At 59.4% G+C, this 57,671-nt stretch carries 51 protein-coding genes and 1 pseudogene (1 of these 52 running past the window's edge); 19 read left to right on the top strand and 33 right to left on the bottom strand.

Features of this window, described 5'->3' with window-relative positions; all coding sequences use genetic code 11:
* From DWX39_RS02490 to DWX39_RS02465, 6 genes are all read right to left on the bottom strand, one after another.
* Positions 1-4,302, bottom strand: partial view of a 2-hydroxyacyl-CoA dehydratase gene (locus tag DWX39_RS02490; RefSeq protein ID WP_117758393.1) — the 5' portion only. The gene continues 480 nt to the left of window position 1, outside the view; 4,302 of the gene's 4,782 nt are visible here — the first part of the coding sequence; it begins with the start codon at positions 4,300-4,302; its stop codon lies off the left edge, out of view.
* An 11-nt stretch (positions 4,303-4,313) separates the two neighbouring features.
* Positions 4,314-5,024 carry a TetR/AcrR family transcriptional regulator gene (locus DWX39_RS02485; protein WP_117758392.1) on the bottom strand — a complete coding sequence of 237 codons (711 nt, stop codon included), beginning with the start codon at positions 5,022-5,024 and terminating at the stop codon, positions 4,314-4,316.
* A gap of 120 nt (positions 5,025-5,144) precedes the next feature.
* Complete coding sequence (locus DWX39_RS02480; protein ID WP_117758391.1) at positions 5,145-6,002, bottom strand: HAD-IIB family hydrolase; 858 nt, start codon at positions 6,000-6,002, stop codon at positions 5,145-5,147.
* Positions 6,003-6,089: 87 nt separating this feature from the next.
* On the bottom strand, positions 6,090-6,203 hold the full coding sequence (locus tag DWX39_RS02475; RefSeq protein WP_233508861.1) for a P-II family nitrogen regulator: 114 nt from the start codon (positions 6,201-6,203) through the stop codon (positions 6,090-6,092).
* 59 nt (positions 6,204-6,262) lie between these two features.
* The gene (locus tag DWX39_RS02470; protein WP_233508858.1) at positions 6,263-7,282 is read right to left on the bottom strand and encodes a putative ABC transporter permease; all 1,020 of its coding nucleotides are present in this window, start codon (positions 7,280-7,282) and stop codon (positions 6,263-6,265) included.
* A 3-nt stretch (positions 7,283-7,285) separates the two neighbouring features.
* On the bottom strand, positions 7,286-7,843 hold the full coding sequence (locus DWX39_RS02465; RefSeq protein ID WP_117758390.1) for an HD domain-containing protein: 558 nt from the start codon (positions 7,841-7,843) through the stop codon (positions 7,286-7,288).
* A 228-nt stretch (positions 7,844-8,071) separates the two neighbouring features.
* Between DWX39_RS02465 and DWX39_RS02460 the strand changes: the two genes are divergently transcribed.
* The 6 genes from DWX39_RS02460 to DWX39_RS02435 all read left to right on the top strand — a co-directional run bounded on the left by DWX39_RS02460 (position 8,072) and on the right by DWX39_RS02435 (position 14,597).
* Complete coding sequence (locus tag DWX39_RS02460) at positions 8,072-9,853, top strand: 1-deoxy-D-xylulose-5-phosphate synthase (protein ID WP_117758389.1); 1,782 nt, start codon at positions 8,072-8,074, stop codon at positions 9,851-9,853.
* 457 nt (positions 9,854-10,310) lie between these two features.
* Positions 10,311-11,306 carry a glutamate ABC transporter substrate-binding protein gene (locus DWX39_RS02455; protein ID WP_117758388.1) on the top strand — a complete coding sequence of 332 codons (996 nt, stop codon included), beginning with the start codon at positions 10,311-10,313 and terminating at the stop codon, positions 11,304-11,306.
* A 138-nt stretch (positions 11,307-11,444) separates the two neighbouring features.
* Positions 11,445-12,104, top strand: a complete 660-nt coding sequence (locus tag DWX39_RS02450; protein ID WP_022094657.1) for an amino acid ABC transporter permease — start codon at positions 11,445-11,447, stop codon at positions 12,102-12,104.
* Positions 12,101-12,934 carry an amino acid ABC transporter permease gene (locus DWX39_RS02445; protein WP_117758387.1) on the top strand — a complete coding sequence of 278 codons (834 nt, stop codon included), beginning with the start codon at positions 12,101-12,103 and terminating at the stop codon, positions 12,932-12,934. The genes DWX39_RS02450 and DWX39_RS02445 overlap by 4 nt, the downstream gene beginning before the upstream one ends.
* 36 nt (positions 12,935-12,970) lie before the next feature.
* Entirely contained in the window at positions 12,971-13,735 is a 765-nt protein-coding gene (locus DWX39_RS02440) for an amino acid ABC transporter ATP-binding protein (RefSeq protein ID WP_089572310.1), read from the top strand.
* Positions 13,736-13,787: 52 nt separating this feature from the next.
* A complete protein-coding gene (locus DWX39_RS02435) occupies positions 13,788-14,597 on the top strand; it encodes a gamma-glutamyl-gamma-aminobutyrate hydrolase family protein (protein ID WP_117758386.1) in 810 nt (269 codons plus the stop codon).
* Positions 14,598-14,707: 110 nt separating this feature from the next.
* Here the strand turns inward: DWX39_RS02435 and DWX39_RS02430 are convergent, their stop codons facing one another.
* From DWX39_RS02430 to DWX39_RS02395, 8 genes are all read right to left on the bottom strand, one after another.
* A complete protein-coding gene (locus tag DWX39_RS02430) occupies positions 14,708-15,526 on the bottom strand; it encodes a hypothetical protein (RefSeq protein WP_117758385.1) in 819 nt (272 codons plus the stop codon).
* Positions 15,510-16,334 (bottom strand): hypothetical protein, encoded by an 825-nt coding sequence (locus DWX39_RS02425; protein WP_117758384.1) that lies wholly within the window; start codon positions 16,332-16,334, stop codon positions 15,510-15,512. Before DWX39_RS02425 ends, DWX39_RS02430 begins: the two co-directional genes overlap by 17 nt.
* Entirely contained in the window at positions 16,331-17,092 is a 762-nt protein-coding gene (locus DWX39_RS02420) for an ABC transporter ATP-binding protein (RefSeq protein WP_117758383.1), read from the bottom strand. Before DWX39_RS02420 ends, DWX39_RS02425 begins: the two co-directional genes overlap by 4 nt.
* Before the next feature lie 144 nt (positions 17,093-17,236).
* Positions 17,237-17,566, bottom strand: a complete 330-nt coding sequence (locus DWX39_RS02415) for a helix-turn-helix transcriptional regulator (RefSeq protein ID WP_117758382.1) — start codon at positions 17,564-17,566, stop codon at positions 17,237-17,239.
* An 8-nt stretch (positions 17,567-17,574) separates the two neighbouring features.
* Positions 17,575-18,135, bottom strand: a complete 561-nt coding sequence (locus DWX39_RS02410) for a hypothetical protein (RefSeq protein ID WP_117758381.1) — start codon at positions 18,133-18,135, stop codon at positions 17,575-17,577.
* Between the two features lie 230 nt (positions 18,136-18,365).
* Entirely contained in the window at positions 18,366-18,722 is a 357-nt protein-coding gene (locus DWX39_RS02405; protein WP_117758380.1) for an Hpt domain-containing protein, read from the bottom strand.
* A gap of 23 nt (positions 18,723-18,745) precedes the next feature.
* Positions 18,746-20,626 carry a diguanylate cyclase gene (locus DWX39_RS02400; RefSeq protein ID WP_117758379.1) on the bottom strand — a complete coding sequence of 627 codons (1,881 nt, stop codon included), beginning with the start codon at positions 20,624-20,626 and terminating at the stop codon, positions 18,746-18,748.
* 211 nt (positions 20,627-20,837) lie between these two features.
* Positions 20,838-21,635 (bottom strand): alpha/beta fold hydrolase, encoded by a 798-nt coding sequence (locus DWX39_RS02395; protein ID WP_117758378.1) that lies wholly within the window; start codon positions 21,633-21,635, stop codon positions 20,838-20,840.
* 225 nt (positions 21,636-21,860) lie between these two features.
* Here DWX39_RS02395 and DWX39_RS02390 point away from each other — a divergent pair, with 225 nt between their 5' ends.
* From DWX39_RS02390 to DWX39_RS02380, 3 genes are all read left to right on the top strand, one after another.
* Positions 21,861-22,637 (top strand): radical SAM protein, encoded by a 777-nt coding sequence (locus DWX39_RS02390; protein WP_117758377.1) that lies wholly within the window; start codon positions 21,861-21,863, stop codon positions 22,635-22,637.
* Between the two features lie 160 nt (positions 22,638-22,797).
* On the top strand, positions 22,798-23,685 hold the full coding sequence (gene map, locus DWX39_RS02385; RefSeq protein WP_117758376.1) for a type I methionyl aminopeptidase: 888 nt from the start codon (positions 22,798-22,800) through the stop codon (positions 23,683-23,685).
* 134 nt (positions 23,686-23,819) lie between these two features.
* A complete protein-coding gene (locus DWX39_RS02380) occupies positions 23,820-24,755 on the top strand; it encodes a D-2-hydroxyacid dehydrogenase (protein ID WP_117758375.1) in 936 nt (311 codons plus the stop codon).
* Positions 24,756-24,934: 179 nt separating this feature from the next.
* On the opposite strand, the gene DWX39_RS02375 is transcribed toward DWX39_RS02380, so the two are convergent.
* The 3 genes from DWX39_RS02375 to DWX39_RS02365 all read right to left on the bottom strand — a co-directional run bounded on the left by DWX39_RS02375 (position 24,935) and on the right by DWX39_RS02365 (position 27,400).
* Positions 24,935-25,426: a PIN domain-containing protein gene (locus tag DWX39_RS02375; RefSeq protein ID WP_117629925.1), complete on the bottom strand. Its 492-nt coding sequence runs from the start codon at positions 25,424-25,426 to the stop codon at positions 24,935-24,937.
* On the bottom strand, positions 25,419-25,799 hold the full coding sequence (locus tag DWX39_RS02370) for a translation repressor RelB (protein WP_117584152.1): 381 nt from the start codon (positions 25,797-25,799) through the stop codon (positions 25,419-25,421). The genes DWX39_RS02375 and DWX39_RS02370 overlap by 8 nt, the downstream gene beginning before the upstream one ends.
* Before the next feature lie 215 nt (positions 25,800-26,014).
* Positions 26,015-27,400, bottom strand: a complete 1,386-nt coding sequence (locus DWX39_RS02365; protein WP_199411433.1) for a M18 family aminopeptidase — start codon at positions 27,398-27,400, stop codon at positions 26,015-26,017.
* Between the two features lie 161 nt (positions 27,401-27,561).
* Between DWX39_RS02365 and DWX39_RS02360 the strand changes: the two genes are divergently transcribed.
* From DWX39_RS02360 to DWX39_RS02345, 4 genes are all read left to right on the top strand, one after another.
* Positions 27,562-28,647: a carcinine hydrolase/isopenicillin-N N-acyltransferase family protein gene (locus DWX39_RS02360; RefSeq protein ID WP_117758374.1), complete on the top strand. Its 1,086-nt coding sequence runs from the start codon at positions 27,562-27,564 to the stop codon at positions 28,645-28,647.
* A gap of 139 nt (positions 28,648-28,786) precedes the next feature.
* A complete protein-coding gene (locus DWX39_RS02355; protein WP_117758373.1) occupies positions 28,787-29,866 on the top strand; it encodes a 6-phosphofructokinase in 1,080 nt (359 codons plus the stop codon).
* Between the two features lie 434 nt (positions 29,867-30,300).
* The gene (locus DWX39_RS02350; RefSeq protein ID WP_117758372.1) at positions 30,301-31,239 is read left to right on the top strand and encodes a helix-turn-helix domain-containing protein; all 939 of its coding nucleotides are present in this window, start codon (positions 30,301-30,303) and stop codon (positions 31,237-31,239) included.
* A gap of 444 nt (positions 31,240-31,683) precedes the next feature.
* Positions 31,684-32,004: a multidrug transporter gene (locus DWX39_RS02345; protein WP_117635687.1), complete on the top strand. Its 321-nt coding sequence runs from the start codon at positions 31,684-31,686 to the stop codon at positions 32,002-32,004.
* A 116-nt stretch (positions 32,005-32,120) separates the two neighbouring features.
* Here DWX39_RS02345 and DWX39_RS02340 read toward each other — a convergent pair whose 3' ends face one another.
* Positions 32,121-34,886 (bottom strand): FtsX-like permease family protein, encoded by a 2,766-nt coding sequence (locus DWX39_RS02340; RefSeq protein WP_233508859.1) that lies wholly within the window; start codon positions 34,884-34,886, stop codon positions 32,121-32,123.
* A 5-nt stretch (positions 34,887-34,891) separates the two neighbouring features.
* Positions 34,892-35,593, bottom strand: coding sequence for an ABC transporter ATP-binding protein (locus DWX39_RS02335; RefSeq protein WP_117758371.1), 702 nt, complete (start codon positions 35,591-35,593; stop codon positions 34,892-34,894).
* Between the two features lie 109 nt (positions 35,594-35,702).
* On the opposite strand from DWX39_RS02335, the pseudogene DWX39_RS11335 reads away from it, so the two are divergent.
* Positions 35,703-35,843 (top strand): annotated as a pseudogene (locus tag DWX39_RS11335) (hypothetical protein); the annotation flags it as partial.
* Between the two features lie 162 nt (positions 35,844-36,005).
* On the opposite strand, the gene DWX39_RS02325 reads toward DWX39_RS11335, so the two are convergent.
* From DWX39_RS02325 to DWX39_RS02305, 5 genes are all read right to left on the bottom strand, one after another.
* Positions 36,006-36,680 (bottom strand): TIGR00266 family protein, encoded by a 675-nt coding sequence (locus tag DWX39_RS02325; RefSeq protein WP_117629922.1) that lies wholly within the window; start codon positions 36,678-36,680, stop codon positions 36,006-36,008.
* A 148-nt stretch (positions 36,681-36,828) separates the two neighbouring features.
* Positions 36,829-37,329 (bottom strand): ATP-binding protein, encoded by a 501-nt coding sequence (locus tag DWX39_RS02320; protein ID WP_117758369.1) that lies wholly within the window; start codon positions 37,327-37,329, stop codon positions 36,829-36,831.
* A 196-nt stretch (positions 37,330-37,525) separates the two neighbouring features.
* Complete coding sequence (locus DWX39_RS02315) at positions 37,526-38,101, bottom strand: methylated-DNA--[protein]-cysteine S-methyltransferase (protein WP_233508860.1); 576 nt, start codon at positions 38,099-38,101, stop codon at positions 37,526-37,528.
* Positions 38,102-38,794: 693 nt separating this feature from the next.
* On the bottom strand, positions 38,795-39,820 hold the full coding sequence (locus tag DWX39_RS02310; RefSeq protein WP_117758367.1) for an aspartate-semialdehyde dehydrogenase: 1,026 nt from the start codon (positions 39,818-39,820) through the stop codon (positions 38,795-38,797).
* A 173-nt stretch (positions 39,821-39,993) separates the two neighbouring features.
* A complete protein-coding gene (locus tag DWX39_RS02305; RefSeq protein ID WP_117758366.1) occupies positions 39,994-41,382 on the bottom strand; it encodes an aspartate kinase in 1,389 nt (462 codons plus the stop codon).
* 104 nt (positions 41,383-41,486) lie between these two features.
* On the opposite strand from DWX39_RS02305, the gene thrC reads away from it, so the two are divergent.
* Together thrC and thrB are read left to right on the top strand one after the other, a co-directional pair.
* Complete coding sequence (gene thrC / locus DWX39_RS02300; protein WP_117758365.1) at positions 41,487-43,004, top strand: threonine synthase; 1,518 nt, start codon at positions 41,487-41,489, stop codon at positions 43,002-43,004.
* A gap of 201 nt (positions 43,005-43,205) precedes the next feature.
* Positions 43,206-44,087, top strand: a complete 882-nt coding sequence (thrB, locus tag DWX39_RS02295) for a homoserine kinase (protein ID WP_117648278.1) — start codon at positions 43,206-43,208, stop codon at positions 44,085-44,087.
* 282 nt (positions 44,088-44,369) lie between these two features.
* Here thrB and DWX39_RS02290 read toward each other — a convergent pair whose 3' ends face one another.
* The 9 genes from DWX39_RS02290 to pflB form a co-directional block, all read right to left on the bottom strand.
* The gene (locus DWX39_RS02290; protein WP_117758364.1) at positions 44,370-45,002 is read right to left on the bottom strand and encodes a helix-turn-helix transcriptional regulator; all 633 of its coding nucleotides are present in this window, start codon (positions 45,000-45,002) and stop codon (positions 44,370-44,372) included.
* Positions 45,003-45,033: 31 nt separating this feature from the next.
* Positions 45,034-45,717: a DUF3990 domain-containing protein gene (locus DWX39_RS02285; protein ID WP_117758363.1), complete on the bottom strand. Its 684-nt coding sequence runs from the start codon at positions 45,715-45,717 to the stop codon at positions 45,034-45,036.
* Positions 45,718-45,811: 94 nt separating this feature from the next.
* Positions 45,812-46,402, bottom strand: a complete 591-nt coding sequence (gene yihA / locus DWX39_RS02280; RefSeq protein ID WP_055252447.1) for a ribosome biogenesis GTP-binding protein YihA/YsxC — start codon at positions 46,400-46,402, stop codon at positions 45,812-45,814.
* A 38-nt stretch (positions 46,403-46,440) separates the two neighbouring features.
* Entirely contained in the window at positions 46,441-47,181 is a 741-nt protein-coding gene (mtnN, locus tag DWX39_RS02275; protein WP_099432169.1) for a 5'-methylthioadenosine/S-adenosylhomocysteine nucleosidase, read from the bottom strand.
* Between the two features lie 78 nt (positions 47,182-47,259).
* Entirely contained in the window at positions 47,260-47,481 is a 222-nt protein-coding gene (locus DWX39_RS02270; protein WP_117758362.1) for a hypothetical protein, read from the bottom strand.
* 49 nt (positions 47,482-47,530) lie between these two features.
* Entirely contained in the window at positions 47,531-48,349 is an 819-nt protein-coding gene (gene pflA / locus DWX39_RS02265; protein WP_117758361.1) for a pyruvate formate-lyase-activating protein, read from the bottom strand.
* Positions 48,350-48,536: 187 nt separating this feature from the next.
* Positions 48,537-49,391 (bottom strand): DegV family protein, encoded by an 855-nt coding sequence (locus DWX39_RS02260; protein WP_117758360.1) that lies wholly within the window; start codon positions 49,389-49,391, stop codon positions 48,537-48,539.
* Between the two features lie 437 nt (positions 49,392-49,828).
* A complete protein-coding gene (gene grcA3 / locus DWX39_RS02255) occupies positions 49,829-50,080 on the bottom strand; it encodes an autonomous glycyl radical cofactor GrcA3 (protein WP_055252439.1) in 252 nt (83 codons plus the stop codon).
* 85 nt (positions 50,081-50,165) lie between these two features.
* A complete protein-coding gene (gene pflB / locus DWX39_RS02250) occupies positions 50,166-52,217 on the bottom strand; it encodes a formate C-acetyltransferase (RefSeq protein ID WP_117758359.1) in 2,052 nt (683 codons plus the stop codon).
* A gap of 537 nt (positions 52,218-52,754) precedes the next feature.
* Between pflB and DWX39_RS02245 the strand changes: the two genes are divergently transcribed.
* Genes DWX39_RS02245 through DWX39_RS02235 form a run of 3 tightly spaced genes read left to right on the top strand, consistent with a single transcriptional unit; the run spans position 52,755 to position 57,423 of the window.
* Positions 52,755-53,204, top strand: coding sequence for a MarR family winged helix-turn-helix transcriptional regulator (locus DWX39_RS02245; RefSeq protein WP_117758358.1), 450 nt, complete (start codon positions 52,755-52,757; stop codon positions 53,202-53,204).
* The gene (locus DWX39_RS02240; protein ID WP_117758357.1) at positions 53,201-55,567 is read left to right on the top strand and encodes an ABC transporter ATP-binding protein; all 2,367 of its coding nucleotides are present in this window, start codon (positions 53,201-53,203) and stop codon (positions 55,565-55,567) included. Before DWX39_RS02245 ends, DWX39_RS02240 begins: the two co-directional genes overlap by 4 nt.
* Positions 55,567-57,423 carry an ABC transporter ATP-binding protein gene (locus DWX39_RS02235; RefSeq protein ID WP_233508939.1) on the top strand — a complete coding sequence of 619 codons (1,857 nt, stop codon included), beginning with the start codon at positions 55,567-55,569 and terminating at the stop codon, positions 57,421-57,423. The genes DWX39_RS02240 and DWX39_RS02235 overlap by 1 nt, the downstream gene beginning before the upstream one ends.
* Positions 57,424-57,671: the final 248 nt, after the last annotated feature.

The raw sequence follows: 57,671 nt of genomic DNA, 5'->3' as shown, positions 1-57,671 counted from the left end.
GCGGGACTTCTCGAGCATCTCCTCCACCGGCGTGCGCATCCAGTCCACAAGCTTGATGAGCGCTTGCATGCCCGCGCGTGTAGTAGCAGAGCTTCCCAGCTCGTCTTTCTGCAGCTCGGCGTTGCTCATGGAGTAGAGGAAGAAGTCGAGCAGGCCCGGTACCACGGCCTCGCAGCCCTCGCGCTCGATGACATCGACCACGTGGTTGTTTGCCGTGGGATGGAACTTGACCAAGATCTCGCCGACCACGCCCACGCGCGGCTTAGTACCCTCGCCCACGAGCGGCATGGTGTCGAACGCTCGGATGGCCTCGCGGCACAGCTTGGTGTAGTTGTGGCGGTTGAACTTGGGCGCCAACTTGCGGGCGCGCGCCATGTACTCCTCGTAGAGCGCGTTGGCGGCACCGGGCGTGGCCTCGTACGGGCGGCAGCGGTAGAGCATCTGCATCATCACGTCGCCAAAGAGCACCGCGTAGACTGCCTGCTTAAGCAGCGCCGGCGTAATCTTAAAGCCGGGGTTGTCCTCGCCCAGCGCCACGGCCGAAAGCGAGATCACCGGAATCTCGGGGTGACCGCTCTCGCGCAGGGCCTTGCGGATGAGTGCGATGTAGTTGGTGGCACGGCAGCCGCCGCCGGTCTGGCTGATGACCACGGCGGTCTTGGACAGGTCGTACCGACCGCTCTCGATGGCCTCCATAATCTGGCCCGTCACCAGAATCGACGGGTAGCAAATGTCATTGTTCACATAGCGCAGGCCAGCCTCGACGGCATCGTGGTCGGTCGAGGGCAGCAGCTCCAAGTTGTAGCCGGCACCGCGGAACACCTCTTTGACCAGGTCAAAGTGGATCGGCGCCATCTGCGGGCACAGGATGGTATAGCCCTCGTCGCGCATCTGCTCGGTAAAGGGCACCTTGGGCCACGCGGTCGAGGCGCTCTCTCGCTGCGCCTCGAACGTGTACTTGCGGCTCGCGAACGCGGGGACATCCGTGGAGGGCGCCACCGGCGCGGCGTCGCCCTGCTCGTAGGCCTCGCCCGCTGCCGTAGCCTCGGCCAAGCGCTCGGCCTCCTGGTCCTTAAGCGCGGCCATGAGCGAGCGGATGCGGATGCGCGCGGCGCCCAGGTTGGACACCTCATCGATCTTGAGCACGGTGTAGATCTTGCCGCTGGCTTCCAGAATCTCCTGCACCTGGTCGGTGGTCAGGGCGTCCAAGCCGCAGCCGAAGGAGTTGAGCTGAATCAGGTCCAAATCGTTGCGCATCGTCACAAAACGGGCGACGGCGTACAGGCGGCTGTGGTACATCCACTGATCGACGACGCGAATCGGACGCTCGGGCTTTACCAGATGCGCGAGCGAATCCTCGGTAAAGACCGCAAAACCAAAGCTTGAGATAAGCTCGGGCAGGGCGTGGTTGATCTCGGGGTCGTTATGGTAGGGACGACCGGCGAGCACGATGCCGTGACCGCCGTGGTCCTCGACCCACTTAAGAGCCTCCTCGCCCATGGTCTGGATGTCCTCGTGGAAACGCGCATCGGCCTCAAAGGCGGCGTTGACGGCGGCATCGACCTCGGAACGCGTGATCTTGGGCCCACGCACGCGACCGCGACCGGCTTGCGCATCGGCCACACGGTCGACGGCGAGCACCTGGTACAGACGGCGCTTGAGCTCGGTCTTGTCATGATAGGGCACAAACGGGTACAGGAACTCGATATTCTGCTCGCGAATCTCATCGATATTGAGCGCCAACGCCGTGGGGTAGCTCATGACGATGGGGCAGTTGTAGCAGTTACCGGCCGTCGGGTCCTCCTTGCGCTCCCAGCGCACGCACGGCATCCAGATAAAGTCGACATCGCGGTCGATGAGGTTCATAACGTGGCCGTGGCTCATCTTTGCCGGGTAGCACACGCTCTCGGACGGCATGGACTCGATGCCCGCCTGGTAGGTCTTTTTGCTCGACTGGTCGGACAGCTGCACGCTAAAGCCCAAGCGCGTAAAGAACGCGTGCCAGAAGGGGTAGTTCTCGTACATGTTGAGCGCGCGCGGGATGCCGACGGTGCCGCGCGGGGCCTCGTCGGGGCTCAGCACCTCGCGGTTAAAGAGCAGATCGTTCTTCTTTTTGAAGAGGTTGGGCGCCTCGGTCTTTTGCTTTTTGTGGCCGGCACCCTTCTCGCAGCGGTTACCGGTAATGAAGCGCCTGCCGCCGCCAAAGTCGTTGACGGTGAGCTGGCAGTTGTTGGAGCAGCGGCCGCAGCGGACATGCTTTTGCGTCACGGTGAGGTGCGCGATGTCCTCGGCCGAAAGGATGGTCGAGGTGCCGTCGGCGCCGGCGCGATCGCGGGCGAGCAGGGCCGCACCATAGGCGCCCATGCAGCCGGCGATGTCGGGACGCACGGCATGAACGCCGGTGAGCTGCTCAAACGCGCGCAACGTGGCGTCGGACATAAAGGTGCCGCCCTGAACGATCACCTGGCTGCCGATCTCCTTGGGGTCGCGCAGCTTAATGACCTTGAACAGGGCATTCTTGATGACGGAATAGGACAGGCCGGCCGCGATGTCGCCCACCGTGGCACCTTCCTTTTGCGCCTGCTTGACGCGCGAGTTCATAAAGACCGTGCAGCGACTGCCCAGGTCGACGGGGGCCTTGGCATGGATGGCGGCATCGGCAAACGCGCGCACGTCCATGTTCATAGACACGGCGAAGCTCTCGATAAAGCTGCCGCAGCCCGATGAGCAGGCCTCGTTGAGCATGATGTGCTCAATCACGCCGTCCTTAACGCGCAGACACTTCATGTCCTGGCCGCCGATGTCCAGGATGAACTCGACGCCGGGCAGGAATGCCTTGGCGCCACGCAGGTGCGCAACGGTCTCGATCTCGCCGGAGTCGGCCTTGAGGGCCTCGATGAGCAGCGCCTCGCCGTAGCCCGTGGTGGTCACGTGGCCGATGGTACAGCCGGCGGGGATGTGGTTGTAGAAATCGGCCATGATGACCTTGGCCGTGCCCAGGATGTCGCCGTTGTTGTTGCCGTACCAGGTGTGCAACAGCTGGCCGTCCTCGCCCACGAGCGCGGCCTTCATGGTGGTGGAGCCGGCGTCGATACCGATGAACACGCGGCCGGTGTAGCCGTCGAGCTTGCCCTTGGGGACGACTTCGGTGTCGTGGCGACCCTTGAACTCGGCAAAGTCCTCGACGGTGGCAAAGAGCGGGTCCAGGCGCTCGACCTCGGCGCCCTGCGTGTCACCCAGGGCATCGATGGCCTCGATGAGCCGCGGGAACGTGCTGAGCTTGTTGGACTCATGCGCCATGGCGGCACCGCTCGCCACAAACAGGTGGGCATTTTGGGGCACGATACGGTGCTCCTCGTCCAGGTTGAGCGTGAGGTAGAAGCGGTGGCGCAGCTCGGAGAGGTACTGCAGCGGGCCGCCCAGGAAGGCGACGTTGCCGCGGATGGGGCGGCCGCACGCCAGGCCCGAGATGGTCTGGGTCACGACGGCCTGGAAGATGGAGGCAGCCACGTCCTCGGGGCGGGCACCTTCGTTGAGCAGCGGCTGCACGTCGGTCTTGGCAAAAACGCCGCAGCGGCTGGCGATGGGATAGATGGTGGTGGCGTTGGCCGCGAGCTTGTTGAGGCCGCTCGCGTCGGTGTGCAGCAGGGTTGCCATCTGGTCGATGAAGGCGCCCGTACCGCCGGCGCAGGTGCCGTTCATGCGCTGCTCGATGCCGTTGTCGAAGTAGATGATCTTGGCGTCCTCGCCGCCCAGCTCGATGGCGACGTCGGTGGCCGGGATGAGGGTCTCGACGGCGCGTTTGCTGGCGATGACCTCCTGGACAAACTCCAGGTCGAGCCACTGGGACAGCAGCAGGCCGCCCGAGCCGGTAATGGCGCAGGTCATCTGGGCCGTCGGCAGCACGGTCGCGGCACCCTCGAACAGGTCGCGGGCGCAGGCACGGACGTCGGTGTGATGGCGCTGGTACTTGGCGTAGACGATCTGGTTGTCGTCGTTGAGCACGGCGAGCTTAACGGTGGTGGAGCCCACGTCGATGCCCAGGTGCAGGTTGCCACGAGCGTTCTCGGGGTTGAAGATTGCATCTTCGGGGGCGTGGGCGGCGGCTACGGGCTCAGCGGCGGTAGCGGGCTCACCAGTGACGGACGCCTCCCCTGCCGCGTTCTTGGCATCGGCAACTGCCTCGGCAACTTTCTCGGCTGCCGCGGTCGCGGCCTTCTGCGCAGCGTCCACCACGGCGGGCGCGGCCTCGCGTGCGGCAGCAACCATGCGGTCCTTGATGCCCTCGACGAGTTTGCTCATTGTCTCTCCTCTTAGTTGTTGGACTCGACGGTTGCGGCGGTGTCGACCGCGTCCTCGAGCTGCAAATTCAAAAGCTTCATGCCGTATTCCGGCACGTTGATATCGATGGGTTGGCCATACAGGTCGCCGGGGCGCACAAAGGCGATAACCGTCATAATGCGCGCCATGGCCTCGGGCGATTCGGTGAGCCCACGCTCAAACCAGCGCTGAATCATGCCGACCTCGGCGCTCACGACGTAGGTGACGTAGTAGTCAAAGAACGTGCCCAGCGCCAGGCCCAAAATGCCCGTCTGCGCACGCGGCACCACAGCCTCACGCGCGGTGTCGATAATCCTTTTAATAAAGGCCTGGTCGCCGCCCGGACCCAGCAGCGCACCGATTAAGTCGCGGTTGGCCGCAAGATAACGCAGCAGCTCAACCGAACCGGGCGCCGGCTCGAGCTCGTCAATGTTACGGTAAAGATCGGGCAGCTGAGCTGAGGTGATGAGCTCAATGCGCTCACGGATCTCGGCCAGCAAGCCGTCCTCGATTTGATTGATAAAGTCGGGAATATCGCGATAGTGCGAATAGAACGTGCGGCGCGTAAGGCCAGCACGCTCGGTGAGCGACGCGACATTAATGCGCGAAAGGTCGCCGCTTTCGGCAAGCTCGCTGGCAAGTGCCTGGCGAAGGGCACGCTGCGAGCGAAGGGACCGGCGATCGCATTTCTCGAGCTGGGACAAGCGTCCTCCTTGTTACTCAGCCTGTGCGCTATTGCACAGTGCGAGTATTATTGCACACCGTGTGTATCAACACGTAAAGGCAATATTTGGGATGTGACAAAGGGACAGTCCCTTTGTCCCTTATTCGATGACGGTGCGGGAGTTTTGCTTGCGCATGGTGGCGAGCATGTGTTTGGGGACGGCGTGGACCATGCAGCTGCCGATAGTTGCGCTCGCGGCGACCTTGGCTGCATCGCTGCCGTTTTTGGTCGCGTAGCTGTGGCGGAAACGCTTGAGCATGGCGATGTCGTTGCCGCCGTCTCCATAGACCGCGACCTCGTCCTCGGCAATACCGTAGTAGCCCGCCAGCCAGGCCACGCTCTCGCCCTTGTTGCATGCCACGTCCGTGATCTCGAACATCACCGGATCGAACGGCGCGTTGACCACATGGTCCGAGCGCTCGGCAAGATATGCCTTAAGGTCACGCTCCAGCTCGGGCGAGGTCACGCGGCAGTTGATCTTGCACACATCGTGGCGCAGGATGTCACCGATCGACTGGTCAAAATACTGTTCCTCGTGATACCCGCCGCGTGCACGCATGCCGCGCATCACAATACGCTTGATGGGGCTGTCCTTTTTAAAGCCCGCCTGATGCATCTCGAACGAACCGCTCGAGTACATGCCATCGGGCGTGGAGCAATCAAAGCAAATGTCCGGAAACGCCTTGAGCAGTTCCTCAGTGACTTGCGGATCGATGGTCCAGGTCTTGAGCACCTCACCATGGCTGTCGCGCACGATGGACCCATTGGAGCAGCAGGCGTCAAGCGCCAGGCCCGTAAAGCCATGCTCGCCAATCGGCAACGTTGAGCGTCCAGTCGCGGGAACCACATGCAAGCCAGCCTCGGTCAGCTCGCGGATGGCACGGCGGATGGTCCCATCCGCCTCATGCAGTGCGTTCAGCAGCGTTCCGTCTAAATCACTCGCGAACATCTTGATCATGGGCGTGCCTCTCCTTCGTCTACACGATATTGTAGACGAGAACGGGCGTGCCCCAAGAGAGGCACGCCCGTCAGGCGAAAGATTGTCCTACACCGCGGCGGGGCCGTGCTCGCCGGTGCGGATGCGGATGACTTCTTCGACCGGCTCGACCCAGATCGTGCCATCTCCAACGGTGCCGTAATCTTGGAAACGGCGCGGCAACGGACGCGAAACCAACGGGAAATACGCGAGCAAGGAAGCCGTGAGTGCGTCCGTCCCAGCTAGCGCCGGAACAGCTCGCGGGCTCGGTCGCGAAGGTCGGTGGCTCGGATGACGCCCTCGTAGCGGTTGATGCGCAAGCGCGGGAAGGCATTAAAGAAGCGCAGGTCGCGACGGCTGAGCGACACGCTCGGCACCGGACGGCTCATGCGCTTGCCGGCAAGGCGACGACTGAGTGACGGACGCGGCATGCTCGGCGCGGCATCGGCCACGCGGCGGGCAGCGAGTGCCAGGCCGCGAGCACCATCCGCGATAAACGTCGGCATCGAAGCCTTCTCGCGCAGGGCATCGAGCGCGGCGTCACCCAGCTCGGCCAGCCACGCGTTAACGGCACGGCTGCGGATGTGCGTCTGTGTCACCGAGTCAATCGTCGATTCGGGAATGCGCTCGAGCATTGAGTCCGAGGCATCGGCAAGCGACTCGTTGATGCGGTCGGCAAGGTCGGCCCGGACGCGCTCCAGCTGATCGGACAGACGCCGCCAGCTCGCCAACGAGCACACCGCGTCAACCATCATCGCGACCGCGACGACAAAGGCGGACAGCCGCACAATCAGCACCGGCAGATGGCCAAGCAGCCCCAGCAATGCCGGCTCCACTAAACGGCAAATGCACAACGCACCCAGGCCAAACGCGCAGGCCCAGTACAGGCAGATGCGCCCGTGCAGGTTAAACGGCAGATGCGAATAGTCCCAAAAGCGAGCGCCCGTTGTTTTTTCCAACAGCACACCAACACTGTATTCGATCACGCTGCATACGAGCGCTGCAGCGACAAACTGGCTCGAGGCATCCGGAATCCCGCGCAACAGCAGCCAGCAGGCAATGCCGCCCGCGCCATAGATGGGGCAGCACGGCCCCAGCAAAAAGCCACTGTTGGCAAATCGTCCGTGGTTGAGCATGGCGCAGACTGTCGACTCCCACACCCAGCCGCAAAAACCGTAGAAGGCAAACGAGAGCACCAGCGCCGAGAGCGGACAGGCGGCAAGCGTCGCGCCGTCAAATGCCATGTCGATCGCGGTTTCCACCGTCTACCCTCTCCTCTTTTCGCTCGAATCTTTGCTCGAACCGTCACTCGTGCCCTCGTTCAAATCGTTCGCGCCGCCTTTGCGCGGCAGACGGCCGGCAATCGTCTCGCGCAGTGCGCACCATTTATCCGCCAGGCACACAATCCATGCCTCACGACACGTCGGCGGCACCGGTACCAGCGGAAACATATGCCGTACGATAATATTCCGCTCGCGCGGCGTCAGCTCAAAATCTTCCTCCGCACGCGCCAAGGCAAAAAACGGGTGACGAAAGCCATGCAGTCGATGGCTTGGGTCGGGATCGTGCCAGTCATAGAGAAAGTAATCGTGCAGCAGGGCCCCGCGCAGCAGCGATAAGCGGTCGACGGAGATACCGACGCGGCCCAGGCGCTCGGCAAAGGACAGACTTGCCCGCGCTACCGAGGTCACATGCGTATAGACCGTCACATCGCCATGTTGGATAAACTCATGCATCAGGTCCAAGCGGCCCGCCTGGGCAAGCTGACGGGCGGCATCGTCGACCTCGCGCGCGATTTTCTCGGCACGAACGGTATCGGACATGCGGCCTCCTTCCGGCGGCGCTCGGCGGCAAGCCGCGGCCTGCGCGCAATGAATAAAATCATCATCGAATTTACCAGTATGGCATCGGACAAAACGTTTTGCCCCACCAGTTGGCGAATTACCGCGCCGCCGTCACATATCAAACGCCAAAATGTGCGAGACTGTCTTGTGCAATTGTGCCGGCCGAGGGAGTGCCGGCGCACGATTCGCATGGAGTAACCCACAACGATGCTGCTTACGCAAACGACAACGCCCGAGGACGTCAAGGCTCTCGATCGCGCCGAGCTTCCGCTGCTCTGCGGCGAGATCCGCCACGCCATCCTCGAAAGCTCCGCCGCCGTCGGCGGGCACGTTGCCCCCAACCTGGGCGTCGTTGAGCTTACGGTTGCGCTCCATCGCGTGTTTAACTCCCCCATCGACAAGATTGTCTTTGATGTTTCGCACCAGACCTACGCCCACAAGGCGCTGACTGGGCGCGCGTACACTTATATCGACCCGGCACGCTACGGCGAGGCCTCTGGTTTTGCCAATCCTGACGAGTCCGAGCACGACCTGTTCGCCATGGGCCACACCTCCACGTCGGTGAGCCTGGGCTGCGGCTTGGCGCACGCTCGTGACCTGGCGGGCGATGCGTACAACGTCATCACCATCATTGGCGACGGTTCGCTTTCGGGCGGTCTGGCGTTTGAGGGCTTTAACAATGCCGCCGAGCTCGACAGCAACCTGATCATCATCGTCAACGATAACGACCAGTCCATCGCCGAAAACCACGGTGGCCTGTATCGCAATCTGGCCGAGCTACGCGCCAGCAACGGCACCTGTGAGCGCAACGTTTTCCGCGCGATGGGGCTCGACTACTGCTATCTGGACACCGGCAACGATGTGTTGGCCCTGGTCGACACGCTGCAGGAGCTGCGCGATATCGATCATCCCATCGTGCTGCACGTCTCCACCGCAAAGGGCAAGGGCTTTGAGCCAGCCCAGAGCGACCCCGAGCGCTGGCATCATGTGGGTCCGTTTGACATGGCGACTGGGCGCAAGCTCTGCCCGGGCCATCCGAGCGAGCCTGCGCCGCGCACCTATGCCGACATTACGGGCGAGGCGCTCAGCGCCGCCATCGAGCGCGATCCGCAGGTCGTGGGCATCACGGCCGCCACGCCCTACATTATGGGCTTTACACCCGAGCTTCGCGCTGCCGCCGGCAAACAGTTCGTCGATGCGGGCATTGCCGAGGAGCACGCTGTGACCTTTGCCACCGCGCTTGCACGCTCGGACGCCAAGCCAGTCTTTGGTGTGTACGGCACGTTTTTGCAGCGCGCCTACGACGAGCTGTGGCACGACCTGTGCCTCAACGACGCCCCGGCAACCATCCTGGTGTTTGGCGCGTCGATCTTTGGCACCACATCCGAGACGCACCTCTCGTTCTTCGATATTTCCATGCTGGGCGCTCTTCCCAACATGCACTACTTGGCGCCGGCCTGCATGGAGGAATATCTGTCCATGCTGAGCTGGTCGCTCGACCACCGCGAGCATCCCGTGGCGATCCGCGTACCGGGCATTGGCCTGGTGAGCCGTCCCGACCTTGCGCCCGCCGAAGGCACCGACTACAGCGCCGTTCGCTACAACGTGGTGCGCCAGGGTCGCGACGTAGCAGTGCTCGCGCTCGGCGATTTCTTTGAGCTGGGCGAGCGCGTGGCAAACCGCTTGGCTGCCGAGTACGGTATCGAGGCCACGCTCGTCAACCCGCGCTTTGCAACCGAGCTTGACCGTGAGTTCCTCGACAGCCTTGTCGCTGAGCATCGCGTTGTCGTCACCCTCGAGGACGGCATCTTGGACGGTGGCTGGGGCGAGCGCGTGGCATGTTATCTGGCCTGCACGCCGCTGCGCACGCGCACCTTTGGCATCGCCAAGGGCTTCCCCGACCGCTACGACCCCAACGAGTTGCTCGCTCAGAACGGCATGACGGTCGAGAACATGGCCGCCGAAGCCGTAAGGCTACTCAACGAGTAAGAAAACCTCCGCAAGGGAAGCACCCCTGCGGAGGTTTTTGTTTTCACGACACGATTATCTCAATCTGTAACATCTAGGGCCCGAATTTCCGTCTACCTGTTACAGATTGAGATAAGACATCTTAGTCCCAGACCTTTGTCTCAATCTGTAACAGATAGGGACCTTTTGGCCGTCCAGATGTTACAGATTGAGACATTCGAATTCCCCTGAAGAGAAAATCTCGATCTGTAACAGTTACTCGGCAAAAACGGCTGCAGATGTTACAGATTGAGACAAAGCAGCGAGACAGGCCACCACATCTGCAAGAACCACCACAAAGGTGCCTGTCCCTTTTTGGTAGGTACAATAACCCATAAGGTAAGTATGTTTCTGAGTTATTTCGTGTTGACCCATTTGAGCGCGATGGGGTATAACTCTACTCAACCGCTAGGGATTTTATTGAGAAAGGTGTTCTCCCATGAGCAAGAACCTCTCCCAGCAGGTCGTTCTCGACCGCCGCGGCTTCGTTGCCGCCACCTTCGCAACCGTCGCCGGCCTTGGTCTTGCCGGCTGCTCCGACACCAGCGCCGAGGCCGACAAGGGTTCCGCCGCCGGCTCCTCCAAGAGCTCCGAGGATACCGAGGCTTCCACCACGCTCGACGCCAAGACGTTCGACAAACTTGTCGACAACGGCCCCAAGGCCGATGACGACGCCATCGCCGCCAGCACCTGGGCCACGGCCGTCAAGGATGCCGGCGTCTTTACGATCGGTGGCGTCCAGACCTCCACGCTCTTCTCCCTCCTCAACGAGAAGGACGGTCAGACCCGCGGCTTCGACGCCGGTATCGCACAGCTCCTGTCCAACTACATTCTGGGCGAGAACAAGGTCGAGATCACCCAGGTGACCTCTGACACGCGTGAGTCCGTCCTGCAGAACGGCCAGGTCGACGCCGTCTTTGCCACCTACACCATCACTGACGAGCGCAAGAAGCTCGTCTCCTTTGCCGGTCCCTATTACTACACGCAGCAGACCATCCTGGTACTCGCCGATAACGACGACATCAAGAGCGTCGACGACCTGGCCGACAAGAACGTCGCCGTCCAGTCCGGCTCCAACGGCCCCGCCATCCTGGAGGAGCTCGCTCCCAAGGCCAGCCAGCAGGAGTTCAAGACCGACGAGGAGGCCCGCCAGGCACTCCAGCAGGGTCGCGTTGACGCCTACGTCATCGACAACAACATGCAGCAGAGCGCCCTGGTCCGCGAGCCCGGTAAGTACAAGATTGCCGGCAAGCCCTTCGGCAGCAAGGAGCCCTATGGCATCGGCCTGCCGCTCGATTCCGACGGCGTCGCCTTCGTCAACGACTTCCTTAAGAAGATTGAGGACGACGGCACCTGGACCGAGCTGTGGCAGATCTGCATCGGCGACCGCACGGGCGACACCAATGTTCCCGAGCTGCCCGAGATCGGCGCCTAGGCAGCGAGCCTGGTAACGACCGCAATGAAACCATACGGAAACGCATGATGCGCTTTATTGCGGTAAACTGTTTCCTCACTGAGTTGTCGGGGCTTCCGTACACACGGGAGCCCCTTTCCTTACCGGCGGGAGGTCCGCATGAGTCTCTCCGAGCTCTGGTCGCTCTATGGCCAGAACTATATCGACGCGCTGCTAGCAACCTGGGGCATGACGCTTGAGTCGTTTGCCATCGCCATGGTGCTGGCCGTCGCCGTCACCGTGATGCGCGTGTCGCCGCTCAAGCCGCTGCGCGTCTTTGGCGACCTGTATGTCCAGGTCTTCCGTAACATCCCCGGCATCGCGCTGCTCATTATCGTCGTCTATGCGCTGCCCCCGCTCAAGGTCGTCCTGCCCTACCGCACCTGCGTCATCGTCGCCACAGTGCTCTTGGGTTCTGCCTTTGGCTCCGAGAACTTTATGAGCGGCATCAACACCGTCGGTGTCGGCCAGGTGGAAGCCGCCCGCTCGCTGGGCATGAGCTTCAGCCGTATCCTCGCCAAGATCGTGATTCCGCAGGCGCTGCGCTCGAGCGTGCTGCCCATGACCAACCTCTTTATCGCCGTCATGCTCACCACCGCGCTCGGCAGTCAGGTGCCGCTTAAACCGCAGGAGCTCACCGGCGTGGTGAGCTACATCAACACGCGCTCGCTCGGCGGCGTCGCCGCGTTCTTTATCTCGGCGCTCGGCTACCTGGGCACGGCCTTTGTGGTGAGCCACATTGGCAACTATATCGATAAGAAGGTGAGGATCCTCCGATGAGCAAGCACTCCACCTCCGCGCTCACCATGCGCGATGCGCTCTACGAGGCTCCCGGCCCCAAGATGCGCGCCAAGATTCGCGTCGGCACCGCCATCTCACTTGTTGCCGTGGCCGCGCTCATCGCTCTGGTACTGCAGCGCTTTTATGTGACCGGCCAGCTTTCGGTCCATTACTGGTACTTCTTTACGCACCTCACCACCTGGAAGTTCCTGCTTGCCGGTTTTGAGGGCACAGTAAAGGTCGCGCTCACCGCCGGCGCCATCGCGCTGGTACTGGGCTTAGCCCTCATGCTCGGCCGTACCAGCGACATCAAGCCGCTGCAGCTGGTCTGCCGCGTGCTCACCGATTTCTTCCGTGGCGTGCCGAGCCTGCTATTCATCTACTTCTTCTTTTTGGTGCTGCCCCAGTACAAGATCGCGCTGCCGTCGTTTTGGATGCTCACGCTTCCCGTCGCGCTCGCCGCAGCCGGCGTACTCGCCGAGATCTTCCGCGCCGGCGTCAATGCCGTGCCGCGCGGCCAGGTCGAGGCAGCCCAGGCGCTCGGTCTCTCCAAGGCTAAAATCACCTTTAAAATCGTGCTGCCGCAGGCCATTCGGTTTATCATTCCGTCGTTGATTTCGCAGCTTGTGGTCGTCGTCAAAGACACCACCGTCGCCTACGTGGTGAGCTACCCCGACCTTATGCAAAACGCCCGCGTGCTCATTACCAACTACGACGCCCTCGTGTCGGTCTACCTGGTGATCGCGGTCATCTATATCCTCATCAACGTCGCAATCAACAAGGCCGCTGTCTACGTTTCGCACAAGACCGGCGCGACCATCATTCGCTAACGATTTACCATTTCGAGTCATAAGGAGCCGAGCACCATGGCACAGAGCACTTCTTCTACCGGTAATCAGCCGCTGATCGAGCTCAAGCACGTCGATAAGCACTATGGCGATCTGCACGTCCTCAACGACATCAATCTCTCGGTCGACCGCGGCGAAGTCGTCGTCGTGATCGGCCCCTCGGGCTCGGGCAAGTCGACCATGTGCCGAACCATCAACCGCCTGGAAACCATCGACTCGGGCGAGATCCTCATCGAGGGCGAGCCTCTGCCGCAGGAAGGCAAGGATCTTGCCCGCATGCGCGCCGAGCTGGGCATGGTGTTTCAGCAGTTCAACCTGTTCGCGCATATGACGGTGCTGCAGAACGTCATGCTGGGGCCGGTCGACGTGCTGGGCGTGTCCAAGGAGGAAGCTCGTGAGCGCGCCATGGACCTGCTGAGCCGCGTGGGCGTTGCCGAACAGGCCGACAAGGTGCCCGCTCAGCTCTCGGGCGGCCAGCAGCAGCGCGTGGCCATTGCCCGCTCGCTCGCCATGCAGCCCAAGGCCATGCTCTTCGACGAGCCCACGAGTGCCCTTGACCCCGAGATGATCAACGAGGTGCTCGAGGTCATGGTCCGCCTGGCCCAGCAGGGCATGACGATGATCGTCATTACGCACGAGATGAACTTCGCCCGCCGCGTTGCCGACCGCGTCGTGTTTATGGCCGACGGCCAGATCGTGGAAACCGGCACGCCCGACGAGTTCTTTGACCACCCCCAGACCAAGCGCGCCCAAGACTTCCTCAACTCCATCAAGGGCCACTAGCCCAATTGCCATATCTGCTCGCCATGACCATCCAAACTCGAAAGCAACACCTATGATCGGAACTCACACTTCATCGTCATACACCCCGCACGTCGACGTCGATCCCGCCGACCGCCCGCTCATCCTCGTCGCACCGCGCTGGGAAGAGGCGAAGCCGTTTTTAAGCGAGACGCTCTCCCCCAACGAGGAAATCGCAAGTGTCTTTGTCGATGCCATCCTTGCCGCCGGCGGCCTGCCGCTGCAGATGTCCATCACCGAGGACATTGAGGTCATCCGCCATTACGTCGATATCGCCGACGGTATCGCTATTCCCGGCGGCCCGGATGTCAACCCCAAACGTTGGGGCGATGATCGACCCTACGACCCCACGCTGTGCTGTGAGATCCGCGATAGCTTTGAATTTAAGCTGGTCGGCGAGGTACTCCGCGCCAAAAAGCCGCTCTTTACCACCTGCCGCGGCACGCAGTTGCTCAATGTCGCCACTGGCGGCACCCTGTGCATGGACGTGCCGAGCCTGGGCGCTCGCGAGGGCCGCACGCAGTGGCGCCATACCCACGTGCTCAACGACCCCGTACATCCCGTCGAGGTCGTGCCGGGCTCGCTGCTGGAGCGCGCGCTTGGCGGGCACAGGCTGATCCAGACCAACTCGGCACATCACTGCTGCGTCGACCGTCTGGGTAAGAGCACGCGTTTGGTCGCCAAGGCAACCGACGGTGTTCCCGAGTGCATCGAGGTCGAAGGCCAACCATTCTGTCTAGGCGTGCAATGGCATCCCGAGTACACGTGGAAGACGCTCGAAACCGACTTTAACCTGTGGAAGTCGTTTGTCGAGGCGGCGGCAAAGGTAAAGCAGGCCCGCTAGCTCGCGAACCACTCAGGTTAAAGCCTCCTAAGCCGGGGGGGGCGGACACCAGCTACGGTGCCCGCCCCCCTGTATTTGATATGCTCGGTATGATTATCCCTCACAAACAATCAGAGAAATCTTGACCGCAATCGGTCGACAGTAAAGCAAATGATAAAAACGCTTGCTACGTTTATGAGGCAGTCAATTAAAATCGAGATGCATTGACCATTCCCCAACGGGGTCACGCCGCAAATCCACATGAGCATCGAGGCTGGAAGCGGAAGCATGGAATTGGCCCCGATCTGTATGTAGATCGCTACGACGTTGACAAGCAACAGCATGCCAATCGGACCGAAGCCGGACCCAAAATAGGAAACAACGATTACGCAAGAAACCACGTATGCAAGGCAGGCAGCGGCAGCAAGAACAAGTCGATAGCAAAATACATGCAGGTTGAAATACTGCTGAGCATCCGAAACGATTGCACAGTTAAGACAGTACAAAACGACACTCGACAGGACAAACGCGCCCAAAAGGGCAAAAGAAGATAGCACCACTCGCGCAACGATAGCGCACACACGCTTCCCTCCCCGAGCCTCCGACAACCCCCACGGTTCCTCAATAAAGCCCGAACTGACAAAGCGCGGTACAATGCAAGCCGCGATGAACGGAAAGAACAATGCATGAGCCAACGGGGCTACGTTGAACAGCAGACCACGAAAAACCTCTGCATTACCAAATAGAAGGACATCCTCCGCCGATAGCCGAAGCGTCGGGTCTGGGAAAAAACCCAAGAAACTGTTCTCACGGAGGCTACAGAACCACATCGGGAAAGAAGTAAGCTGCAATATCACCATGTACGCATAAATTACCAGGATTAAGGCGTACGCCCATTTGCTCACATGCTTCAATTCTGACTGGAGAAGTCTTTTAATCTGACGAGCCATTGAGCACACCCCCAGCGCGAAAGCTCAAGAGAGCGTAAATCAATACCGATAGACAGCTGGCTGCCACGCCATATCCCAGAAGCGTCAGCTGCCCCATATCGCTATACCCAAGGGCACATCCGACTCCAAGGTACGGCCCCGGAAGGAAGAAGATCCATCGCAAGGATGGTATAGGTGCCTGAAGGAAAGCTCCGTAGAGCGTCAAGCTCATGACAAATCCAACTATCACCACGGCCCCGCTCAATACAGCGCTGCCCGTTATCCGATAGATGGTCACCGTCTCCAGCGCAACCGATATCACCAATACGGCGTTGACTATCATTGCGGGCAAAAATGCAGTCAGCATGCTATGCGCATAGTTTTGCCCTCCACGTGTTATCGCTATTACAAACAGAAGAAGGCAAAGCGCACTATATGCTGCGCCGATTATTAAAGCAGACGAAAGTACATGTGCCAGAACCCCGTTAAAGCGGGCAAGACCTCTTGCTGAAGAAATTCGGCATCCCTCTTCATAGCCGCGCTCCTGTAAAATCGCCAGGCAAACGATGAGCGGAACGAACAGAGAGGTGCCGGCAAAAGCACTGCGCACAAGGGACTCATCAGGCGCAGAAGAGTCGATTACATTCCAAAAGAATCCAATATCCTCCCCGCAAACGCTATTGCCAAAGGCTAGCAACGTTGTTCCGCTTTTTAGAAAGACACCGAAGAGAAGGCCGAACGCCAGCATAAGCGCAAGACAAAACTGCGCCGGAAACATCCTGTGTAAACGCATCATGTCCGCCTTTATGGGATGGATCGCCCGCTTCATAGCGAGACCGCCTTCATCAAGCGCCTGTAATACTCTTTTAGGGATGGCGCCTCATCCCTTATGACGTCCATCGGTTCCTTTTTCAGCAGTTCGCCGTCATGAAGAAACAGGCAGCTTGTTGCAACCGATGCCAACTCATCCAAATCATGACTAGAGATGAGCATGGTCTTACCCTGCTCTCGATTCAATCGACCGATAAGGGCCCATATACTCTCGATGCCCAACGGATCCAATCCATTTGCCGGCTCATCGAAAATTAGTACGTCGGTGTCGCCCAATAAAGCCGTAGCTATATCCAGCCGCCGTTTCATTCCCAAAGAAAAACTGCTCACGCTCTTTTTCTCTTCGACGTCCAGCCCGACTAGGCTCAAAACGCGAGGAATCTCACAATTCGCATCAAGCCCCCATTCCGAACATCGGATTTGGAGATTCTCAACCGCACTGAGGGATTGGTATGCTCCGCTGGAATCTGGCACATAGCCGACACGCGTCCGCATCAGGCCAAGCTCTCTTTTTGATTTGCCTCCAAAGAGCTCCACGCTCCCCGACGATGGCTCGCAGAGGCCCAAGACGATTTTAATAAGCGTGCTTTTGCCCGCACCGTTTGCACCGACAAGGGCACAGAGCTCAGACTGATGCACCTCGAAAGAAACGTCATGCAAAACGCGCCGTTTCCCGTAGCGCTTTGATACTTTTGATAGCTTTATCGCTGATGCGTTCATTGGCCTCCCGTTCTGCTTGATAGCAAAACCGCTCATATCGTTCCTTCTTTCCTTTATCGTTTTCCATGGTTGTTATTGTTTTTCGATAACTCATATTTGTCAAGATAATCTAAAAGAAGGGACCCGTGTTAGACACAGGTCCCTTCACGCTGATACTTCGTTTTAGTTGTTTGCCTTAAGCTACTCGTCACTCAAATCGACAGCGAAGACTGATGTCGGAAGCGATACCTCATTGCCTCCGCCGTCCCGCATCTGTCTCACGACATTTTTTGCGCGCTCGACAATAAGCTCCTCAAGCTCTTTCTCGCTCACGCGCTGAATAATATCTCCCGGTTGACAATCAAGCTCATCACAGATATCGAGAAGCGTCTTTAGGCGAATAGCTTTTATCTTTCCGTTTCTAAGCTTTGAAATATTAGCCGGAGTATGCCCCGTCGCCCGAATCAGATCAGCGCTGGTCTTTCCGGTCTTAAGCAGCTGCGTCTCAAGCTCGATGATGAGATAGCTCATGTTTCCTCCTACACAAGCTCGTCAGACTGCTCTTGGAGCAGCGAGGCATAACTCCAGATCGCCGAGATAAACAAACAGACAACTGCGCCGATAAACGACCCCGCATCAAAGGTAGCGCCTTGGCAAATCTCAATAACGAAGGAATGAGGCACGATGTAAAGCTCCAGTCCGCCAATGGTGAGATTGACCGATCCATAGGCACCAACAAGCGAAACCGCGGCGTTAACAGCAAAGGCAAGCGCGAGAACACGGATAAGCCGCACATGCGTCTTGGTAAAGGGCGAGACGCCCCGAGAGATGTTATGGCTGATTCCGCACAAAACGACAAGCGAAACACCCACGACGAGTGCCAGGCACAGCCCGCTTGGGATAACGATGCTCCCGCCATCGAGAAGCGTCACGACACCGAAAGAATCGACAGAAACAACGTTTGCAACCGCATACCAGATCACGTAAACAACCAACGCGGCAAAAGCGACGAGCATTCCCGCAAAAACGACCGCCATGCAAAAGCCAAGCTTCCTTACAGTCTCGCCCGCCTTGGCCATACGCTGAACGCTGTTGGACATACACTCACCCTCATCGAATCTATCGTTATCCGAATAGTTTATCGAACAACGATATGGATTGCATGCGGAAAGCCCCGCCAGTGCGCATAGGCCATTCACCAATCAGAAGGGGTGAGAGTGGATTTTTGGACACGTATCGAACGAGAGTGGATAATCTCCCACTTTGAGGTCGCCACCGGGCCTAAAACGGGAGATTATCCACTCTCATAGCCATCAAAGCTCGCGAGCTCTTACTCGGCCACCTCGCGCAGGGCCGACATCGTAGCCGCATATTGCTGCTGCAACGCATGCATTCCCGCGCGAGCGCCGTCAACGGCATCGGCGCCGCGCAGCGCCTCGGTCACCACGACCGCCGGCTCGTACAGATTATCGAATCCCAGGTTCTGGCTCACGCCCTTGAGCGTGTGAGCTGCCATAAACGCTTCCTTGGCGTCTCCTGCCGCCATGGCGGCCTCCAGCTTGTCCATGCTCTCGTCATCCAAAAACTTGAGGGCAAAGCGGGCAAGCATCTCCTCGCCCATCAGCCGAGTGCAAGCGTCATCATAATTGGCGCCGATCTTCTCATACGCTTCACGCATGGAAATCATGGATTCAAACTCCTTTGGTCAAACTAAATCGTAGGAAGCGCAACGACCTCGGCAGGGCGCGCCAATGTTTCGGCAATACGGTCTTGCACCTCGAGCAGACAGTCGAGCAGCAGCGGGTTAAAGGTGCCGCACTTACCGTCCAGGATCATCTGGATCGCCTCCTCGTGCGGGATGGCATCCTTGTACACGCGCACGCTCGTCAGCGCATCGTATACGTCGGCCACCGAAACCACCTGTGCGGCGATGGGGATATCGTCGCCCTTAAGGCCATCGGGATAACCCTTGCCGTCCCAGCGCTCGTGGTGCCAACGCGCAATCTGGTACGCATATTCCATAAGCGCATTACCGGCGTGATGGCTACCCAGCTCAAGCAGCATGTCGGCGCCGATCGTGGTATGCGTCTTCATAATCTCGAACTCATCGGGCGTAAGGCGTCCGGGCTTGTTGAGGATCGCATCGTCAATCGACATCTTGCCGATATCGTGCAGCGCCGAAGCCAGGGCGATCGTGGAGCGTTCCTCATTGTCGAGGGAGATCGTGCCGCTACGCTGGACCAGATAGCCAAGCAGCAGCTCGGTCAGCTTTTCGATGTTCGTAACGTGCCTGCCGCTCTCGCCGTTGCGAAGCTCCATGACGCCGGCCATGATGTCGATGAGCATGCGACTGTTCTTGACGCGCTCGTTGTACTGTTGGGACAGCAGGTTCGTCAGGCGGCGCTGTTTGGCGTACAGGCGGATGGTGTTGCTTACGCGGCGGCGCACGACACGGGAGTCAAACGGGCGGTTGATATAGTCCGAGGCGCCCAGCTCGTACGCGCGCAGAACCGCATCATCGGAATCTTCGCTCGAAATCATGATGACAGGCAGATTATCGATACCCGATCGGCGCGACAGATCGGCCAGCACCTCAAAGCCGCTTATGCCCGGCATCACAATGTCCAACAGCACGAGCGACAACTCATCGCCATAGCGGTCGACCATGTCGAGCGCCGCACGACCGTTATCGGCCTCGAGGATGCAATGCTCGTCCTTGAGCATCTCGCTGAGAATGGCTCGGTTCATCTCGGAGTCATCGGCGATAAGCACCAAAGGCTTTTCGCTTTGGAAGGCCTCGATGGAATCGGCATCGGTCACGACCGTACCGGCTTTTGCCTTAGCGCGGCTCAGTAACTGAGCAGCGCGGCCAACGCCCTCATCGACCGTCTCGCCATGAATGCGAACGCCACCAACACATGCCGTCAAGCTCACGTACTCATGGCCCGGAATAATCGTGGAATGAACGGCATCGGACACCTGATGCAGGCGACGGGTGAAGTCATCGGAGGGAATATTGGGCATGACAACCACAAACTTGTCGCAGCCATAGCGCACAAGCTCGTCAGTCGAACGAATTCCGCTGCGTATGGCTGTCGCCACAGCACCGAGCGCAAGGTCGCCGGCATGACGGCCACACGTATCGTTGAAGGCCCTAAAATCATCAACGTCGATCATCGCAACGCCGGCATTCATGCGGGCGCTGCGAAGCTTTTCCTCGTAATATCGGCGATTGCGCACGCTCGTCAGCACGTCGGTGTAGACAAGGTCCTCTTCCGCGGCCTCTTGCTCATCAATCGGACGCACCATCAGCAAGACGTGAGGCTCGCCCTCGACCTTCAGAGGGCGTAGACGGGCGCGGTACTCAGTGCCATCATTGAGCAGTTGCTCCGACACCTCATCGGAGTCTGCCAAAGCCTCAAGACTCGACTGACGCAGACAAGGGCAGCGATCGCCGGCGAGCAAGCAGTTAGGCTCGCTCTTAATCTGATCGGCCGACAGCAAACGCACCACGGGGTAGTTCTTCGCGACACGGGCGACCTCAGCGGCAGCCTCCTCGTCGGTTAGATTGACCTCGTGATTATTGAGCATATGGGGCCCTTTCGATAGTTTCGCATGGTAGCGGTGGGTTCCAAATGCTACAAGGGTAACACCTTGTCGATGCAGGTAAGTACGTGAATGCTGTTACATTTTTATGAGTTGGCAGGCGGCGCGATTGAAGTCGCAGACGTGAGGTTTTGAGCACATTTGTTAACACGGCCGAAACGTTTGCGGGTGAAGCCTGCTTTGGCCATTGCGGGTGTTAGAGCCCCAGGATGCCACGGACAGCCCGGGCAGCCGCTGCCGGGCGATCGCGCAGACCGTTATGCGCGCCCGGGATCGTCACGAGAGGGCAATCGAGATATTCGGCAGCCGCTCGCGTGCCAGCCTCGCGGGGCGTGCCAATCGAGAGCTCGCCCAGGAGCACGGCGGCCACCGTTTTTGACGCGCGAACGCTATCCCAATCGGGAACGCAGGTCATAGTAATCCCGTATTCATTGGCCATGAAGCAACGACCATTGCGCAGGGCATGTTTGGCTTCCGCTTCGGTCGTTCCAGGAGCCTCGGGGTCCAAGTCGCCGAGGGCTCCCAAGAAAAGCCGGAGCGCCCTTGAAACCTTTCCAGCCGCAATCATATCGAGCAAAACCGGGGCTGCGCCCATGCCGACGCCTTCGGCCGACACAGCCGGCTCATGCAGAATCGCACGGGCGACGAGATGGGGTTCGGTACGAAGAAGCTCCAGCGCCACCAACGTACCGGCGCTGTGCGCAAGCACATTTGTCGGAGCGCCAACGTGTTCGATCACGGCTTGCAGATCGGCGGCCTGAGCGGCAAGATCATAGCTGCCGTCTGCCGCATCGCTGCTGCCACCACAGCCGCGGCGGTCGTAGGCAATTACGCGGTAGTTGCGACTGAGCTCACAAGCGATGCCGTCGAAAAATGTGCCGTCGACACAAGCGCCGTGCACGCACACCAAGGCAGGAGCATCAGGCGACACATCCGGGTCGGCATATTCGCGACAGGCAATCGTGGTGCCCGCATTCTCGACCGTAAAATCCATGTTGTGCCCCCATCATCAATGCTCATCCAGTTGCACGTCAGCACGGTTGGATGGACCCGCATTGCTTTACACCTTGTTAACAGATTAACTTTACCCGACCCGAGGCTTTTCATGGCACGGCATCATGAGCGACGTGAAAAAACGAAACTTGTAAAGCAAGAGCCCACACCTTGCTTTGGAGCCGATGCTATGCTTAGGCACAATTGTCTTGAGGAGCATATGCCTATGTCTACGTTTTTGAATGCCAGCCCCATCTTTGGGCCCGTTCGCAGCCGTCGCCTTGGTCTCTCGCTCGGCGTCAACATGATGCCGGCCAGCGGCAAAATCTGCACGTTCGACTGCATCTACTGCGAGAACGGCCTCAACGCCGAGCGCCCCTGCCATGAGCCGTATAACACGGCTGCCGTGGTACTCGAAGCGCTCGAGGCAAAGCTGCGCGAGATGGCAGCCGAGGGCGAGCTCCCCGATGTAATCACCTTCGCAGGCAACGGCGAGCCCACCGCCGCACCGGAGTTTCCACGGGCCATCGCCGGCGCCGTCGCACTGCGCGACGAGCTTGCCCCAAACTCCAAGATCGCCGTGCTCTCCAACGGCACACGCGCCGACCGCCCCGAGGTGCACGACGCGCTCATGATGGTCGACGACAACATTCTTAAGCTCGATACCGTCGACCCGGCGTTTATCCAGCTGCTCGACCAGCCTGTTGGCCCCTACAACGTCGAACACCAGATCGAGACGTTCGCAAGCTTTGACGGTCACGTTATTATCCAGACGATCTTTTTGACCGGCGAGTATCAGGGCAAGCTCATCGACAATACCGGCGAGGAGTATGTTGCCCCCTGGCTCGCGGCGCTTGAGCGCATTCGTCCGCAGGAGGCGACCATCTACACGGTCGCGCGCGAGACACCAGTCGCCGGCCTTGCCAAAGCAGCGCCCGAGGTGCTCGACGCCATTGCCGCGCGCGTCCAAGCCCTCGGCATCCCCTGCCAGGTGAGCTACTAGCAAAACCACGCAGCAGCTAGTGTCAGCCATCCCGCTCCATCAGTTGCGGTGATATAGTTCCTATTTGTGCTGTTAAACCGCTTAAATCGGAACTATATCACCGAAACTTTTATGGACGCGTGGGTGGGCTATACTAGCTGCGAACGAAAGGAAGCTAGCCATGTATGACAAAGGACCCGTGCCCGGCCGCAACGACGCTTGCTGGTGCGGCAGCGGCAAGAAATACAAGAAATGCCATAGCGTCTTTGATGAGCGCCTCGAACGCTTGTGGGAAGAGGGCTGGGAGGTTCTGCCCCGCACGCTCTACAAGACGCCCGCCGATATCGAGGGCATCAAGCGCTCCGCCGCCATCAACGTGGGCGTGCTCGACTACGTAGGCGAGCACATCGCCGCGGGCATGACCACCAATCAGATCGACCAGATGATCTACGACTACACCGTCGAGCACGGTGGCACGCCGGCCGACCTCAACTACGAGGGCTATCCCAAGAGCGTGTGCACCTCGATCAACGACGTGGTCTGCCACGGTATCCCCTGCGATACGGACGTGCTGCACGAGGGCGACATTATCAACGTGGACTGCTCCACGATCTTGGACGGCTACTTTAGCGACTCGAGCCGTATGTTCTGCATCGGCAAGGTCTCTGCCGAGCGCCAGCGTCTGGTCGACGTCACTCGCGCCAGCGTGGAAGCGGGTCTAGCCGCCGTCAAGCCATGGCTACCGCTGTCCGTGATGGCCGAGGCAGTGCAAAAGACGGTCGAGGACGCCGGTTTTAGCGTGGTGCGCGAGTACGGCGGACACGGCATTGGCAAGGAGTTCCACGAGGACCCGTTTGTAGGCTTTACCACCGAGGCGCCCGATGTGGACACCATCATGGCTCCGGGCATGGTCTTTACCATCGAGCCCATGGTCAATGCCGGAGCGCCCGACATCAAGATTAGCAAGGGTGACGGTTGGTGCGTGCGCACCAAGGACGGCAGCGATTCGGCCCAGTGCGAGGTACAGCTCGTAGTGACCGAGGACGGCTACGAGCTGCTGAGCTGGTAGCCGCACGGACGCCGGGCGCTCATGGACTTATAACCGTCCATGAGCCCCCGGCGCTTTATTTAAGCGTTTTGCCTGATAAAACCTGCCAAAATAAACCTGTCCCTTTTTGGCAGGTTGAGTGGAGAGGACTGCTTGTGAACATCCTGGTTTTGCTGCCCGTCAACGATCGTCACCGCGCGATCCTCGAGTCGAGCGCTCCGGGCGAAGATTTTATCTACACGAGCGCCGACGCCGTCACGCGCGAGCAGGTCGCTGACGCCGACGTGATTCTGGGCAACGTTGACCCCGCCATGCTCCCCGCATGCCAGCACCTCCAGCTGCTGCAACTGCAGACCGCGGGCTATGACGACTACCTTGCCGCCGGCACCGTGCCGGCCGAGGCTAAACTGTCTTGCTCGATCGGCGCCTACGGTCAGGCCGTAAGCGAGCACATGTTTGCCATGGTGCTGTCAATGATGAAGCACCTGCCCGGCTACCAGGACCTGCAACGCGAACATCGCTGGGAGGATTTGGGGCCAGTTACCTCGCTCAAAAACGCCAACGTGCTGGTGCTGGGCGCGGGCGATATCGGCGGTCACTTTGCCACGCTCTGCCGCGGCATGGGCGCGCACGTCCGCGGCATCAAGCGCCATCCACTCGTCTACCCCATTGTGTTTGAGGACATGGACGGCATGGACGCCCTACCTGAGCGCCTGGCAGAGGCCGACATCGTCGCATCCTTTATGCCGAGCACGCCCGAGACCCGCGGTCTGGCGAACGCCGAGTTCTTTGCCGCGATGAAACCAGGTGCCTTCTTTGCCAACGGCGGCCGCGGCGACCTTGTGGTCACCGATGACTTGGTTGCCGTTCTGGAGTCGGGACATCTCGCCGGCGCCGCGGTCGACGTCACCGACCCCGAACCGCTGCCCGCGACAAGCCCCCTGTGGGATGCGCCCAACATGCTCATCACGCCGCACGTCTCCGGCTGGTTCCACCTGGCAGCCACGCTCAACAACGTCGTCGACATCGCCGCGGAGAATCTGCGTCACCTGCAGGCCGGCGAGACCCTGCGCTGCTGGATCGAGCACTAATTGTTCCGGCGTTTTGCCAAACGCCGGAACCCCTCGACGCTGCGAGCCCGCCAGAGCGGCAATCTGACGTTCAATCGTCGGGCATGGCCAAAAGGCCTATGCCCTCCTCTTTCACGTCACCTTGCTCACTCTGGCGGGCTCTCGCTGGCGTTTGCTCAACCTGCAGGGTCTTCAAATTGCTAGAGCGTTGCTAAGTAATTCTTTGCGTCTTCTACGCTCATTGCTGCAACGGGTGCGTGTGAACAGAGTTTGACATCGTTGGTGACCAGTAGATCTGCTTGAGCGCGTATCGCTGCCGCAATGATTAAATCGTCTTCGTAATCGCTATGGAGCTCACGCTGTCTGCTCGCCATCCAGATGTCGCTCAGGTCACAGGGCACTGGCGTGGCAAGCTGCGACAGCACGCTAAGACAATCCCATGCAAGCGAAGTCGCTACCGTAGCGGCATACTGGGAAAGCGAACCGTGCTCTCGCCGATACCATGCCTTATGTTCGCTTGAAATCAAATAAAACAGGTCTTTGGACGATGTCGCCGCATACAGCAAATCAACCTGCGCCGTGCATGCATCGCGTAAAAACTCAATCGCCACCGAACGACCACGTCGTGAGGGAATGAAGTAATCGAGCCACACGTTGGTGTCAACCAAGATGCGCTTTGGAGTCTCACTCATAGAGCCAGCTCATCTCCTCGCCATAGCGATCCGCATAGGCATTCCGTTTGAGCTCTTCGTCGTCCGATGGCTGAGCCTTGACCATATCGATTCCCGACTCACAGCAAGCGGCAGCGAACAGCTTCGACCCCTGATCCATAAGCTCGAGCTTACGTTTGGCGGCCTTTTCGCGCTCGCGCTGTTCCGCCCGGGCACGACTGGGCAGCAGGATATCCTCGAGCGCACCGGGGCGATCGGCCAGCGATGCTGCAAGCTGCCAGAGCGCTCGCACCGCTTGGCTCGGCGTCATACCGGCCTTGGAGAGAGCGGCGTCCCCACTCCTTTTAAGATCGGCATCGAGACGTACGTTGATCTGAGCGGCTGTTGTGGTCATGACTCCTCCTTAATACTTCAAAATATCATAAAGCTCTATGGTAGATACGTAAAGCATGTATAGCATTTATAAGCATTAGCCGTACTCTGTACACAAAAAGCCGCCGAGGCGCACTGCACCTCGGCGGCCACGTATCGCAGATCTAGTTCGGTTTCACCCTTTGCATTCGCCCAGATAAAACCTGCCAAAATAAACCTGTCCCTTTTTGGCAGGTTTTAGAGTTCCACGCTTTCGGCGCCGTTGATGGTCAGGTCACGCTCGTAGAAGGCGGTGAGGGCGCGGATGGCGTACATTACGTCGCGCACGCCGCCGGTCTCGTAGCTCGAGTGCATGGCAAGCTGCGGCAGGCCCACGTCCACGGCATGCATGCTCGCCTGCATATTGGACAGATTGCCCAGGGTAGAACCGCCGGCCATATCGCTCTTGTTGGCAAAGGCCTGCGTGGGCACGTCGGCGTCATCGCAGATAGCCTGGAACACCGCGCGGCTAAAGGCATCGGTGCAATAGTGCTGGTTGGCTGCCTCCTTGATGACGATGCCGCCGTTGAGCACCACCTGGTTGCGGGCATCGCACTTCTCGGCGTGGTTGGGGTGCACGGCATGCGCGTTGTCGCAGCTCACGAGCATCGAAGCGGCAAGCGCACGGTGGTACGACTCGTCGTCAAAGCCCAGCGAGCCGTTAATGCGGCGCAGCGCGTCGACCAAGAACGTCGACATGGCGCCCTGCTTGGTCTCGGAGCCAACCTCCTCATTATCAAAGCAGCAAAAGACCGACACGTCGTGCGCGTTCTCGGCACCCAAAAATGCCTGCAGCGAGGTGTAGGCGCAGGCCAGGTCGTCGAGCTTGGGCGTCGAGATAAACTCGTCGGCCCAGCCCCAAATGCGCGCATCCTGACGATTGACCAGGAACAGATCGCGGCCCAAAATCTGCTCGGGCTCAACGTCCAGCTCGTCGGCGATCAGGGCGTCAAAGTCGCCCTGCTTAAGGTCACCGGCGCTGATGAGCGGGCACAGGTCGATGGCTCGGTTGGGCGCAAAGCCCTCGTTAACGCCACGATTCATATGGATGGCAAGGCTCGGAATGATGGCAACTTCGCGCTCGGTAGCGAGCAAGCGGCTCTCGATACGGTCGCCCTCGCGCACCAGCACGCGGCCCGCAAGTGCCAGCGGGCGATCGAACCAGGTGTAGTCGATCATGCCGCCGTAGGCCTCGGTGTTCAGGCGCAGCGTCTCGCCCGCGCCGTCGAGCTCGGGCACGGCCTTAACCTTAAACGTCGGCGAATCGCTGTGTGACGCCGTGAGTTGAAAATGATAGTCGCCGGCAACGCCGTCCTCGCCCCACGTAGCGGCCAGGTCTTCGCCCACCTTAAAAGCGATGACGCTAGAGGTATTGCGCTGCGTGTAATAACGCCCGCCCGGCTCGATATCCCACGCTGCATTCTCGGGCAGGTAGGTAAAGCCCGCCTCGTCGAGCTCGGCCATAATGGTCGCCGCCGTATGAAACATGCTGGGGCATGCCTCGATAAAGTCGATAAGGTCGTTGGCAGCCTCGATATCGTCGGCCGTCACATGCGCGCGCTCGGGCGCTTCCTGATCCGTCATGCTCTCCCCTTTCGCTGGGCTGATGATCCCCTCCAGCATACCCCGCCACGCCAGCGCCGCACTCTTCATTCCGTGCTAAATTCCGCGCCGCTCACCAAGTTGAGCCATCATGCCCGCGCTCCTTTTGCGACAGTTGCACTAACAGGACGAGAGGAGTCGTCATGAAGCCACGTAACATTGCCATCGCCTGCGGTGTCGCGGGAGCCGCCGTCGGCCTTGCCGCTGCCACCGGCATCGTTTACCGCAAGCAAATCAAGTCCGTCGCGTCGCTCAAACGCTTGACCGGCTACGCGGATGGCTATGACCTGTACGCAATCGACATTGCCTACGACTACGATCTTGATCGCATCATCGCCGCTGGCGTGCGCGACGACCAGGCCTACATCGATGCCGTGGTGGCGCAGGTGCTGCCCGGTGTGCCGGCACATGTCCAGGCGCCCCAGTTTGCCTGCAGCGCTTTTGTCGCCGTAGATGCCGAAGGCCGCGTGCGCACCGGTCGCAATTACGACTTTAAGGACGACACCTCGGCGCTGCTGGTGCGCAATCACCCGCGCGACGGCTACGCCTCCATCGGCTTTGCGGCCCTTAACAACCTGGGCGATAACACTCCGCTTGACTCCGTCGCCGGACGCGCCGCCGCACTCATGGGCCCGTTTGCCCAGCTCGATGGTGTTAACGAATGTGGCGTGTCCATTGCCGTACTCACCCTGGATTCCAAGCCCTGTGACCATGACACGCAACGCCCCGTCATCAATACCTCGCTCGCCATCCGTCTGGTGCTCGACCGTGCCGCCACCACGCAAGAAGCTGTCGACCTGCTTTCCGCCTACGACATGCACGCCATGGCAGGACGCGATTACCACTTCTTTGTCAACGACGCCGCCGGTGACGCGCGGGTGGTGGAGTGGGATCCGCGCGATCCGGACCGCACTTTCAAAGCGACTCCTGTGCGCCAGGTTACGAACTTCTATGCCTGCTATGACGACGAAGTGCTGCCCAACCAAAAGAATGGCGAGCTGGGCCATGGTAAAGAGCGCGCCGTCGCAATCGCCGATGTCCTTGACGCCCATGTCGGTGCCCAAGACGAGGCAGTCGCTTGGAAGGCCCTGCGCGCTGCGGCGCAAGAGCCCAATCCGGAAGACATCACCAGCAACACGCAGTGGTCGGTCGTCTTCGACAACACCGAGCCCGCTGCCGCCATCACGCTGCGCCGCCACTGGGGCAACGTCGATGCCTTCGCACTGTAAGGAGCCAGGCCCGTCGGCCTTACGTTCCCTGACGTTGCTTACATTTCTATACATTTGAGCTAACACGTTTTACCCCTGTATCAACAGTGTGCGGGGGTAAACTTATGCGCATGTTATAACTTGCCCGGAAGGATTCATCATGCTCAGGATCGGTCTTCTTACCAGTGGCGGCGACTGCCAGGCGCTCAACGCCACCATGCGCGGCATCGTCAAAACACTCATGACCAATAGCGAAGAGCCTATCGAGATCTACGGTTTTGAGGACGGCTACCAGGGCCTTATCTACAGCAGGTTCCGCGTCATGACGCCCGCCGATTTTAGCGGTATCCTCACCCGCGGCGGCACCATCCTGGGCACGAGCCGTACGCCGTTCAAGCGCCTGGATACTCCCGAGGCCGACGGCGTCGAGAAGGTGCCCGCGATGGTCCACACCTATCACAAGTTGCAGCTCGACTGCCTGTTTATGCTGGGCGGTAACGGCTCCACCAAGACCGCCAACCGCCTGCGCGAAGAGGGCCTCAACGTTATCGCCCTGCCCAAGACCATCGATAACGACACCTGGGGCACCGAGCTGACGTTTGGTTTTACAAGCGCCATCGACGTCGCCACCAAGTGTATCGACGACATCCACACCACCGCTTCGAGCCATGGACGCGTGTTTGTCATCGAGATCATGGGCCACAAGGTCGGTTGGATTCCGCTGTATGCCGGCGTCGCGGGCGGCGCGGACGTCATCCTGATTCCCGAGATCCCCTACGACATGGACAACGTCATCAAGACCATCGAGCATCGCATGGAGACCGGCAGCCGCTTTACCATCGTAGCCGTCGCCGAGGGCGCTATCTCCAAGGAGGACGCGGCGCTGCCCAAGAAGGAGTACAAGAAAAAGTTCGCCGAGCGCACGAGTCCGTCGATCGTCTACGACATCGCCAAGGAGATCGAGGCCAAGACTGGTCGCGAGGCCCGCGTCGCCATCCCCGGCCACACGCAGCGCGGCGGCCAACCCGACGCCCAGGACCGCATCTTTGCGACCCAGTGCGGCGTCGAGGCGGCACTGGGGTGCCTACGCGGCGAGTTTGGCTACATGATTGCCCTGCGTGACGGCAAGATGTGCCACATGCCGCTCGAGGAGGTCGCCGGCAAGCTCAAGTTTGTCGACCCCCAGAGCGACCTGGTGCGCGAGGCCAAGGCGTTGGGCATCAGCTTCGGCGACGAATAGCCTCGGCTGGAATCCACCCCATCGGGCCCTCCGACCCCGCCCGACGTATTTCGATTTGGCTCCTCCCTTGACTCCGTCAAAGGTCGCCAATCGAAATCGTCGGGCGGGGTCGGAGGGCCCTGCGTTTACATACTCGCCGGGGCTATTCGTCTTCTTGCTGCGGGTGCCTGGTCTGAAATTAAGTTGCGGTGAAATAGTTCCCGCTTAGCCCGCAAATGGCTGAATCTAGAAACTATTCCACCGTAACTTACTGAGTGGGGACTCTTGGCTGCTACTTGCACTGACATTTGTCCTAAAATGGCTGGTCGTTAGGGGTTGCTACCGGTAGTTGCGGTAGGGTTGGGGCAGATTCTAACTAGAAATGGTGGTCGCTACCGGTTGTTCTCGGCATACTCGGCTCATTCGATTACGGTCACCACATGAAAGGAACTGTCATGGATCTTGCGATGGCACAGCGGCTCGTCGATCGCCGCAAGGCTGCCGGGCTTTCTCAGGAGGCGCTTGCCGCCCAGCTGGGTGTGAGTCGTCAGGCTGTCAGTAAATGGGAGCGCAGCGAATCCTCTCCCGATACCGATAACCTTATTGCGCTCGCCGCGCTGTATGGCGTGTCGCTGGATGAGCTGCTGTATGGGGAGGCGGTGGATAGCACTGACGACTCGCAGGCTGATGATGAGGCGCAGAACAGCAACGCCGGCACCAAAGCTTCAGATAAGGCTGAGGAGGCTGAGGCTTCTACTGAACACGCTGATTGCAGCGATAAGCCACTTGTCGATATTTCCCTCGCGCGCGGTATCCACGTCATTGATCCCAATAAAGGCGAGGAAGTCCATGTTGGTTGGAGCGGCATCCATGTGACCAACGAGCGCAAGGGCGAAGAGGTGCATGTGGGGCCGGACGGCGTGCATATCGATACGCTTGAGGACGATGGACATAGCGTACGCACCAATGATGACGGCACCGTCACCATCGACGGCGAGACGTTTTCCAGCTGGAAGGAAGCACACGACAAGCTCGACCATCACGGCAAGCATTTCCACACCAAGGTCGGACGTGCATGGAACAAGTTCCCCTTCCCTGCGCTTGTCGCCCTCGCCTATCTGGTGCTCGGCATTGTCTACGGCACATGGGCTACGGGACTCTTCCTCGTCTTTCTGATTCCCGTCTATTACGCGCTTGGCGACTTTATCGACCAACGCCACTTATCTAAGCTGATCGAGGTCATCTACCCGGCAGCCGCCATCGCTTGGTTCCTCTACATGTGGCTCTGTTTGGGACAGCCCCATCCTGCATGGATCATCCTCATCACGATTCCCGTCATCAAAGCGCTCATGCGCTGGTGCCGCAAACAATGGAAGCACCGCCAACAGGCCTAACACGCTCCGACCCACCAGCACCCAACCACCCCCGCCCTTCTCCTAAGTTGCGGTGAGATAGGGACTGTTTTGAAGCTCCAAAGCGCCAAACAGTCCGTATATCACCGCAACCTACAAACAACTGGGTCAGTTCCGGCACGGAGATTAGCATTGAGCTGACCACGCGCCAAGAAAAGGGCCTATTTACTACGTTTAACTCGAGAGGGCCGACCATACCCGCCTTTTCCGAATATTTGCAAGCCCTCTACCTGCGGTTTTAATTTCATAATCTTTGTCATGGTCGAGGGTGTGGTAGCAAACGTAGTAGATAGGCCCGTTTTGCGGCATACGACCTATTCAAGCCCAATCTCGAAGGCTGGAGAAAGCCCTTCATCCACGCCTGTGAGCGAAAACCAAATAGAATGAAAGGCAAATGGAAAAGCCCGTTTAACGAGCGGAGGACATATGCGCGACGTAGCCGAAAGCGACTGGAAGCTGTTTAAGAAAATGCTTCCTCAATGGCAAGAACGTTATATGGAAAAGCTCATCGGCCAGTATGTTGAGATACTGAACGGCGACAGTGAAGCGTCCAGTAGATTTTGGGCACTAGAAGAGCGCCTCAATAGAGACAAGCTGTCCTCAGGCGTAATTGCAAACGACATTCGCCGCAGCACAATGCACCGCGAGATAGCCAATTTGCTTATCGACAGCGTGATCACCCTTGACGACCTTGACGGTTTTACCGAGGACATTAAGAGCTATGCGCAACACTGGATTGGCCAGTAAGAGCACTGAACGACAGACATCCCCAGCAAAACGGGGCAAACGCCGGGCCACCTAATGGTTGTCCGGCGTTTGCGCAGATAAAACCTGCCAAAATAAACCTGTCCCTTTTTGGCAGGTCACTCGGCGCTCTTGAGGGCGCCGACCATGTCGATCTTGTTGAGGGTACGATTGGTGGCTAGGTTGACGATAAACGTAAAGCCAAAGGAAAGCACCACGGCGAGCACGTAGCTTAGCGGCTCGACTTCGACGTCAAAGTACAGCGACGGCATCTGCAAAATGTACGTAAAACTCTCGGCCAGCAAGCCGCCCAGTGGCACGCCCAGCGCGGCGCCAATTGCCGTGAGGATCAACGTCTCCTTGTTGACGTAATGGTGCACCTCGCCACGGCGGAAGCCCAGCACCTTGATGGTCGCCAGCTCGCGTTCGCGCTCGGAGATATTCGTGTTGGACAGCGTAAACACCACCACAAACGACAGGCATGCCGCCATAAAAGTCACGAGCACCACGACCGAATTGATGATCGCAAAGTTCGCCTCGTAGTTCTGCCAATGTTCGGCCGTGCTCGAGATGGTGAGCCAACCGTCGCTCTTAAGCTTCTTGCTAAACGCAATCTGGTCGGCCGACGAGCCCTTAAGCAGCACAAAGACGCCGTTGAGGCGTGCGCTTCGACCGAACGCGCGCTCATAGGTGCCCTGCGTCATGTAAAGCGTGTTGCCAAGATAGTTAAGCGAAATGTCACTGACTTTGACCTTGGCAACATTGAGCGACGAATCCTGGACGTATGCCGTATCGCCCGGCTGAATCCCCAGCACCAGCTGTGAACTCTTACTCAGATACACGTCTCCGTCACGCAAAGACAGCGGCTCTTTGGACTCGTCCTCGAGGCGCACATAGTCGTCCAGGTCGTTCGTGCGGTCATCGGGCACCACGATCAGCTGCACGGTCTCGCTCTTGCCGCCAAACGTAAAGGTGACGTTGTCGGTCATAATCGGCAGCGTCGAAGTCACGGTCACGTTGGAATCATTGGCCGCGCTGCGCTCATCCAACGCCGCGCACGTCTGCGTAAAGTCATCGGGGTTGGCGACCGCCAGCAAGTCATAACGCGTGATATGCCCGTACTGTTTGGGCGAAAGCGCCACCGACGTATCGCGAATACCCATACCGCAGATCACAAGCGCGGTGCAACCCGCGATGCCAAAGATGGTCATAAAGGCACGCTTTTTGTAACGGAACAGGTTGCGCGCAGCCACCTTGTTCAAAAAGCCCATGCGGCGCCAGATAAAGCCGATGCGCTCGAGCAGAATGCGCGAGCCGGCGCGCGGGGCCTTGGGGCGCATGAGCGAGGCCGGGGTCTCGGCCATCTCGTGGCGGCAGGCGATAATTGTGGCGCCCACCACGCCCACGGCAAACAGCGCCACCGAGACGATCGAGGACACGATGTCGTACGAAAGCAGCATCTGGGGCAGCGAGTACATGTCGTCGAACACCGTAAACAGGAACAGCGGCAGGCCCACAAAGCCGATGATATTGCCGAGCACGCCGCCAATCAGGCACGCCCACAGCGCATAGTCCACGTATTTGGACAGGATGCGCTCGCGCGAGTAGCCGAGCGCCTTGTACAGGCCAATGAGCGTGCGCTCCTCCTCGACCATACGCGTGGCGGTGGTGAGGCTGATGAGCACGGCGACGATAAAGAAGATGAACGGGAACACCGTCGCAATAGCCTCAATTGACGAGCTATCGCTCTCCACGCTTGAGTAGCTTGCGATATTGTCGCGGTCCTGGATGTACCACGTGCATTCACCCAAATCGGAAAGCTCGGCGCGGGCATCGGCAAACTGCTGGTCGGCGGCGGCGCGGCGCTGATCCAGGTCGGCCTGAGCCTGGACGCGTTCCTCGCTGCCCTGGGCCATGCGATTGATGTTGTCCTGCTCAATCCCAAAGAGCATATTCGCCTGGCGCTCGGCCGCATCCAAGCTTGCCGGCGTGTCGACTGTCAGTTCCTGAGCGCGCGCCTTCTCACGCTCCTCGCGGATCTTCTCTATATTGCCCTTGACCTTGTTGATCTTTGCCGCGTAGGCATCCGAATAGGAGTTGAGGCTCTTGGCTCCTTCGACGACTACGTGGACTGCGGAATAGGACGACGACGTCGCGGCGTCCTCGCTCACATAGAACTTATAGTCCGCCGCCGAAGCAGCGCGAAAGGCGTTGACTGTCGAGTCGGAGCTCACATCAGTGGGATCGAGGACCTCGGCCGTAATGGTGTAATCGCCCGCGGCAAACTGATCCTTGGCGCTTTGGTTCGACGAGCTCGCGTCATTGGCGGCAAAACTCACCGTATCGCCGAGCTTTTTGCCCGAAGCCTTCAGGAACTTCGAAGTCACCGCGACTTCATCGGCGCTCTCGGGCAAATCGCCGTTCACGAGCACCGGCTGATCGATGTTCTCCTTGGAGAGACTTTGCACGACCACGCGCTCGCGCGTTGTGCCCACGGCGGTGTAGGCGGTCTCGGCGTAGATGCCCTCGGCCGTTTCGACGCCATCGACCTCTTGGATGGCGTCGAGATCATCGTCAGTCAGGCCATAGGTCGACTGCACGTTAATGTCATAGACATTTTGCTGGTCGAAGTAGGCGTCGACCGAATCGCACAGATCCTCGCAACCCGCCTTGAGGCCGCACATCACGCTCACGCCGAGCGCGGTGATGACCACGATAGATAGGAAGCGCTTAAGACTGCCGCGGATTGTGCGGTAGATGCCACGGCGAAATACCGTCGGCACCATATCGTTTGAGCTTTGGGCGGTACGGTAGGTCGCGAACTCCCGGTCGCGGCCCGCGTGCTCCGTATCGTGGTTTTGGCTGTTTTGGCGGTCCTGGTCCATGGGCGCTACCACTCGATTGTCTCGATAGACACGGGATTTTGCTGGACCGTCTCGCTCTCCACGCGGCCGCTCTTAAAGCGGATCAGGCGATCGGCCATGGGCGCCAGCGCAGAGTTGTGGGTGATGATAATGACCGTAATGCCCTGCTTGCGACAGGTGTCCTGCAGCAGCTGCAAGATCTGCTTGCCGGTTTTGTAGTCGAGGGCGCCCGTGGGCTCGTCGCATAGAAGCAGCTTGGGGTTTTTGGCCAGCGCGCGGGCAATGGACACACGCTGCTGCTCGCCGCCCGATAGCTGCGCGGGGAAGTTAGCAAGGCGGTCGCCCAGGCCAACCTGGCAAAGCGTTTGCTCGGCATCGAGCGAATCGGGGCAGATTTGCGCCGCAAGCTCAACATTTTCGAGCGCCGTCAGGTTGGGGACCAGATTGTAGAACTGGAAGACAAAGCCGACGTCGGCGCGGCGGTATTCCACGAGCTGCGCCTCGTTAGCGGAGCTCACATCGCGCCCGTCCACCGTCACGGTGCCGGAAGTCGCCGTATCCATGCCACCCAGAATGTTGAGCGCCGTGGTTTTACCGGCGCCCGAAGCGCCCAAGATAATGGCAAGCTCGCCACGCTCAACGGTAAAGCTCGCGCCGTCGAGCGCGTGAATGCGGGCATCGCCCTCGCCGTATGCTTTGATGACGTCTTTAAATTCGATATAGGCCATCGATCGGTTCCCATCTGGTCGGATAACTCTTTAGTATTACCCATTTCGCACCTATCAAAAAGAGACAGGTTTATTTTGGCAGGTTTTATATGGGGAAACGTACCTCTTTGGGGGCAGCGCGGGACGCGCAGGGGCGGCCGTGCAGATCGGCACAGCCGTCTCACGTGGAATCGACCGACGCCTGCCTTTCCGTGACACCGGCAACTCGTTTTTGCTTGTTGGCATGGCCGCCATTATGCCTTGGGACTGAGCACTCAAATTCTCACTCCTCATTGCCACGCTTGCCGCAAGCTATCAGGGTGACGAGATGACGACGCTCGCTGTAGCAGCGCAGCCACACTCTATAAGCGAGGCGTTTGCCAGCAAAAAAGCGCGCGACAGGGTAAGCCCGCCGCGCGCTATCCTATGCGGACTAGTTATTGTTGTTGGTCATCGAGGCCACTGCTGCCGCAAGATTGGAAATGGGCATCGTCTGCAACCAGATGCGACCGGGACCGGTGAGCACGGTGTTGAACACGCCCTCGCCACCAAACATGATGTTTTTGACGCCCTTGACCATTTGAGCGTCGATGCTCACGGTCTCCTCAAAGCCGGCCACGTTGCCGGTATCCACAATCATCTGCTGGCCAGCAGCGAGCTCGTACTCAACCAGGTCGCCGTCGATCTCGGCAAAAGCAACACCCGAGCCCGTGAGCTTCTGCATGATAAAGCCCTCGCCGCCAAAGACGCCGGCCTTTGCCTTCTTGTTAAAGTGAATGCTCAACTCGACGCCACTTTCCGCGGCAAGGAACGAACGCTTCTGCAAAATCCAGCTCTTGCCCGGACCGATCTCGATTGGCACGATGCGGCCGGGGAAGCAGGAGCCAAACGCGATCATGCCATCGCCACGCGCGGTCCAAATGTTTTGGAACAATGCCTCACCCGAAAAAGCCTTGGAGAACATCTTGCCGATGCCACCGCCCGAGGTAGACATTTCCATGTTGGGGGTCATCCAAGCCATGGCGCCGCTTTCGGTGATCATGGATTCGCCATCGCTAAGGTTGCATGTAACAACCGGGAAAGCCCCTCCGCCGATCTCGTACTGCATGACCGTCTCCTTTCCACTCAGGAGCCGAATAACGATGCCTATATTTTAGCAGGTAGAGATGCATATGTTCACACCGCCCATGCCCTCTCCTGCGGACGTTTCCCCAGATAAAACCTGCCAAAATAAACCTGTTCCTTTTTGGCAGGTTTTAAAGGCAAACGGTGAAGGTGATCTGGTTGCCGTGACCGGATACGGTGGCGGCGCCTCCATGGGCCTCGGCGATGGCACGCACCACGGACAGGCCCACGCCCGAGCCACCCGTCTTGGAGCTGCGCGACGCATCCGCACGATAGAAGCGATCGAACAATCGGTCCAGGTCGCCCTCGGGCAGCTCGTCCACGGCGTTCGATACGACAAGCTCGGCGGCGCCCTTGCCTTTGCCGTGCGAAACGGCGCACAGGCTCAGCTCAATCACGCTGCCCTCGCTCGCATAGCGCGTGGCGTTGTCCAGTAGCAACTCAACCACCTGCGCCACCGCCGCGGCATCGGCATGGGTCCGCACGCCGGTCGCAATCGACGTCGACAGGCGCTTACCGCCTGAGACCACCACCGACTTAAACGGCGCCGCCGCCTTGTTCACCGCCTCCGAAAGATCGATCGACGCCATGGTAAAGCCCGCCGAGCCCTCGTCCATGCATGCCAAGAACACCAAGCGCTCCGTGAGCGCCGATAATAGCGCACCCGCACTCGCCTTAGTGCTGCCTTAGCAGGTCGATGAGCATATTTAAAAAAGCAAGGTTATAGCTTAGTCGGACTTAAGGAACGGGCGGCTTCACATCTCGCCCTGCAAACAACGCCCGTACAGCGAGCGCGCTTGCCGCATGGGCGTTGCGGCCGCCTGCAGCTTATAGATAGGCACCCTCGAGGCGCAGCAGCCACTCCTTGCGATCCAGTCCACCGGCGTATCCGTTGAGCGATCCGTCGGCCGCGACCACGCGATGGCACGGCACGATAATCGAAATAGGGTTGCGAGCGACCGCAGCCCCCACCGCGCGAGGAGATACAACGGGCGCTTCATTTCCCGGCACACGATGTCGAGCCGCAACACGCTGGGCAATCTCGCCATACGTAGCGACCTCGCCACGCGGAATTGAAAGTAGCTCAAACCAAACCTCACGCTGAAACGCCGTGCCAATCAAATGCAACGGCGGCGTAAACCGAGGCTCCTGCCCCGCAAAATAGGCGTTGAGCCAAGCCCAAGAACGCTCTAGCACCGAAGAAGCCGCGCCATTGGCCGGATTTACCGTCTGCATGCCCCCGGCACCCGAAACTGCATCGGTGCCCTCAACGTATTCGGCGCTTTCTTTAAGAAGCGTGGAACCAAAGTGCTCCTGCCCCTCAAACCAAAGCCCCGTCAGACCGCGGCCATCAGCGGCAAGCAAGATTTCGCCCAAAGGCGAAGCAAACGTCGTCGTGACCACCAGCGGCTCCCTTCAAAACTCCGCAACATAATACCGCGAATTGTACAGACAACCCCGCAGATACGTCTGGGCGGGCTCGCAATTACTTAAGCGAGACTGTTTTCCCTAATCAAGCGAAAAAGACGCAGGGCATCGACACCAGAGCGGTACCCCTGTCAGCCGAGCTCTAATACTTTCCCGAGAAGTGAACGAGTAAAAACGAAGCCCCGGAGCATCCACACCTTTAGACCATAAAACCGCAGGATTCGCGCAGCAAAACCACAGGAAATAGCGGTCAAAATATGCCAATGCTTCGGGGGTCCAAATAAGGTCGTTCACTTCTCGGGAAAGTATTAGACCCCGATTCGCACCAACCCCAAAGTCATCCCAGGCAGCAGGCGCAACGCGCCGCAGCTGCCGGCCGCGCCCCACAGTCCCCCAAGACGGCAGGCGCAAAGCGCCGAGGCCGCCGCCGGGACCAGGGCCCGCAACAACCACGTGCCCCCACATCAGCCCAGCGGCCCCAACCAACAACGGCCCCATCGTGGGCAGCTCGCAGCAACGTCACCGCAGGCGGGGGCCGGGCTTGGTTTTCAGAACACTCCGCAGACCAGTGTGGCGCCTTGTCCGCGGCTCCGAAGGAGCAGGACAAGGCGCCACACATGGTCGAGGACGTTCTGAAAACCAAGCCCGGCCCCCGCCGGACAGGTCAAACTACTCGCAGAGCAGCTTAGCGATCTGGACGGCGTTGGTTGCCGCGCCCTTACGGATTTGGTCGCCGCAGCACCAGAAGGTGATACCGCGCACGGCCTCGGGGTTCGAGATGTCGCGACGCACGCGGCCGACCCAAATCAGGTCCTGGTCGGACGTATCCATCGGCATGGGGAAGCGATCGTGCGCATCCTCGGCGCTCATATCGTCAACCAGCTTCACGCCCGGAGCGGCAGCCAGCGCAGCACGGGCCTCCTCAACCGTAATGTCGCGCTCAAACTCGAGCGTAATGCTCTCGGAGTGCGAACGCAGCACGGGCACGCGTACGCAGGTGCAGTTCACGCGCAGCTCGGGCAGGTGCATGATCTTGCGACCCTCGTTCTGCAGCTTCATCTCCTCGGAGGTAAAGCCCTCCTCCTTGACGCCGCCAATCTGCGGAATCAGGTTACTCGCCAGCTGGGCGGCAAATGCACGCGGCTCGGGAATCTCCTCGCCGCGGCCCAGGGCGGCCAGCTGAGCCTCGAGCTCAGCCATACCGGGAGCGCCGGCACCCGAAGCCGCCTGATACGTCGAGACGATCATGCGCTTCACGCCGGCGAGCTGATGCAGCGGCCACGTGGGAACCAGGCCGATGATAGTCGCGCAGTTGGGATTGGCGACAAGGCCGTGATGCCACTTGATATCGTCGGCATTGATCTCGGGCACGACCAGCGGCACCTCGGGATCCATGCGGAAGGCGTGGCTGTTGTCGACCACAACGGCGCCGCGCTTGACGGCCTCGGGCAGCAGCTCCTTCGCGATATCGTCGCCGGCAGCGCCGAGTACGATGTCGCAACCCTCAAAGGCCTCGGGGCAAGCTTCCTCGATCACAACCTGCTCGCCGCGGAACTCGACGGTCTTGCCCGCAGAGCGCGCGCTCGCTAGCAGCTTGAGCTTGCCAACCGGGAACTCCTGCTCGTTGAGACACTCGAGCATCTGGGTGCCCACGGCTCCCGTCGCGCCCAAAATAGCAACCGTGTACTGTTTCATGCTTCCCCCTTTAAAGGTTGTGGCTTTTGCCCGCACGCCGAGCAGGCTGAATGTTCTTGCCCAGTGTATACAAAAACGGGACGGGCATGAAACCCGCCCCGTCGAAACGAAACCGAAACGAAACGCCCCGCCGTAGATTTTTTGACATGACCCAAAAATCTACCGAGCAGTCGCTACTTTTTGAGCGCGGCCAGAGCGGGATCAACCGGCGCGGAAGCCTCCAGGTCGGAGACCTTCACAATGCCATTTTCGTCGGAGAAGGCACGGTAAATGGTCCGAATCGCCAGGTCAAAGTCCTTCTCCTCGACACCGATAATGATGTTGATCTCGTCGCAGCTCTGCGAAATCATACGCACGCTCACGCCAGCCTGGCCGAGCATGCCAAACAGATGGCCCGAGATACCTGCACGGCCGCGCAGGTTACGACCGACGGTCGCGATAAGCGCCAGACCCTCAACGACCTCGATCTCGAGCGGCTCGACCTCCTGCTGGATGTCGCCCACGAGTGAGTACAGCGAATCGTGCACATCCTGCTCCTGCACCACGGCGCCAAAGCGGTCGACGCCGGTGGGCATATGCTCGACGGAAACGTCATAGCGCTCGAAGACCGAAAGCGCACGGCGCATAAAGCCAACGCGGGGCTTGGTGCGGTCGCGGGCCACGTTGATGGCGACAAAACCGCGCTTGCCGGTCACGCCGGTAATGATGGGCTCTGCCTCGCCTTCATCAGCCGTCTCGCTAATGATGGTGCCGGGGTCCTGCGGCGCATTGGTGTTCTTGATGACCAGCGGAATGCCCGCCTCGCGCACGGGGAACACGGCCTCCTCGTGCAGGACGCTTGCGCCCATGTACGAAAGCTCGCGCAGCTCCTCGTAAGTAACGCGCGCAATGGGCTGAGCCTCGGGAACAATACGCGGGTCGGCAGAATAGAAGCCCGAGACGTCGGTCCAGTTCTCGTACAGGTCGGCGCCCAGGCACTTGGCCAGAATCGAGCCCGAGATATCGCCGCCGCCACGATCGAGCAGCTTGATCTGGCCATCACGCGTCGCGCCGTAGAAACCGGGCATAACAAAGCCGCCCTGCTGACCGTACTCCTGCACCAGCTCGGAGGTGCGATTCATGCTGAGCGTACCGTCGTGATGGAACGCCACGACCGTCGCGGCATCCAGGAACGGCAGGCCCAGGTACTCGGCCATCAGGCGAGCGGTAAAGTACTCGCCGCGGCTTACGAGCTCCTCAGTAGAGTAGCCACCGGAGCGAGCACGCTCGGCAAAGGCCGCAAACTCTTCGCGGATGGGATAGGTGAGCCCCAGCTCGTCAGCGATATCAAAATAGCGCTGGCCGATGTCCTCGAGCAGCTCCTCGCACGACACGTGGTACTTGACGTGCGCGTTGACCAAGTAGAGCAGATCGGTCACCTTGGTGTCGCCCTTAAAACGGCGACCGCAGGCAGAAACCACCACAAAACGGCGGGCCGGGTCGGCATCGACAATGGCCTTGATCTTCTTAAAGTGTTCGGCGTCGGCGACCGACGAGCCGCCAAACTTGGCAATCTTAATCATGGGCTGGAGGTTACCTTTCTAAAAAGCCTCTGCGAACCTATTTTGCGCGCTCTGATACCATGGTTTCACCGATTGGGACCAAGGCATCCGAGGAGCAGTGTTATATGGGAACTTATCATAGTACACGAGGACGCACTTTATCGTGCTCAAGTAAGGTGGCAATCCGTACCGGCATCGCTCCCGACGGGGGTTTGTTTGTCTCGGACGAGCTCGGCACCCAGCAGGTCGATATCAGCTCGCTTGCAGATAAATCGTACTTTGAAATCGCTCAAGATGTGTTGGGAATGTTACTGAATGATTACACGACCGAAGAAATATCGGCCTGTGTGAATGAGGCATACCGCGGCACGTTCGCGAGCGAAGAGGTCACGCCGCTCGTCAAACTCGACGCCGCACCGGGCGCTGACGTCCCTCAGACCTATGTGATGGAGCTCTTTGGCGGCCCCACAAGCGCCTTCAAGGACGTCGCCCTGCAGATGCTCCCCCGTCTGACGGCCCGCACTTCCGCCAAGGACGGCGGCGCCGAGCGCATCATGATCGTCACCGCCACGTCGGGCGACACGGGCAAGGCAGCACTCGCCGGCTTTGCCGACGCCCCGGGCACGGGCATCACCGTCTTTTATCCCGAAGGCAAAGTCAGCCGCGTGCAGAATCTGCAGATGTCCACGCAGGAGGGCGATAACGTCGCCGTCTGCGGCATCCGCGGCAACTTCGACGATGCCCAGAGTGCCGTCAAGCGCATCTTTGCCGATAAGGAGCTTGCCGAGCGCCTGGAAGCCGCCGGCACTGTGCTTTCGAGTGCCAACTCCATCAACGTCGGCCGCCTGGTGCCGCAGGTTGTCTACTACTTTGCCGCCTATGCGCAACTGCTGCGCGCCGGCGCTATCGAGGCTGGCGACGCCGTAGAGTTCTGTGTGCCCACCGGCAACTTTGGCGATATCTTGGCCGGCTACTACGCCAAGTGCATGGGTCTGCCCGTCGCCAAGCTCGTCGTGGCGAGCGACAAGAACAACGTGCTTGCCGACTTCCTGACCACCGGCGTTTACGACCGTAACCGCCCGTTCTTCACGACCATCTCGCCGTCGATGGACATCCTTATTAGCTCCAACCTGGAGCGCATGCTCTACTTCTTGTCCGACGGCGACTGCGAGCTCGTTGCCGGCCTTATGGAGCAGCTGGCACAGACTGGTCGCTACGAAGTTCCCGCCGACCTGCTGGCAAAGATTCAGAGCGTCTTTGGTTGCGGTTGGGCCAGCGAGGACGAGGTCCTCACTGCCATCAAGAGCTGCTGGGACGCGAACGGCTACGTGATCGACCCGCACACCGCTTGCGGCTATCACGTCTTTGAGCAGGTCGCTCCCGCCGAGGGCGCCAAGGCCCGCGTGTTGCTTTCGACCGCCAGCCCCTACAAGTTCCCGCGAGCCTGCTGCGACGCCTTGGGCCTCGACGTTCCCGAGGATGATTTTGAGGCTATGCGTGTGCTCGAGCAGGCCACCAACACGGTCGCCCCGACCCAGCTCGCCGAACTCGAGTCCAAGCCCGTCCGCTTCGAAGACGTCTGCGACGTCGATGAGATGGCAAGCTACGTCGAGTCTGCAGCAAAACGAATGAGCACCAACTAAACCCCTTATTAAGCGCCGGCGAAAGCCGGCGCACCTTCTTTTTATTAAGCTTTCGGGATGATGACGAGCATGCGAGCGGGTCTGGCCGTTTAGTTCGTCGCGAGTTCCGCACGAGCCGGAAAGCACTTAATGTGCTTTCCGAGCGAGCCAGGACTGCCCGAGCAGCGAACTAAACGGCCAGACCCGCCCAGGAGGACCCACATGATCAAAATCACCGTCCCAGCAACCAGCGCCAACCTAGGCATCGGCTACGACACCCTCGGCATGGCCGTCAGCCTCTACTCGCACTTCACCTTCGAGCGTACCGACAAGCTCACCATCACGGGCTGCCCCGAGGAGTTCCAAAACGAGAACAACCTGGTCTATGTGAGCTTTGTCGATGCTCTGGCCGCCTGGGGCGAGCAGGCCTTCCCCGTTGCCATCGACATCCAGACCGACGTGCCCGTCGCTCGCGGCTTGGGTTCCAGCTCCACCTGCGTCGTCGCTGGCATCATGGCGGCCGCCGCGCTGACGGGCCACACCGTCGACCGTGCCGAGCTCGTCCGCATTGCCACCGAGGTCGAGGGCCATCCCGATAACGTCGCCCCTGCCATCCTGGGCGGTGCCGTTTGCTCCTTTACGCCGACTGATTCGCTCCCCCAGTGCCTGCGCTACGAGGTGAGCGATCGCTTGCGTTTTATTACCGTGATTCCGCCCTACGAGGTGCATACGAGCGAGGCGCGCAAGGTTGTGCCGCAGGAGATTCCACTCTCCACCGCCGTATGGCAAATGGGCCGCATCGCCGGCATGACGCGCGGCCTGGAGACCGGCGACCTTGACCTGATTGCCGCCGCCAACGACGACCGCATCCAGGAGCCCTATCGCCGCCGCCTGATTCCCGATTACAACGCTGTGCGCGACACCTGCCTTAATGGCGGCGCCAAGACCATCTGGATCAGTGGCTCCGGCTCGACCCTTATGGCTGTAACCGATGACACTATCGTAGCCAAGTTCCTGCAGGTCAAGCTGCGCGAGCAGTTCCCCAAATGCGACACGCACATTCTGACGTGCGACACGGAAGGCGCCCAGATCGAATACCTGTAGTCGCCGTACCTTATACCCGCCGGGGAGGCCAGGGGCTTTGCCCCCAAATCGTCCTCGGACATGGCAGGACCCCCGCTGCGCACTTCGTGCGGCGGGGGTCCTGCCGTCCTGCGGAAAGATTTGGGGGCAAAGCCCCTGGCCTCCCCTACGTTAACTTCGCTGGCGGCGGCTACAGGAACCTACGCTCTGGAAAGTCGCCGGGCTGATAGTTGCTTTTTATTGGTAGGGGCTCTTGCTAGGCTGGAGCACTTCCTAGAGGCGGGCATCGGCTGTGTGCTTGGTTTAGGCGGCGCTGGTTTCTTTGTATTCGAAGACTGGTTCTAGGAGGTCTTCGATGTTGCAGTGGAGGGCTTTTGCTATGGCTCTTACGCTTGTAACCGAAGCTTCATTGATGTTTCTCTGGCGCTGCTCGTACATTTGGATTGAGCGGAGTGATACGCCCGATTCGTATGCCAGGTCTTGTTGGGTTTTCTTGAGCCTCTTTCTTGCTTGCGCCAGTTTAGTTTGACGAGGTGTTTTCTTCGCCATATCGCAAATAAGACGCGCCACACGTTCCTCTGAGGCTTCGTGCCAGGGGTAGTACAGACTGCGTAGCACATCGAATGGAACGACATGCAGCAAATCTTCGAAAGACTCTCCTAGGCGCCACTGAAGGTATGCCAATATCCAGCCTGTCCAATATTCCGGTGTCTTTTCGAATCGGTAGGTTCGATTTGGCATCGGCCTTGATTGATAGCCGAACCTTTCGGCAATGAGCGCAAACAGCTCAACGCCCGATTTTCCCGATACGACCCATGCGTTGCCGCGTTCGAACTCGCGGGCTACGCCGCTCAGGCAAAAGAGTTCAGCAACTTCCGATCCTTCTGCCCCATAATCGTTAACGGCATAGTCAAAGCAGTCGCCGAGGTTGTTCATTGCATCCTCAAGGTAGTAGACGGGGTATGTCCTACTCGGCCCACGATCCGTTAACTCTTGGATCATTTAAATCAACCCTCCCTGCCATCAAATCCCTAATGTCGACACCATCAGAGTCAAATCCGTTTACCGTATCCAGGTACTTTCGTCGAGCGTTCTGTTCTCGCTCAAATCGTTTGGGATAAAACTCAGCTCCCGAGGCCTGCTTCCAATCGCGGAACTTAATCGCCGAGAACGCACGCTCACTCATGAGCGCATATTGAATGCCCAAATCCCCCAAAAACATAATGCGCTGCAATTGCCTGAGCGAGATCATGCCATTGACAAACTGTCTTGCAAACGAGAAATAGGAATCGTCTGCACGATAGCCTCGAATAACGTCATAGGGAGAAATATCAATCAGGCAGTTATCCAGCAGATAACGAAGCCCCTCGCGTGCTACTGGCGTTGAAACATTGAACTCTCTGTTATTCGCCAGAATTGCAAGCCAGTTGAGAATCGAGAACTCACCTGATTCCAAATCCAAAATCGCAAGGCCATCTAAATCAAGCTCATATCGATTGGCAATGCCATCAGACTCGGTCCGGCATGCCCATTCCATTGCCATTTCCTCATGTGGCGTGCAATAAAACCCGCGCCCATAGTCATTGAATTGCCTGCATTTATCCAACGATGGATGCTCGACAACAACCTCCGACCCGTGCCAAAGCTCCATATCGACCTCCTAAAAAATATCACCCCAGTGATAGTTTACCAATAACTATCACTGGGGTGATATAGATGAGAGCTTTTGAGGGGTTGCAGCCCGATTAGAGGCAGGCCTCGGCGATGCGGCGCTTGAGTTCATCGATGCCGGTGCCGGTCTGGGAGCTTGTGATGATTACGTTTTCGGCCGGGACGTTGAGCTGCTTTTTGATGGCTGCCGCCTGGCGGGCCTGCTGGGTGCGGCTGAGCTTGTCGGCTTTGGTGAGGCAGACGATAAAGTTGAACTCGTTGCCCTGCAGGTAGTCGATCATGTCATGATCGAGCTTGCTGGGGTCGTGACGAATGTCCACCAGCGAGACGACCAAGTTAAAGCTGCGCTCGGAGTCGAAAAAGTCGCCGATAAGCTCGGCCCAGCGGTCGCGCTCGGCCTTAGAACGACGGGCGAAACCATAGCCCGGCAGGTCGACGAAGTGCACGTCGTCGGCCTCGAAGAAATTGATGTTGCTTGTCTTGCCCGGTGTGCTCGAAACCTTGACCAGGTTCTTGCGGCCAAAGAGCTTGTTCATAATCGACGACTTGCCCACATTGGAGCGGCCGACAAAGCTCACTTCGGGGCAGGTGGACTCGGGAATCTGCGAAACCTTGCCGTAGCTGGCGACGAACTTGGCAAGCTGGTAGTTAATGGAATCGGCCATGGACACTCCTTGGTCGTAGGTTCTTACAAAAGAGCGCGCTATTGCGCAGCGGCAATGCGGCGGACGATATCGAGCGTGATGTTACTTGCGACACGCGCGTACTCGAACAGATCGAACTCTCGGTCGCAAATTGCATCGTACGCCTCGTCACAATTATCGCTGATAGCGCGCAACACCAGGCAATCGACACCATTTTTGGTTGCGACATGGGCAATCGCCGCGCCCTCCATGCCGACACAATCGGCATGCGTCGCTTCGATAGCGTCGTTACGCATGGCGGCGCCCGTCACAAAGCGGTTACCCGTGGCAATCGTGCCGACCAGGAACTGTTTGGTGCCCTCGTTCGAAGCGACTGCATTTGTCGAAGCGTCAACGAACCCACGCTCAGCAAGCACGTCGACGGCAATATCGACCAGCGCGGGCGTCGAACCAAACTCCTCAAGCCCCGGTGCGGACTCGGCGATAAGCGCGGTATCGGTATCCAGATAGCGTAGGCGTTTGCCAATGACCACGTCGTCGATATGGAGCTTGGGGTTCAAACCGCCCGCAATGCCCGAAAACACAACAGCCTGCGGAGCATACTTGCTAATGAGGTGCTGTGTTGCAGCGGCGGCGTTCACCGTGCCCATGCCCGCCGTTGTGGCGACGACTGTCAGGCCGTCGAGCTCGCCGCTCACAACGGTCAAGCCTGCCTCCCGTGCCTCGCAAACGTCGCTCAGCTCTTCCTTAATCTGCATGATCTCTTTTTCGAGCGCACCGATAATCGCGATGGTAGCCATACCATTCCCCAAACCTATACGAAATTCTCAACCACGGTATGGTACCAGCATTTTGTTTGACCTCGCCAAACGAACACGCTAAGCCAGCGCAGCTCGCATATCAAACAGAGCCTTTGCAATCACGGCCGTAACCTCGCTCGAGCGGTCGCCCCACGGCATCGATGTCATGACGCTCATGACATAGGTACGACCATCGATGCCGATAAGGCCCGCATCGCATGTCGAATAGTAACCATCCTCGCTAATCCAGCCTGCCTTGTTGCGCACCAAAACATGCTCGCCCGCAATGCCATCGCGCACTCATTTAAGTCTGTCCCCAATGAGTGCCCTTGGGGGCGAAAATGGCTCGCTAGTCGATGGCGTTTTTGAGTTCGGCGCGGCGCTTTTTCATGCCCGTCATGACGGCGTTGCGCAGCTCGGGCATGCGCGCGGTATCCATCTGGGGCACGCCCTCAAGCTTATAGGGAATCCCCAGCTGCTCGTATTTGACGACACCCATGGTGTGATACGGCAGCATCTCCAGGCCCACCACGTTGTGCCATGGAGCGATCAGGCGACCTAGCTTCTCGCATTCCTCCGCCGTGTCGGTGATACCCGGCACCACCACATGGCGAATAACAACCTTAATCTTGCGATGGGCAAGCTCATCGCCAAACGCCAGGATGCGCGCAGGATCGCAACCGGTCAGCTTTTTATGCTCAACCGGATCGGCATGCTTGATGTCGAGCAGCACCATATCGGTCTCGTTGAGCACGGCATCGAACTTCTCGGGATGCTGAGGGTCGAAGGCGTAGCCACAGCTATCTAGGCAGGTATGCACACGGCCATCGGGATTGTTGTGCATTGCACGGAACAGGTCGGCCAAAAACTCGGGCTGCAGGAGCGGTTCGCCACCCGAAACGGTAATGCCGCCGCTACGGTAGAACTCATGGTTGCTCTGGAACTCGTCCATGAGATGCTCGACGGTCACCATCGTGCCGCCGTTAACAGACCAGGTATCGGGATTGTGGCAATACGCGCAGCGCATGGGACAGCCCTGAACAAACACCACAAAGCGGATGCCGGGTCCGTCGACCGTTCCCATCGTCTCGATCGAATGCACGCGACCCAGGGCATACGCAGAGTCCTCGGGACGAGCGTCCACACCCTCAAGCGTCATTTCTGCCATTCGCGCTACCTTGCCTCTCCTTGGATGCAACCAATTAAAATGCCAGAGCCATTCTAGCCCATACGCATGATGGTGAAACGGTTTAGTGGTCAATTGGGTTGTTCTATTTGGCCCCACACAAAAGCGGCGGGAAGGTTGTCACAACCCACCCGCCGCCGAGACAATAGATATCGATAGACGCCAGGCCTTACGCCTTGAGCGTGAGCACCGCGCCGAAGGCGGTCGGGCCGCAATGGCTCGAGATGACGCCGCCGACCTGAGTCCAGGTAATGTCCTTAAAGCCCAGGTCGTGCGCATAGACTTCCATGTCGTCGCGCAGCTCCTCGGAAAGACCTACCGAATATGCCAAGCCAATGTGCGAGTAGTCGATCTCGCCCTTGGCAACCATGTGGTCAATAAAGGCGCGGGCGCATTTGAGCATAGAGCCGCGGAACTTCTTGGTTGCCACGAACTTGCCGCCCGTTACCTCAATGCAGGGCTTAATCTTGAGCAGATGGGCGCCCAGGAACGCGACGTTGGACAAGCGACCGCCCGCCTTAAGGAAGGCAAGGTCCGTAGGAACAAAGCCCAGCAGCACGCGGTCCATGACGGAGTTCGTAAATGCAAAGATCTCGTCGACGGTGGCATCGGGGTGAGCCTCGATGTATTTGGCAGTCTCGACGACAACGAGCGACTGGCCCACCGAGACAAAGCGCGTGTCCATGGAGAACACGTAGTCGCGCCCCTGGGCCGCAATCTTAGAGGACTGATGCGAACAGGTCGTGGCCTCGGAATATGCAAGATGCAAAATAGTCGCGTCGGGTTGCTCGGCATGGATGCGGTCGTACACATGCGCAAAATCCGCTGGCGAACAGCCACTGGTCTTGGGCATCACACCAAACTCGTTACAGCGCGAGTAAATCTCGAGCGGATCGATCGAGCCGTCCTCGACGGTCTCGTCACCAATCGTGACATGCATAGGCACGCGCACGATGCCGTAGCGCTCGCAGAGCTCCGGCGTCACATCCGACCCAGACTCAACCACGATTACGTACTTGCCCATTATCATCACGACCCATCTCGACGTTGACTATGTATTACACGCGCACGCTCGCCGCCCCATTGAACAACGACTCACAAGCGCCAGAGAGACGCCGCCCTTCGCCCACAGCAAAGGACAGCGTCTCCCTGAAAAACTCCGTGCTTCTTTGAGATTTTACACGGTTTATGAAGGAGTGTTACTTATTCCGCAAACGGTAGCTATACGCGATAAACGGTAGCAAGCAAGTATCCAGAACTCTCAACCCATCAGGAGAGTTCCGCCTAAAGAGTAACTACACAGGACCCCGCCGGGGCTGTTTGGGCTACCTCCCAAAACTTTCCGCAGGACGCAAGAAGCCCTCGCCGCACGAAGTGCGCAGCGAGGGCTTCTTGCATGTCCGAGGACGTTTTGGGAGGTAGCCCAAACAGCCCCGGCGATCCTGCGGGAGTTAAACCCCTTTAGAACTTGTTGTGGAAGGTACGCGAAATGACCTCGTCCTGCTGCTCCTTGGTGAGCGTGTGGAAGTTCACGGCATAGCCGGAAACGCGGATGGTCAGCTGCGGGTACTTCTCGGGGTGAGCCTGAGCATCGAGCAACGTCTCACGGTTGAAGACGTTGATGTTCAGGTGGTGGCCACCCTTCTCGGCGTAAGCGTCGAGCATGTGGACCAGGTTATCGGCCTGAGTCTCGGAAACTTCAGAAACCTTCATAATGTGTCTCCTTCGATTGATAGGCGCCGGCCGAAACCGGCGCGCCAATCAGTAATCGTTATTGTTAGTATAGCACTAACAATAGTTACTCGCCCAGCTGATCAAGGTCGATATCGCCAAAGAACACCTGGTCCTCCTTGCCGAGCGCGCCCGGGATGATGGAGAAGGTGTTGGAGATGCCGTCCTGAGCATCGCGGAACGGGAGCTTGGAAACCGAAGACAGCGAAGCGATGGCGCCGTGGCTATCGCGCTTGTGCATGGGGTTAGCACCCGGGGCGAAGGGCTGGCCAGCCTTGCGGCCATCAGGCGTAGAACCGGTCTTCTTGCCGTACACGACGTTGGAGGTGATGGTCAGAACCGAGGTCGTGGGCACGGAGTTGCGGTAGGTGTCGTTCATGCGGATGTACTCCATGAACTGGTGCACAACGTCGTGAGCGATCTGGTCGACGCGGTCGTCGTCGTTACCGTACTTGGGGAACTCGCCCTCGGTCTCGAAGTCGACGATGATGCCGTTCTCGTCACGGACGGGGTGGACCTTGGCGTACTTGATGGCGGACAGGGAGTCAGCCACGACGGAAAGGCCAGCGATGCCCGTAGCGAACCAGCGATGCACGTGCTTGTCGTGCAGAGCCATCTGGATGCGCTCGTAGCAATACTTGTCGTGCATGTAGTGAATGATGTTCAGCGAGTTGACGTACACGCCAGCGAGCCACTTCATCATGTCGTTGTACTTTGCCACAACGTCGTCGTAATCGAGCGTATCGCCCTCGACGGCGCGGTACTTGGGGCCGACCTGCTTCTTGGAGACCTCGTCAACACCGCCGTTGAGTGCGTACAGCAGGCACTTGGCCAGGTTGGCGCGAGCGCCGAAGAACTGCATCTCCTTGCCGATGCGCATGGAGGACACGCAGCAGGCGATGCCGTAGTCGTCGCCGTGGTAAACGCGCATGAGGTCGTCGTTCTCGTACTGGATCGAGGAGCTGGCGACAGAAGTCTTGGCGCAGAACTTCTTGAAGTTCTCGGGCAGACGGGTCGACCACAGAACGGTCATGTTGGGCTCGGGGCTGGTGCCCATGTTCTCGAGCGTGTGCAGGTAGCGGTAGCTCATCTTGGTAACGAGCGTACGGCCGTCAACACCCATGCCGCCGATGGACTCGGTGACCCACTGCGGATCGCCGGTGAACAGGGCCTGGTACTCGGGGGTACGGGCAAACTTGACCATGCGGAGCTTCATGATGAAGTGATCCACGAACTCCTGGATCTGCTCCTCGGTGAAGGTACCGTTGGCAAGGTCGCGCTCAGCGTAAATGTCGATGAACGTAGAGGTACGGCCGATGGACATAGCGGCGCCGTTCTGCTCCTTGACGGAAGCGAGGTAGGCGAAGTACATCCACTGGATGGCCTCCTGCGTGTTGGTAGCAGGGTTGGAAATGTCGAAACCATAGGTCTCGGCCATCATCTTGAGCTCGCCGAGGGCGCGGATCTGCTCCTGCAGCTCCTCACGATCGCGAATGTTGTCGGCGGTCATGACCGTCGGGGTGGAAGCCTTCTGGGCCTCCTTGTCCTTGATCAGGTAGTCGACACCGTACAGGGCGACACGACGGTAGTCGCCAATGATGCGGCCGCGGCCATAGCCATCGGGCAGACCGGTGATGATGTGGGCCGAACGGCAGGCGCGCATCTCGGGGGTGTAGACATCGAAGACGCCGGCGTTGTGGGTCTTGCGCTCGAAGGTGTAGCGCTCGACAACGTTCTCGTCGATCTTGTAGCCGTGCTGGCTGGCAGCCTGGCAAGCGATGCGGATACCACCGTTGACGTGCAGCGCACGCTTGAGCGGCTTGTCGGTCTGGAGGCCGACGATGGTCTCCTTGTCGCGATGGGCGTTATCGATGTAGCCAGCGGGGTGGCTCACGATACCCGTGACGGTCTTGGTGTCCATATCGAGGACGCCGCCCTGCTCGCGCTCCTTGAGCAGCAGGTCGAGAACCTCGCCCCACAGCTCCTTGGTACGCTCGGTCGGACCGGCGAGGAACGACTCGTCGCCCTCGTAGGGGGTGTAGTTCTTCTGGATGAAGTCTCGGACGTCAACCTCTCCCGTCCAGATGCCTTCCTTGAAGCCTTCCCATGCCTCCTGCATTGTGTAACCACGCTCCTAGTTACGTGTAATGCGGCGCTCTCTCACACCGCTGCTTATTGAATTCTTGAATGTTAGACCTGCATGACCGGCTTCATTCGCTTTCCGCCGCACATTAGCACAGGGAAAAACGTTTATTCACCTTGGTCTTGCAACCCTAAACCCAAGATTTCACCCGTCTGTGAAGGATAACATAGCCACCCCTCTCATCAGGGCTGTTATATGTTCCTTTTTTTATACCATAAGGGTGTTTTTAACAAATCCGCAGGAAACGCTCCCGCCATCGGCTACCGTTCACCGAATCGCTTGATATTTCCCCTTGCCTTTATACGTCCTGCGCTCTAGCTGTTATGCCAGCTTTAGCAGGGTAAAGTGCCTCTGAGTAGGCTTTAGGACATGTCTAACAATCTGCCCCCAACTTTGCTGGTACCGACGGTGTACGGAGAGTTTTCTAGGCATGTCCCAAAATCTACCGCATAAGGTGTGCATACAGGGGTATCATCTTTCACCAAAAATAGTTTCTAGTGTTAGGGGTTTTCGGTGGAAGATACCGATTTCCATGAGCTTGGGCGTCAGCTCTTTACCGAGTTTGGCAGCATGCACCAGCACGTTTCGCGTTTTGTCGACCAGGCGATGGGCGGCGAGATGGCCGTCATGCGCGCTCTCATGCTCGCCGGCGGTTCGCTTACGCCGAGCGAACTCGCCGATCGCGCTTGGGTCTCGAGCGCCCGTATCGCCAACATCCTGCGCGCCCTCGAGGGCAAGGGCTGGGTCGAGCGCGAGCACTCAAAAACCGACCGTCGTCGCGTACACGTCACGGTGACCGACAAAGGCCGACAAGACCTCGAAATCAAACGTCGGGAATTCGAGGACCGCACCGCGGCCTTTCTCGAGCAGCTCGGCGAAACGGATACCCAAGAGATGGTGCGCCTTCTAAGGCGTGCCAACGAAATTATCGACCGCAACCAAGAAAGGAGAGATGCCGAGTGAGGATTCTCAAGCTCTTTAAAAAACATGTCCTGGCGCTGCTCACGGCTATCGTACTTATCGTAATCAGTTGCAATGCCGACCTAGCGCTGCCTACGTATATGAGTGACATCGTCGATGTGGGCGTGCAGCAAGGCGGCATCGCCTCACCCGTGCCCGACACCATTCGCGCCGAATCGCTCGATGACCTCAAGCTCTTTATGGGCGCCAAGGACGCCAAAGCTGTGGATGCCGTGTTTAGCAAGGCGGACAACAACGGCATTCGAACGTACAAGGGCACCGAGGAGGAGCGCGCCGACGGCGGCAAGATTGCCGACATCATGAGCCTGCCCGAGACCGTCGTCCTTTCGCTCAACCAGGGCATCGACGCCAGCTCCATGGGCGACATGATGGGCACGTCCAGCGAAAAAGACAACAGCGCCGCCCAAGACATGCCCACCCCCGAGCAGATGGCGGCGATGACGCCCGAGCAGCTCGCCGAGATGCAGCAGAAGGCCGCAGCGGCACAGAACATGCAAAAGCAGATTGATGCCGACGGCGGCAAGATCACCATGAAGAGCCTGCGTCTGGGCGTTGAAGGTGGCTTGATCGACCAGGGCAAGCTCGTCGAAGGCGCCAACGAAATGGCGGACAAAATGGGCTCCATGTCGGGCTCTATCGTCACGCAGCGCGCCGTGACCTACGTGCAGGACGAGTACAAGGCGCAGGGCATCGACCCCGCCGACGTGCAGAACGCCTACCTGAGCCGCATGGCGACCACGATGTTTGGCCTGTGCCTGATCTCGCTGGTCGCCACCATCCTGACCGGCGCTGTGGCGTCGCGCACCGCCTGCTCCATCGCCCGCGACCTGCGCCGCGAGACCTTCAACAAGGTCATGCACTTCTCGCCGGCCGAGGTGGGCAAGTTTAGCCAGGCCTCGCTCATCACCCGCTGCACCAACGACATTCAGCAGATCCAGATGGCAGCGACTCTGTTCATTCGCATGTGCCTCATGGCGCCTGTCATGGGTATCGTCGCGGTCATGCGCGTCCTGGCCAACCACACCGGCCTGGAGTGGACCATCGCCGTGGCCATCATCGCGGTCTCGGCCGTCGTCGGCGTGCTCATGGGCCTTACCATGCCCAAGTTCAAAAAGATGCAGAGCTTTGTGGACCGCGTGAACCTCACCGCCCGCGAGCTGCTCGACGGCCTTATGCCCATCCGCTCGTTCAACCGCGAGGAGCATGAGCTCGAGCGTTTTGACAAGGCATCGCTCGACCTGATGACCACACAGCTCTACACCAACCGAGCTATGAGCTTTATGATGCCGCTCATGATGCTCGTCATGAACTGCATCACCGTGCTTATCGTCTGGTTTGGCGCACAGGGTGTGTCCGACGGCGTGATGCAGGTCGGCAACATGATGGCGTTTATCTCCTATACCATGCAGATCGTCATGGCGTTTATGATCCTCACCATGGTTTCGGTTATCCTGCCCCGTGCCGAGGTCGCAGCCGAGCGCGTGGAAGAGGTCATCACTTGCCCCACGAGCATCAACGACCCCGCCTCGCCCAAACTGCCCGCGGCCAGCGCGCCGCACGGTGAGCTCACTTTCCGCGACGTGAGCTTCCAGTATCCCGATGCCCGCGCCGATGTCATTAGCGGCGTGAACTTCACCACGCACGCCGGTCAGATGCTCGGCATCATCGGCTCCACGGGCTCGGGCAAGTCCACGCTCGTGCAGCTGATTCCGCGCCTGTACGACGTCACGGGCGGCAGCATTTCGCTCGACGGCATCGACGTGCGCGACATGACCCTTTCCGAGCTGCGCCGCCGCATTGGTTACATCCCGCAGCAGGGTCGTCTGTTCTCGGGCACCGTTGAGAGCAACCTCAAGTTTGCCGGCGACATGGTGAGCGACGAGGACATGCACCGGGCCGCGCGCATCGCCCAAGCCGAGGACTTTATCGCCGAGCGCGAGGGCGGCTACGACTCCCCCATCAGCCAGGGCGGCTCCAATGTCTCGGGCGGTCAGCGCCAGCGTCTGGCCATCGCACGCGCTTTGGCCAAAAAGCCCGAGGTCGTGGTGTTCGATGACTCGTTTAGCGCCCTCGACTACAAAACAGACGCGCGCCTGCGCGAGGAGCTTGCCAAAAACGTTACCGACGCCGCGCTCGTGGTCGTGGCCCAGCGCATCGCGACCATCATGCACGCCGACCAGATTATCGTGCTCGACGACGGCCACGTGGTGGGCACCGGTACGCACGAGGAGCTGCTGCACAACTGCCCGGCGTACCTGGAGATCGCACAGTCGCAGCTTTCCGCCGAGGAGTTGGGGCTTACCCAAGAAGAGATTGAAGCCGTCATGGAAGGAGGCGAGCACTAATGGCAGACAAGACCAAGACTCAGATTCCCAAGCCCACCCGCCGGCGCGGTCCCATGGGCCGCATGGGTGGCATGGGCCGCGGCGAAAAGGCCAAGGACTTTAAGGGCACCATGAGGCAGCTACTCGGCTATATCGGTCAGCACAAGATTGCCGTGTTTGCCGCCGTCGCCTTTGCCGTGTGCTCGGTCATCTTTAACATTGTGGGACCCAAGGTGCTCGGCCAGGTTACGACCAAACTGTTCGAAGGCCTGGTCTCCAAGGTCAACGGTACCGGCGATGTCGACTTTGCCTGGATCGCCAAGACGCTCGGCTTTTTGCTCTGCCTGTATCTGGCAAGCTCTGTCTGCAGCCTCATCCAGGGCTGGCTCATGACCGGCGTCACGCAAAAGATCTGCTATCGCATGCGCAAGGAGATCGCCGCCAAGATCGCCGTCGTGCCGATGAGCTACTTCAACGGCCACAGCAAGGGCGACGTGCTCAGCCGCATCACCAACGACGTCGATACGCTGGGTCAGTCACTCAACCAGAGCGTGACGCAGCTCATCACGTCAGTGACGCAGATTATCGGCGTGCTCGTCATGATGCTGTCGATCAGCCTGCCGCTCACCGGCGTCACCGTGCTCACGCTGCCGGCAGCCGCGATTATCCTGACCGTGATGATTCACTTCTCGCAGCCGTACTTCCGCGAGCAACAGCAGGTCCTGGGCACCGTCAACGGCATTATCGAGGAGGACTTTGCCGGCCAGAACGTCATTCAGGTGTTCGACCGCGCCGAGGCCTCGATCGAGGAGTTCGACCGTCAAAACGACCGCCTCTTTATTAGTGGCTGGCGCTCGCAGTTCCTGTCGGGCCTGATGATGCCGCTTATGAGCTTGGTGGGCAACATGGGCTACGTGGGCGTCGTCGTGGTGGGCGCGCAGCTCGCGCTGACCGGCAATGCCACGCCTGGCGATATTCAGAGCTTTATCCAGTACGTTCGCAACTTTACGCAGCCCGTGCAGCAGCTGGGCAACGTGAGCAACACGATGCAGTCGATGGCCGCCGCCACCGAGCGTGTCTTTGAGTTCTTGGCCGCGCCCGAGGAGGAGCAGAAGGCCGACGCGCAGATCCCCGAGAAGCGCCCCGGCCACGTGGAGTTTGACCATGTCAAGTTTGGCTACACGCCGGACAAGACCATCATCCACGACTTTAGCTGCGAGGCGCAGCCCGGCCAGACCATCGCCATCGTCGGTCCCACCGGCGCCGGCAAGACCACGCTCATTAAGCTGCTGCAGCGCTTCTACGATGTGGACGGCGGTTCGCTGCGCGTTGAGGGTGTCGACGTGCGCGACTGGGACCGCGCGGCGCTGCGCGGCGAGTTTGCCATGGTGCTGCAGGATACCTGGCTGTTTAACGGCACCATCCGCGAGAACATCCGCTACGGACGCCCCGATGCGAGCGATGCCGAAGTCGAGGCTGCTGCACGCGCCGCGCGCTGCGACCACTTTATCCATACGCTCGCCGGCGGCTACGACTTTATGATCAACGAGGAAGGCACTAACCTGTCGCAGGGCCAGCGCCAGCTCGTGACTATTGCCCGCGCCATTTTGGCCGACCGCCCGGCGCTGATTCTGGACGAGGCGACCTCTAACGTGGACACCCGAACCGAGGAGCTCATCCAACGCGCCATGGATGCGCTGATGCAGGGCCGAACGAGCTTTGTCATCGCGCATCGCCTGTCCACGATCCGCAACGCCGACGTAATCTTGGTGATTCGCGACGGTGACATCGTCGAGAAGGGCACACACGACGAGCTGCTCGCCCAGGGCGGCTTCTACGCCGACCTGTACAACTCGCAGTTCGACGAAGCGGCGTAGATTCGACCGCAGGGAACGGATGACGCCCGAGAACGGGGGCACAGGACAACCTGCGCCCCCGTTTTGTGTCCTTTGGGCCTCGAGCCGCCTCCCCTGGGACCTGATTGACGGCCCACTCCAAGCCCTGTGGGCAAAAAATGGCAAATATGAGTACTGTCACCTTTTTAGTAACAGCCAAAACAGCCCCAAATGCTGCTCACACGGCTTGCACGCGGTAGCGCGCAGAGATGTGGTGTAAGAGGCGGGGC

Origin of the sequence: Collinsella sp. AF19-1LB, from assembly GCF_003459655.1 — a bacterium.
Classification (GTDB): Bacteria; Actinomycetota; Coriobacteriia; order Coriobacteriales; family Coriobacteriaceae; genus Collinsella.
Note: the sequence above shows the minus strand (reverse complement) of the source record. Positions and strands in the feature narration are given on the sequence as shown.

Excerpts from the sequence above, each read along its gene's own strand:
- DWX39_RS02480 (WP_117758391.1), bottom strand. The coding sequence starts at position 6,002 with ATGATCAAGATGTTCGCGAGTGATTTAGACGGAACGCTGCTGAACGCA.
- DWX39_RS02465 (WP_117758390.1), bottom strand. The coding sequence starts at position 7,843 with ATGTCCGATACCGTTCGTGCCGAGAAAATCGCGCGCGAGGTCGACGAT.
- DWX39_RS02460 (WP_117758389.1), top strand. The coding sequence starts at position 8,072 with ATGCTGCTTACGCAAACGACAACGCCCGAGGACGTCAAGGCTCTCGAT.
- DWX39_RS02455 (WP_117758388.1), top strand. The coding sequence starts at position 10,311 with ATGAGCAAGAACCTCTCCCAGCAGGTCGTTCTCGACCGCCGCGGCTTC.
- DWX39_RS02450 (WP_022094657.1), top strand. The coding sequence starts at position 11,445 with ATGAGTCTCTCCGAGCTCTGGTCGCTCTATGGCCAGAACTATATCGAC.
- DWX39_RS02445 (WP_117758387.1), top strand. The coding sequence starts at position 12,101 with ATGAGCAAGCACTCCACCTCCGCGCTCACCATGCGCGATGCGCTCTAC.
- DWX39_RS02440 (WP_089572310.1), top strand. The coding sequence starts at position 12,971 with ATGGCACAGAGCACTTCTTCTACCGGTAATCAGCCGCTGATCGAGCTC.
- DWX39_RS02435 (WP_117758386.1), top strand. The coding sequence starts at position 13,788 with ATGATCGGAACTCACACTTCATCGTCATACACCCCGCACGTCGACGTC.
- DWX39_RS02430 (WP_117758385.1), bottom strand. The coding sequence starts at position 15,526 with ATGGCTCGTCAGATTAAAAGACTTCTCCAGTCAGAATTGAAGCATGTG.
- DWX39_RS02425 (WP_117758384.1), bottom strand. The coding sequence starts at position 16,334 with ATGAAGCGGGCGATCCATCCCATAAAGGCGGACATGATGCGTTTACAC.
- DWX39_RS02420 (WP_117758383.1), bottom strand. The coding sequence starts at position 17,092 with ATGAGCGGTTTTGCTATCAAGCAGAACGGGAGGCCAATGAACGCATCA.
- DWX39_RS02415 (WP_117758382.1), bottom strand. The coding sequence starts at position 17,566 with ATGAGCTATCTCATCATCGAGCTTGAGACGCAGCTGCTTAAGACCGGA.
- DWX39_RS02410 (WP_117758381.1), bottom strand. The coding sequence starts at position 18,135 with ATGTCCAACAGCGTTCAGCGTATGGCCAAGGCGGGCGAGACTGTAAGG.
- DWX39_RS02405 (WP_117758380.1), bottom strand. The coding sequence starts at position 18,722 with ATGATTTCCATGCGTGAAGCGTATGAGAAGATCGGCGCCAATTATGAT.
- DWX39_RS02400 (WP_117758379.1), bottom strand. The coding sequence starts at position 20,626 with ATGCTCAATAATCACGAGGTCAATCTAACCGACGAGGAGGCTGCCGCT.
- DWX39_RS02395 (WP_117758378.1), bottom strand. The coding sequence starts at position 21,635 with ATGGATTTTACGGTCGAGAATGCGGGCACCACGATTGCCTGTCGCGAA.
- DWX39_RS02390 (WP_117758377.1), top strand. The coding sequence starts at position 21,861 with ATGTCTACGTTTTTGAATGCCAGCCCCATCTTTGGGCCCGTTCGCAGC.
- map (WP_117758376.1), top strand. The coding sequence starts at position 22,798 with ATGTATGACAAAGGACCCGTGCCCGGCCGCAACGACGCTTGCTGGTGC.
- DWX39_RS02375 (WP_117629925.1), bottom strand. The coding sequence starts at position 25,426 with ATGAGTGAGACTCCAAAGCGCATCTTGGTTGACACCAACGTGTGGCTC.
- DWX39_RS02370 (WP_117584152.1), bottom strand. The coding sequence starts at position 25,799 with ATGACCACAACAGCCGCTCAGATCAACGTACGTCTCGATGCCGATCTT.
- DWX39_RS02365 (WP_199411433.1), bottom strand. The coding sequence starts at position 27,400 with ATGACGGATCAGGAAGCGCCCGAGCGCGCGCATGTGACGGCCGACGAT.
- DWX39_RS02360 (WP_117758374.1), top strand. The coding sequence starts at position 27,562 with ATGAAGCCACGTAACATTGCCATCGCCTGCGGTGTCGCGGGAGCCGCC.
- DWX39_RS02355 (WP_117758373.1), top strand. The coding sequence starts at position 28,787 with ATGCTCAGGATCGGTCTTCTTACCAGTGGCGGCGACTGCCAGGCGCTC.
- DWX39_RS02350 (WP_117758372.1), top strand. The coding sequence starts at position 30,301 with ATGGATCTTGCGATGGCACAGCGGCTCGTCGATCGCCGCAAGGCTGCC.
- DWX39_RS02345 (WP_117635687.1), top strand. The coding sequence starts at position 31,684 with ATGCGCGACGTAGCCGAAAGCGACTGGAAGCTGTTTAAGAAAATGCTT.
- DWX39_RS02340 (WP_233508859.1), bottom strand. The coding sequence starts at position 34,886 with ATGGACCAGGACCGCCAAAACAGCCAAAACCACGATACGGAGCACGCG.
- DWX39_RS02335 (WP_117758371.1), bottom strand. The coding sequence starts at position 35,593 with ATGGCCTATATCGAATTTAAAGACGTCATCAAAGCATACGGCGAGGGC.
- DWX39_RS02325 (WP_117629922.1), bottom strand. The coding sequence starts at position 36,680 with ATGCAGTACGAGATCGGCGGAGGGGCTTTCCCGGTTGTTACATGCAAC.
- DWX39_RS02310 (WP_117758367.1), bottom strand. The coding sequence starts at position 39,820 with ATGAAACAGTACACGGTTGCTATTTTGGGCGCGACGGGAGCCGTGGGC.
- DWX39_RS02305 (WP_117758366.1), bottom strand. The coding sequence starts at position 41,382 with ATGATTAAGATTGCCAAGTTTGGCGGCTCGTCGGTCGCCGACGCCGAA.
- thrC (WP_117758365.1), top strand. The coding sequence starts at position 41,487 with ATGGGAACTTATCATAGTACACGAGGACGCACTTTATCGTGCTCAAGT.
- thrB (WP_117648278.1), top strand. The coding sequence starts at position 43,206 with ATGATCAAAATCACCGTCCCAGCAACCAGCGCCAACCTAGGCATCGGC.
- DWX39_RS02290 (WP_117758364.1), bottom strand. The coding sequence starts at position 45,002 with ATGAACAACCTCGGCGACTGCTTTGACTATGCCGTTAACGATTATGGG.
- DWX39_RS02285 (WP_117758363.1), bottom strand. The coding sequence starts at position 45,717 with ATGGAGCTTTGGCACGGGTCGGAGGTTGTTGTCGAGCATCCATCGTTG.
- yihA (WP_055252447.1), bottom strand. The coding sequence starts at position 46,402 with ATGGCCGATTCCATTAACTACCAGCTTGCCAAGTTCGTCGCCAGCTAC.
- mtnN (WP_099432169.1), bottom strand. The coding sequence starts at position 47,181 with ATGGCTACCATCGCGATTATCGGTGCGCTCGAAAAAGAGATCATGCAG.
- pflA (WP_117758361.1), bottom strand. The coding sequence starts at position 48,349 with ATGGCAGAAATGACGCTTGAGGGTGTGGACGCTCGTCCCGAGGACTCT.
- DWX39_RS02260 (WP_117758360.1), bottom strand. The coding sequence starts at position 49,391 with ATGGGCAAGTACGTAATCGTGGTTGAGTCTGGGTCGGATGTGACGCCG.
- grcA3 (WP_055252439.1), bottom strand. The coding sequence starts at position 50,080 with ATGAAGGTTTCTGAAGTTTCCGAGACTCAGGCCGATAACCTGGTCCAC.
- pflB (WP_117758359.1), bottom strand. The coding sequence starts at position 52,217 with ATGCAGGAGGCATGGGAAGGCTTCAAGGAAGGCATCTGGACGGGAGAG.
- DWX39_RS02235 (WP_233508939.1), top strand. The coding sequence starts at position 55,567 with ATGGCAGACAAGACCAAGACTCAGATTCCCAAGCCCACCCGCCGGCGC.